Below are 46,341 nucleotides of genomic sequence, written 5' to 3'. Positions count from 1 at the left end.
GGGGTTCGGGCCGGACGGTGGTCGGGGGTTCGGATCGGGTGGTGGTCGGGGGTTCGGCCAGGGTGGCGGGCCGGCGTCGGGTTTCGGCGGCACGGGTTCGCGCGGGCCGGGCGGGGCGGCTCCGGTGGCGGGGAGTCCGGGTGCCGGCGCCCGGTCCGGGGTCGGCGGGGGTGGCCGGCGAGCCGGGCGCGGGTGGCGGCCGCGGGCTGGGAACGAGCCGGAACGCGGCCGGTCTGGGGACGAGCCGGAGCGCGGCCGGGCTCGGCGGGATGTCGATCGGCGCCGGGCGTGGGCGGGACGAGGTGGACGGCGTGCACAAGCGGCCGGACTACCTGGTGGAGCCGGACGCGGAGTCGTTGTTCGGCAGCGACGAGCTGACCGCGCCGCCGGTGCTCGGGGTCGCCTGATCAGACCTCGTCGGCGCCGGATCCCGGCATCCGTCCGGTGACGACGAAAACCATGCGCTTGCCCACGGAGACGGCGTGGTCGGCGAACCGCTCGTAGAAGCGGCCGAGCAGGGTCACGTCGACGGCGGCGGCGACGCCGTGCGGCCAGTTCCGGTCCATGATCACGCTGAACAGGTGACGGTGCAGGTCGTCCATCTCGTCGTCGGCGTCCTCGAGCGAGCGCGCCTGCTCGATGTCCTTGCTCAGGATCACCTGTTCGCATTGGCGGGCAAGGGAAACCGCGACCCGGCCCATCTCCGAGAAGTAGCCGCGCACCTCGTCGGGCAGCACCGGCTGGGGATGCCGCCGCCGGGCCGCCTTGGCGACGTGGAGGGCGAGATCACCCATCCGCTCCAGGCTTTCGGCGGCGTGGATCGCGGCGAGCAGGATGCGCAGATCGGTGGCCACCGGGGCCTGCAGGGCGATGAGCGAGTAGGCGTGCTCCTCGCACGCGGATCTGGCCTCGTCGACCTTGACGTCATCGCCGATCACCTGCTCGGCCAGGCCGAGATCGGTCTCCAGCAGTGATCGGGTGGCGATCTCCATGGCATCGGCGACCATCGAGCACATGCCCGCCAACTCGTCCGCGAGCCGTTCGAGCTCGACATGGTAGGCCTCACGCATGACGACAGCCTACGACCAGGCGTCCGTCCGCACCGCATCGCAAAGTGAACCGAGCGTGAACCTGACGCGACAAATGCTCGCGGTCAGGCGCACTCGACGTCCCCGGCGTTCACTGTGGACAGATTGGGCAGGTCCAGCGGCTTCTCCGCGGCGGGCGCGCCGTTGGGGGCGTTGACCTCGCCGGTGAAGTCCGGCCCGATGACGAGAATGAGGGCGCCGGCCGCCGACGGATCCTCCTGCAGCTGTGCGCCCGGCACCGATGACGCCAGCGTGCGTGCCGCGGCCTCCTTGTCCTTGCCGTACTTGATGACCGTCTTGTCGACCGGCTCCGGCGCGTTGTTCGTGCTCACGATCGTGTAGCCGAACTCCTTGAGCTTGTTGCCGGTGTTGCCGGCGATGCGGGGCGTCTTGTTGCCGCCGTTGAGCATCTGGATCTTGATCGTCTTCGGGTCGACCCGCTGCGGCTCGGGGGAAGCCTTGGTGTCCGCCGGCGCGGGCTCCTCGCCCGGCAGCGGGGCGTCGTCCCGGATCGCCTTGAACAGCGCGTTGGTGTCGTTGACGCGCAGCACCTCGTTGCCGCGGCCGTTGGCCTCGCCGACGGTGGGCACCGTGATGAACGTGACCCGACCGGCCTCGAGGCCCTGCAGCGACCGGCCGAGCAGCATCAGCTGATCCACGTCGATGTTGTCGCCGAACGTGGCCTTGGAGAAGGCCTGCACGAAGTCGGTGAGCTTGCCGGGATCGAGCAGCACCTGACTGGACATCGCCTTGCGCAGCAAGGCGGACAGGAACCGCTGCTGGCGGATGATCCGGCCGTAGTCCGAGGTCGGGTCGCCCTGCACCTTGCGGGCGCGCACGAAGTTGAGCGCCTGGTCACCGGTGAGGGTGATCTCCCGGCCGGCCTCCTTGACGATCACGCCGAGCTCGGCGTCCTTGAGCGGGCGCTCGACGCACACCGTCACGCCGTCGACGGCGTCGACCATCGACTTGAAGCCGTTGAACTCGATGCCGACGAAGTGGTTGATCTGCAACCCGGACAGCTGCTGCACCATCTTGGTGACGCACTTCGGCCCGCCGACCTGGTACGCGGTGTTGATCTTCACCTTGCTCGCCGGCGCGACCTGCTCGTCGGTGTACTTGCCGGTCGACGAGTCGAACCGCTGGCACTCCGGGCGGTCCACCTCGAGGTCGCGGGGGAACGAGACGACCACGACGCGCTGCCGGTTGGCCGGCACGTGCGCGATCATGATCGTGTCCGAGCGGGCGCCGGGCACGGCCTTCGCGTCGCCGACCCCGTCCTCGACGGAGGCGCCCTCACGCGTGTCCGAGCCGACCAGTAGGAAGTTCTCGTCGCCGTTCTGCGCCGCCCGGTCCATGATCGCCGAGGAGTTCTGGTCGAGCGCGTCGACGTGCTGCTGGTTGCTGTTCACCCAGGTCTTGAAGCCCCAGGCCACGCCGGTCGCCAGGAACACCAGGATGGCCGCCGTCCCGGCCATCGCCTTGCCGGCGAGGGCGGATCTGTGCTTACGCCGGTTCTTCTTGCGCTGTAAGCGGGTTTCCTCGGCCGGGTTGGTCTCGGGCACCGGCTGCTCGGCGGGCAGCGGCGGGGTCTGCAGGCCGACGATCTCGTCGAGATGGTCGAGCTCGTCCTCGCTGGTCCACGGCAGCAGCCGCTTGCGCCGTGCCTTCTTCTCCCGCTCCTCGGCCCGCAGCTCGTCGTGCACCTTGGAGAAGCGGGCCAGGGTGTGGTCGACCCGCCGCTTCTTCTGGGTCTCCTCGCTGATCGCCTCCATCTCGGTGGTGAGGCAGACCGCGTCCAGGTCGTCGCCGGGCGGCCGGCGCGGCGGCGGGGCCTTCACCGGGGCCATGGTCGGCCGGCTCGGAGCGTCCGGCCACACCGGGGCGGCGGGCCCCGGCGTGGGCTTGGGCGCGGGTCCGGCGGGGGCGGCCGGGCGGCCCGTGGGGGGCGCCGTCCGCGGCGGCATGGAGTTGTGCCCGGGAAGCTGGTTGGGAATGTTGGGGATCCTGCGCGACCGCTGCTGCGGTGGCGGACCGGCCATGGGCTCGCGATGACCGTTGCCGCTGCCGTTGTGGGCGGGCGGCGGGACCGGTCGCCCGCCGGTGCCCAACTGCCCGCTGCGCTGGGCGGTGGGGGACCCTGGCGGGAACTGCCGGGGGCCCGACCGGGTGGCCCGCGGCCAGTTCCCCGACGACTCGCTCGGCCCCTGCGGGCGCCGCCCGTTGGCCGGCCCCTCGACCGGGCGGCCAGCGGGCTGCGCCGGCGTGGCCGGAAGCGGCTCGGCCGGACGCATGCGTGGCTGTGACGGGGCGGCCGCGGGGCGCGGGGTCGGGTGCATGCGGGGCTGGGACGGGGCGGGGGGCGGGGGCTGCCGGCGCGGGGGTGGCGGCGGTGGCGGAGCCGGCACGTTGGGGCGCGAGCCGGTGTGCCGTTCGACCAGGTCGGCGACGCTCAGACCGCCAGGTGTCTCCATCGAGCGGCGGCGTCGCCGGGGTTGCTCCCCGCGATCATCACCGCGGGAGTGGCGACCGTGCTCCCAGGTACCGCCGGGAGGGGCGCCGCCTGAGCGATGGTCGTCGGGCACCGGTCTCCTCTCCCTGCCTGCGGACGCGGCGATGCGGTACATCTTGCCGCCAACTCTTTATCAAGACGTTGCACACTACCGCGCGGTTGCCAACTGAGGGTGGCTTTCCGCGCCCAGATAGTACGGACGGATGGCACCCATGACGACTGCGCCTGGCAATTTCTTCACGTTCAGTACGCAGTTGTGCCCATGCCACTAGCCCAATCGGGCTACACGGTCAGTGTGCCATGGCCCGGCGCACGCCGGCGCCCCGGCGGCCGGAGGCGTCGCCGGCCAGCCTGGTCTCGCCGTCGAGGTGGTACGCCACGGCGTTGCGTCCGGCCTGCTTGGCCGCGTACAGCAGGCGATCCGCGTGCCGCAGCTGTGCCTCCGGGGTGGCCCCCGGCCGCTGGTCGGCCGGCGGCTCGTAGGCAAGGCCGATGCTGACCGTGACCCGCAGCCCGAGGGCGATCGAGCTCCACGGGTGGTGCTCCACCCTGGCCCTCGCCGCCTCCGCGACGGCGACCGCTGCCGGCCCGTCCACGCCGGGAATCACCAGGACGAACTCCTCGCCGCCGTACCTGGCGCAGAACGCCGGGGCGGGCAGCCCGTCCTGCAGCAGCTCGACCACACGCTGCAGCACCCGGTCGCCGATCTGGTGCCCGTAGGTGTCGTTGACCTGCTTGAACCAGTCCAGGTCGACAAGGGCGACGGCGAGACCGTCGGCGCAGGCGCCCCGTTGCTCGACCAGCGCGACCAGGCGTTGGTCCAGGTAGCGACGGTTGTAGCTGGCCGTCAGCGCGTCCCGGATGGCCTGCTCGCGCGCCTCGGCGTGCTCGCGGCGCAGCCGGGCCACCTCCTCCCGGAACTGCTCCGGGACCGCCGGGGGCGCCTCGGGAACGGCCCGCTCGGCGGAGATGATGTCGAGCGCGTGCCGGGCGTGCTCGTAGGCCTGCCGCCACTCGCCGCGGTCTGCGAGCAGCGCGGCGATCGACTGGTGCAGCTGGATGAGACCGGCGGTGTCCTCCGGCGCCGTACCTCGATCCAGCAAGGCCACCGCGCTCACCTCCCTACGTATGGACTGTTTCGTCCGGGAGGACAGATCTCTTGAGCAGTTGGGACGCCCGGATTGGAAGTTCGCTCGACTGGTGTACGGCCGGCTGCTCCAGTCCGGTGACCGGCACGCCGTGCGCGGGATTCAACGGGGCGGCAATGTGTCGTTCACCGGGTAGGGCAGGCCATGAACCCGTAGACCTTGCCGTCCAGCACGACCACCCGCTGCGAGCCGATCTGCTCGGCGAGCCGGGCGCCGCCGCGCCGGATGCTGACGAACACGCCCAGCGCGTAGACCGTCCCGCGCGGGCGCTTGGCCGAGTCCTCCGGCTTCCACTTCGGGTCCGGCCGGAACGTGGACATGGCCGGCTCGATCCGGACGGTCAGCCCGGCGAGGTCGCACAGCCGGTCGGTGAAGTCGGGATGCTGGGTGCGGCGCAGGAAGTCGCGCTGCGCGTCCGGCCCCTCGGTGCCGGCGTCGTTGAGCTCGGCGAAGTAGCCGGTGACCAGCTCGCGGTCCTCGCTGGCCGAGCCGACACCGACCGGCGAGCCGCTGACCGTCGTGGTGCAGCCGGTCGCGAGCAGCGCGGTGAGCACCGCCGCCCCGACCCGGGTTCGGCTCATGATCAACCCCCAGAGTGCATCAGCTCGGCGCCGGCCGGCACCGCGGCGTCGTCCGGATCGTTCAGCCAGCCGTCCGGCAGGGCAACCCTGGCCGGCGACCCCTGCCGGCCGCGCGGTCCCTCGGCGGCGGCCGGGAACGGCGCCGCGTGGTCGAGCTCGTCGAGCAGCTCCGCCAGCTCGACCAGGCTGCTGACCAGCCCGAGCCGCTGCCGCAGCGACGACCCGACCGGGAAGCCGCGCAGGTACCAGGCCATGTGCTTGCGCAGGTCCCGCACGCCCTTGAACTCCCCGAGGTGCTCGGCGAGCAGGCTCGCGTGCCGGTAGATCACGTCGGCGACGCCGCCGAGCGGCGGCCCCGGCGGGGGCGGCTGCCCGGCGAAGGCGGCCTGCAGGTCCCGGAACAGCCATGGCCGGCCGAGGCAGCCGCGGCCGACCACCACGCCGTCGCACCCGGTGCGCGCCATCATGGCCAGCGCGTCGTCCGCGCTGAAGATGTCCCCGTTGCCCAGCACCGGGATCGTCGGCACGGCCTCCTTGAGCGCCGCGATCGCCGACCAGTCGGCCTGCCCGGAGTAGCGCTGCGCCGCGGTCCGTGCGTGCAGCGCGACCGCCGCCGCCCCCTCCGCCTCAGCGATCCGCCCGGCGTCGAGATACGTCACGTGGTCGTCGTCGATCCCGATCCGGAACTTCACGGTCACCGGGATGCCCGCCGGCTCGGCAGCCCGGACCGCGGCCGCCACGATCTCGCCGAACAATCGCCGCTTGTACGGCAGCGCCGCGCCGCCGCCCTTGCGGGTCACCTTCGGCACCGGGCAGCCGAAGTTCATGTCGACGTGATCGGCCAGGTTCTCGTCCACGATCATGCGTACGGCCGCGCCGATGGTGTCCGGGTCAACTCCGTAGAGCTGGACCGACCGCGGGTGCTCGGCCGGGTCGAAGGTGATCATGTGCAGCGTCGCCGCGTCCCGCTCGACCAGCGCCCGGCTCGTGATCATCTCGCACACGTACAGCCCGGCCCCGTACGTGCGGCACAACCGCCGAAACGCCACGTTGGTGATCCCCGCCATCGGCGCGAGCACCACCGGCGGATCGACCGCGAACGGGCCGATCTTCAACGCGGGGGAGCCGAAAGCCACGCTCCAGATTAACCGGCGGCCGCCGGAAGGTAGGGCCGGAAGTGGTCGGCAACGGTCGTGGTGACGGCCTCGGCGGGGCGGGTTCCGCGACCTCGAGAACGCGGATGCCGAGCCGGTGGGCGGAGTTGACGGCGTCGGCGGCGAGGAGGCGGTCGCGGGCGAGGCGGTTGTGCTGGGCGCGGGCGGGGTCGCTGACCCGGTGGGCGAGGGCGGCGGCCCGGGGGAGGTGGCGGAGTTGGTGCTGGCGGAACTCCTCGGTGGGGACCATGACGATCATGCGGCGCGGGGAGTCGATGATGGGGTGGACGAGCTCAGGGCGCAGGCCCCAGCCTTCGGCGACGATGGGGCGGCCGGAGACGAGGGCGCGGAGGTCGTCGAGGACCCCATTCGAAGCGGGTGGCGAAGCCGGCCAGGGTGGTGGCGGCCATCTCCTCCGGGGTGGTGGTGACCCAGACGGAGTCCGGGCCGGGGCCGGCAGGGGTTCGCCGAGGCGGATCCGGCGGGCGATACGCCGGTCATCGTGGGCGCGGGCGTCGTGGTAGTCGTCGTGGTAGTCGGTTAATCCATAGTGGACGGCCAGGACCCGGGCCACCGTGGACTTGCCGGACCATTGGGCGCCGCCGATCCACAGGGCGTTGCCCAGTGTGCCGAATGGGTCCCAGGGTTTCATGTGCCGGTCCTATTGTGTGGGCATGGTGCAGCCCGATCCCGATGTGCGCAGTCGCGAGTTGGCGCGGGAGTCGTTGGCGGTGGACGATCCGACGGGGTGGTTCGAGCGGTTGTACGGGGAGGCCGAGAGCGGCGTGGTGGCGGTGCCGTGGGATCGCGGGTCGCCGCACGTGATGCTCGTGGAGTGGGCCCGGGAGCGGGAGATCGAGGGGCGCGGGCGGCGGGCGCTCGTGGTGGGGTTCGGGTTGGGGCGGGACGCGGAGTTCATCGCCGGGCTGGGGTTCGAGACGGTGGCGTTCGACGTGTCGCAGACGGCGGTGCGGATGACCAAGGCACGCTACCCGGAGTCCACTGTGGAGTACACCGCGGCGAACCTGCTCGAGCCGCCGGAACAGTGGCGGGAGGCGTTCGATCTGGTGGTGGAAAGCCTTACCGTGCAGTCACTTCCGGTGGAGCTGCATCGGCGGGCGATCGTCGAGGTGGGACGGTTCGTGGCGCCGGGCGGGACGCTGCTGGTGATCTCGGCGGCGGCGGACGGCGAGCCGCCGGGACCGCCGTGGCCGCTGACCAGAGCGGAGATCGAGGCGTTCGGCGCAGGTGGGCTGGAGCCGGTGCGGATCGAGCACTCGGACGGCCGGTGGCGGGCCGAGTTCCGGCGTCCGGCCGCCTAGTCGAGGGCTACCGTTCCAGCTCCTCGTACCACTCCTCCCGGTTGTCGGCGGTGTCGGAGTCGTCGAGCAGATCGCCGAACAGGTCGTCGTCGGAGTCGTCCTGGCCCTCGTCCTCCTCCTCGTCGAGGCCCTCGAACAGGTCGCCGGCCGCGCGCCCGGCGCCGGCGCCGTCGTCGTACGGCGCGTAGTCGGCGGTCTGGTCGTCGCCGGGGTCGCCCTCCTTGCCGCCGGGCCGCGGCTCGGCCGGCGCGGGTGGCGGTTCGGCTGGTGCGGGTGGCGGTTCGGCCGGTGCGGGCGCCGGCGCCTGGTGGCCGCCGCCCTGGCCCTCGGCGTTCCACGTGCCCTGGCCGGTGGGGTCGTGGTAGGCCGACTCGGCCTTGCCGTCGTCGTCGAGATCGAGCAGGGCGGTGTCGGCGACGCCGTCCCCATCGGAGTCCCACATCAGGTCGTCGACCCGGCCGTCGCCGTCGAAGTCCAGCGCGACGCCGTCGGCGACCCCGTCGCCGTCGACATCGGCGTCGGCCTCGTGGTGATGCGCGGTCGGATCGCCCTGGCCGGTGCCGAACCGGTATTCGATGTCGGGCATGGGGCAGAACCTAGCAGCCGGCCGGGCCGCAGATGGCCGCTTTGGCGCCGCTGCGGCGCTCGATGAGCACGGTGTCCCGCCAGACGCCGTCGAGCTGGGCGATGCGCTCGCGGATGCCGACCGTGCGGAACCCGGCCGAGCGGTGCAGGGCGATGCTCGCCTTGTTCTCCGGGAAGATCGCCGACTGCAGTGTCCACAGTCCACCGTCGTCGGCGGCGGTGACCTGCCGGTGGATCAGGGCCTTGCCGACGCCCTTGCCGCGGAACTCCGCTCCGACGTAGAGCGAGTTCTCGCCGACGCCGGCGTAGCAGGTCCGGGTGGACACCGGGGACACGGCCGCCCACCCGGCGACCTCGCCGCCGAGCTCGGCGACCCACCGGTGGCCGGGCAGCCACTTGCGGTCGAGCGTCTCCCTCGGCGGCACCCGCGTCTCGAAGGTGGCGTTGCGGGTGGCGATGCCCTGGGCGTAGATGTGCCGCACGGCCGGCCAGTCCCGCTCCCGCATGGCCCGCACGGTGACCCCGTCGGGCGGCTCGGGGCGGCACGGGCGCACGGCCAGCGCGCCCATCACCACGTCGGCGGCGTGCGGCAGGCCGACGCAGCAGGCGTCGTTCACGCGGACCAGGGTTGCCGTGCCTTCCTTGCGCAGCAACACGAAGCCGACCTCGGCGAGCTTCTTGACGTGGTGCGAGCAGGTGGGCTGGCTGATCCCGACCAGTTCGGCCAGCTCACCGATCGGAACCTCGTAGCCGGCGGCGGCGACGGCGTGCAGCACCCGGACCCGGGTCGGGTCGGCGAGACAGGCGAACCAGCTCGCGTAGGTGGCCGCGGCGTCTTTGTCCAGGGTGGTGCTCATGCCGTCATCATTGACCAACATCTATGGTTGCGTCCAGTTTGGCCGGCCCGCTACATTGATGACCTTCGATGAAAGGTGGGTCGATGAGCGAGCAACTCCGAGACCAGGTGCGGGCCCGCTATGCCGCCGCGGCGCTCAAGGTCAGCTCCGGCGGCGGGGGCTGCTGCGGGCCGTCGGCCTGCGGGCCGGTCGACGTCGAGGAGCCGGGCTTCGGCGCCGTCGCCTACAGCAGCGGGGAGCGCGCCGAGCTGCCCGTCCGGGCGGTCGAGGCGAGCCTCGGGTGCGGCAACCCGCTGGCCGTCGCCGACCTGCGGCCCGGTGACGTGGTACTGGATCTGGGCTCGGGCGGGGGCATCGACGTGCTGCTGTCCGCACGCAGGGTCGCCCCGACCGGGAAGGCCTACGGGCTGGACATGACCGAGGAGATGCTGGCCCTGGCCAGCGAGAACGCGCGCGCGGCGGGGGCCACCAACGTGGAGTTCCTCAAGGGACACATCGAGGCGATCCCGCTGCCCGACGACAGCGTGGACGTGGTGATCTCCAACTGTGTGATCAACCTGTCGGTGGACAAGCCGGCCGTGTTCGCCGAGACGTTCCGGGTGCTGCGGCCGGGCGGCCGGTTCGGCGTCTCCGACGTCGTCGCCGAGGACCACCTGAGCCCCGCGGACCGGGCCGAGCGCGGCGATTACGTCGGCTGCATCGCCGGCGCGTTGTCCTTCAGCGAGTACCGCGCCGGGCTGATCGCGGCCGGCTTCACCGACGTCGAGATCACGCCGACGCACGAGGTCGCCGACGGCATGCGGTCGGCGATCATCCGTGCCGTGAAGCCCTAGGTGGGTTGCCAAGCGGGCGGCCGCCGGGGCCGTCGGCGAACGTCAGCCACGGGATCGACGGGCGCTGGTCCACGCCGGGCCTGCGCCAGTCGCAGACGCCGGACGGGAAGCCGGCGTTGAGCGCGGCCCATTCGGCGTCGGTGAACGCGACCGCGTAATCGCCGCGCTGCGGGTGCCGCAGCTGGCACCGCAGGATGTCGTCGGTCAGCGGGGCGCCGGCGGCGATCCGGGCGTCGCCGAAGTGCGGGTAGGTCCGCGCGCACCTGGCCGGGTCGGTGACCCGGGCCCCGTCGATCCAGCACGCGTCCACCGCATCCCGCGGCTTGTTGGCGATCACCTTGGCGCGCAGCGGTTTGTGGCTCGTGTCGGCCTCGATGTCGGCCAGCCACCGGTCGATCAGCAGGAACGACCGCAGCGCGATGTCCGGCGGCGGCAGGATCGACGGCGACAGCGGGAACGTCCAGATGATCTGGTTGGCGTGCCCGCCGTTGTCGCGGTCCAGCTTGGCCCGCAGCTTGTGGCTGTGGAACGAGGTGTGGATCTCGAAGGTCTCGTTGTACCCGCGCAGGTCGACGATCGGGACGGCGGCGAGCTGCCGGGCGTCGGTGACCTGGCCGGCGCGGTAGGCGATGCGCACGGCGCCGGGGTCGGGTTCGGCGCGCTGCGCCTGGAACTTCCAGTCGATGTCCTTGCTGCCGATCTTGGCGTTCAGGTCGACGAACTGCGCGGGCGTGATCTTCCCGGCGTTGAGCGCGGCGAGCCCGTACTGCACGCCGACGTTTCCGGAGGGCACCTTGGCGAAGCCGTCCTCGGCGCGCCGGCCCCAGATCGCGACCTGGTAGTCCTGGATCGTGCAGCGCACCCCGGTCGGATTGGTCTGCGGGTGGTACACCAACTCGGCCGGCAGGTTGCAGTTGGCGGCCCGGCTGGGGTCACTGACCACGGAGAAGCTCTGATCCCACGCCACGCAGTCGGTCGCGTCCTTGTGGCCGTCCACCAGCGCGCGCTGCGCCGGGTCCGGCCACAGCGCCGGTGCGACGTTGGTGAAGTAGTTGACCAGCAGGTGGCAGTCCAGCACCTCGCTCGCGGTGGTCCAGACGTCGGCGTAGCTGCAGTTGGGCTGGATGCCGTCGAGCAGCCCGGGATACGTCGCGGCGATCAGGTGCTGCTGGATCGACCCGCCGGAGCAGCCGGCGCCGATCGTGTACCGGATCCGGCCGTACCGCTCGGTGATGCGCTCCTTGAGCATCATCAGCGCCTCGGCCGACACCGTGGCGTTGATGTTGAACGCCATGATGTGCAGCCCGGATGTGGCGATCATGAAGCCGCGGGACAGCGCCATGTCGTCGAGCACCGGCAGCGGCGGCTGCTGCGTGTGGTTCGACGACCCGCCCCCGCCGAACGGCACGACCAGCTTGTGGTTCCACGCGCGGGGTTGCGCCGTCGCGGGGTCGAACAGCACGGCGATGTCGTGGATTCCCCGGTCGGCCGTGCCGCGCTCCACCCGGACGATGTACGGCACGGTCACGCCCTGGTCCGTGGTCGTCGACGCGATCTGCGCGGCGGGTGGCGGCGCCGCCGGATCGTAGGCGGCGAACTGCCCGGTCATGGAGCTCTTGTAGAACAGGGAGAACCGGGTCGGCGCATTGCACTGAGCGTCCGTGGCCGGCCCGAGCCCGGCCCGCTCCGTGCCGCAGATCCACGGCTGCACCTGCGGTCCGGCGAAGATCGGGCCGCCGATCGGGTGGTTGGTCAGCGTGATCCGGACCGAGCCGAACCGGTGCCGGGCGGTGAGCACGTTGCGGCCAACGGCCAGCCCCTCGACCAGCCCGACAAGGCTGCCGTCCGGCTGAGCCCGGAACGCCGCCGTGACGTCGCGTCCGTCCACGTCCACCCGGACCGCGGTGGGATCGCCGCGCCTGGGCACCGTGACCCGCACCAGCGCGTCCCCGCCGGAGATCAGGTCGGCACGGTTGGACAGCACCTCGATGTCGAGCGGCGAGGGTCTCGCGGCGGCCGGCCCGGCTCCCACGAAACCCAACGTCAGCACGAGGGAAACCAGGACAACGATGCAGCGCCGCATCCGCTGAACCTAGAACAGGTTCGTGTCCTGTGTCACCACCGAGCAATCGGTAGGTTCACCGGTGGTTATCGTGAGCCGTGCTACCCGAGCAGCCGGACGACTGGACCGAGCCCGGTGCCTACCCGGTCGCTCCCGGCGTGTACCGGATTCCCTTGCCGCTACCCAACGACGGGCTGCGCGCGGTGAACGTCTACGCCGTCGAGGATCCGGCCGGGCTGGTGCTGGTGGACTCCGGCTGGGCGATGGACGAGACCGAGAAGGCCATGACCGCCGGGCTGCGCCTGCTCGGGTACGACCTCGCCGACGTCGCGGAGGTCGCGGTCACGCACGCCCACGGCGATCATTACACGCAGGCGATCGCGCTGCGTGCGACGTTCGGCTCGCGGGTGCGCATCGGTCGCGGCGAGCGGGCCAGCATCGAGCGGCTGCTCGGTGGCGACCTCGGCGCCTACGACGACCAGTACCGCCAGCTTCGGGCCTATGGCGCGACCGAGCTGGCGGACCGGCTCGAGCGGTGGGCGGCGACGGCGTTCAACCGCGGTGACATGCCGTGGGACCTGCCGGACGGGTGGCTGGACGACGGCGAGCAGATCCGGCTGCGCGACCGGGCGCTGGACGTGATCGCGACGCCCGGCCACACGCAGGGCCACGTGGTGCTCCGGGACTCGCCCGCCGGGCTGCTGTTCTCCGGTGATCACATCCTGCCGCACATCACGCCGTCGATCGGCTTCGAGGCGGTGGTGGCGCGGACCCCGTTGCGCAACTATCTGGCCTCGCTGCGGCTGGTCAAGGATCTGCCGGACACCCTGCTGCTGCCCGCGCACGGCCGGCCGACGCCCAGCGTGCACCGGCGGGTCGACGAGCTGCTCGCCCATCACGAGGTGCGGCTGGCCGCGGTGTACCGGGAGGTGCAGCGGGGGGCGCCGACCGCGCACGCGGTGGCCGCCACGCTGCGGTGGACCCGGCGGGAGCGGACGCTGGCCGAGCTGGACCTGTTCAACCAGATGCTCGCGGTGATCGAGACCGGCGCGCACCTCGACGTCCTGGTCCTGCAGGGCGAGCTGACCTGCACCGAGGTGGACGAGGTGCGTCATTACTCAACATGAGATATTCTGAGGCGGATATTTCAGCTTCAGGAGAATCCATGGCCAAGCGGCGGATGTCCAACCCGCTCGCGCTCGCGGTGCTCAGCCTGCTGGTCGAGAAGCCGATGCACCCGTACGAGATGTCGAGCACCCTGCGCGAGCGGGCCAAGGAGGCGAGCATCAAGCTCAACTACGGCTCGCTGTACTCGGTCGTTGAGTCGTTGCAGCGGCACGGGTTCATCGAGGTGCACGAAACGGTGCGGGAGGGCAGGCGGCCGGAGCGGACCGTCTACGAGATCACCGAGGCCGGCCGCACCGAGCTGGTCGACTGGCTCAGCGAGCTGTTCGCCGTGCCGGTCAAGGAGTACACGCAGTTCGAGGCGGCGCTGTCGCTGATGCCGGTGCTGTCGCCGGATTCCGTGGTCCGGCTGCTGCAGACCAGGCGGACCCGGCTGGAGGCCGAGATCGTCGGCACCCAGGCCGTGATCGACGAGATGGCCCGGCAGGGCCTGCCCTACATGTTCGCCATCGAGGCCGACTACGTGGTGGAGCTGCGCCGGGCCGAGCTTGCGTTCGTCGAGCGGCTGATCACGCAGATCTCCGACGGCACGTTCGAGGGCGTCGACGTCTGGCGGCGCGCGCACGAGACCGGCGAGCTGCCCACGGCGGAGGACTGGCAGCGGGCGCTGAAGAGGCATCCGCTGCGCCGGGTCAAGTAGTCATCGTGACATCAGTCTTGACGTCACGGCGACACCACGACATACTCGACTTCGGATATTAGTCGAAGAACAAAATCGCCGACCGGGTGCGGCAACACCCGACCGGCGACTCGGAATCCCAGGGTCGGTCCCGCAGCGGAACCAGCACCTAGGCGCACCAACAAGGATAGCTGGACCGCGCTCGAGGGCCGATCTGCCGTTCGCGTACAGAGAGGTCCATCGAGATGAATGTCCCAACGGGACGGACGCACCCCGGGGTGGCGCCGTCCGGCGCCCGGGTCGAGCCGGCCATCGCCGCCGCCGACCTGGTCAAGAAGTACGGCGAGGTGACCGCGCTCAACGGGTTGAGCTTCGCCGTCGCCCCCGGCACGGTGTTCGGCCTGCTCGGCCCGAACGGGGCCGGCAAGTCCACCACGATCAAGATCCTGACCACGCTCAGCCGGCCGACGTCCGGCGGCGCGACCGTGGCCGGGATCGACGTGCTGCGCCGGCCGGACGCCGTGCGGCGCGCGATCGGCGTGGTCACCCAGCGGGCCAGCACCGACCCGCAGGCCACCGGCGGGGAGAACCTGTTGCTGGCCGGGCGGATCTACGGGATGCGCGGCCGGGACGTCAAGGCACGGGCGGCCGAGCTGCTGGAGCGGTTCGGGCTCACCGAGGCGGCCGACCGCGTGGTGCGCACGTACTCCGGCGGCATGCAGCGCAAGCTCGACGTGGCCATGGGCCTTGTGCACCGGCCGAGCGTGCTGTTCCTCGACGAGCCGACCACCGGGCTGGACCCGCAGGCCAGGGCCGAGATGTGGGCGGAGATCTCCCGGCTGGCCAGGCACGAGGAGATGACCATCCTGCTCACCACGCACTACCTTGAGGAGGCCGACCACCTGGCCGACCGACTGGCCATTGTGGACAAAGGAATGATCGTCGCCGAGGGCAGCCCGGACCAGCTCAAGAGCGAGCTGCGCGGGGATGCCGTGGTGGCCGATCTCGCCGCGGACGCCGACCCGGCCCTTGCGCGCACGGCGATCGAGCGGCTCGGCGGCACCCGGGACATCACCGTCGAGGGGCGCTCGGTGCGGACCAGGGTGGACAACGGCGCGGCCGCGGTCCCCGCGGTGCTGGCCGCGCTGGAGTCGGCCGGTCTGGCCGCGCTGTCGATCACGGTCGCCCGGCCGTCGCTGGACGACGTGTACCTGCGGCACGCCGGCCGCACCTTCGCGGCCGCCGAGGGAGGGGAGGCGCGATGACCACGCTGGTCGCACACACCGGCTACTTCACCGGCCGGCAGCTGCGGGCGCTGGCCCGGCAGCCCGCCTTCGTCGTGATCATGCTGATCCAGCCCATGATCTGGCTGCTGCTGTTCGGTCAGCTGTTCAAGCGGGTGGTGGAGCTACCCGGCTTCGTCAGCGGCTCGTACGTCGACTTCCTCACCCCCGGCGTGGTCGTGATGACCGTGCTGTTCAGCAGCGGGTGGAGCGGCATGGGGTTCATCGAGGACATGGACCGCGGGGTCATGGACCGGCTGCTGTCCTCACCGGCCCAGCGCGGGGCCATGATGGCGTCCTCGGTGGCCAACCAGGCCGTGACGATCGCGATCCAGTCCCTGGTGATCGTGCTGGTCGGCTGGGCGATGGGCGCCCGGTTCGACGGCGGTGTGCTCGGGATTCTGGTCATGCTGGTGGCCGCGGTGCTGCTCGCCGCGTCGTTCGCCTCGCTGTCCAACGGGATGGCGCTGCTGGTGCGGACCCGGGAGTCGCTGATCGGGTTCTCCACGATGCTGACGCTGCCGCTGTCGTTCCTGTCGTCGGCGATGATGGCCAAGGAGGCGATGCCGGACTGGATCCGGGACGTCTCCGCCTACAGCCCGGTGGACTGGGCCGTGGTGGCCATGCGCGAGGCGCTGTCCGCCGACCCCGACTGGGGTGCGGTGCTCGGCCGGCTCGGCGGCCTGCTGGCCGTGGCGCTGGTGACCGGATGGATCGCCACCCGGGCGTTCCGCACCTATCAGAGATCACTCTGAGCATGCCCGACGAGCGCCGCCCCGATCAGCGCGTCCCGCGTGATCAGGGCGGCGAGCTCGTCCTCTGACAGGTGCCCGGTGCCGGCCGGGCGGCGGGGCACGACCAGGTAGCGGCAGTCGGCATTGGAGTCCCAGACCCGGATCTCGGTGTCCGGGTCGAGGGACACGCCGAACTCGGCCAGCACCGCGCGGGGCTCGCGGACGGCGCGGGAGCGGTACTCGAACGACCGGTACCAGCGGGGCGACGGCCCGAGCAGCGACACCGGGTAGCACGAGCACAGCGTGCAGACCACGAGGTTGTGCACCGTCTCGGTGTTCTCCACGGCGACCAGCTGCAGGAACGGCAGCTCGCGGTTGGTGGTGCCGGTCAGGTCGTAGCCGTGGGTGCGCACGACGGCCGTGGCGTCGTCGAGCAGGCTGCGCCGGAAGTCCGGGTTCACCCAGGCCCTTGCCACGTAGCGGGCGCCGTTGCGGGCGCCCATCCGGCGGCCGAAGGTGTCCTCCACGTCGTCGACCTGCTCGGTGGTGATCAGCCCGCGGTCGACGAGGGCGCGCTCGAGGGCGGCGACCCGGCGGGCCATCGGCGCGGTGGGCTGGTGATCGTTCACGACATCCCCTCGCAGGCTCGGTGATGCCGTTCACGGTCGCCCTGTGTCGATGGTTCGCTCGCAAGCTCGCTCACGTGGCTCTCCAGGTAGCTTTCGAACAGATCGAGGTAGACGTCGTGGTCGCCGGCGTCGTCACCCCACAGCTCGCGCGCGGCGAATCGCACGCTGTACAGCGGCTCCGGGTCGACCGCCTGACCCCGGGCCAGCGCGTCGGCCAGCCGGAAGCGGCCGCGCAGGGCGTGGATCGTGCCGGGGCGGCCGCGGACGTAGCGCGGCAGCCGGGTGTGGCCGGGCGCGCCGTGCAGCCTGGCGCGGACCGGCTGCCCCGGCTCGAACGTCACGACTCCTCCATGGCGGCGCGGATATCGTCCCGCTGCTCGGCGGTGATCAGGCCCTTCTCCACGCACAGCCGCTCGAGCGCCTCGGTCCACCGCTCGTAGTACCCGCTGGCGAAGTAGTCGGCCGGCGCCATCCGCTCGATCGCGTGCCGGAACTCGTCCCAGGTGAACACGCCGTTGTGCAGCAGCGACCGGACGATCGCGAAGACCCGCGCCTCCCAGGCGGCGTGGAAGTCGAGCTCGTCGTCGCGCCCCGGCACCGGTCCGAAGCCGTGCAGCCCACCGATGTCGTGCACGTAGCTCATGGACAAACCCTAGGCTGGTTTCGGGGCGGGCCGGAGCATCAATTCCTCCGGGTAGCACCACCCCCAGTCCTCTCCCGGCTCGAACGACACGATCACCGGGTGCCGGGTCCGCGAGTAGTGGTGGGTGGCGTGCTTGTTCGGCGACGAGTCGCAGCAACCGATGTGGCCGCAGGTCAGGCACTTACGCAGGTGCACCCACTCCGACCCGGAGGCAAGGCATTCCGCGCAGCCGTCCGGCGTCTGCGCGTCCACGTTGCGCACCTGGTCGAGGTGCGCACACGATGCGGTAGTCATGCCCCCTGGCTACCAGATCGCGACGGCCGCCGCGAACCGGCGAGGCTGAGCAGGACAAGGCCGGCGGCGATGGCGATCATCGTGAGGACGCCACGCGGCCAGAAGATGTGGCTGTCGAGGAAGGAGACGGCGGCGGGCAGGAGGAGCAGGGCGCCGGGGAGGGCGCGCCAGCCGGCGTGGCGGGCCGTGGCCGCGACGAGGATCAGGCCGGCGGCGAGGAAGGACCAGGCGCCGATGGTGCCGAGGGTGTCGCCGATGGCGAACACCTCGCCGAGGGCCGGGGTAGGACCGCGCTCGGCGCGGACGACGGTGCCCGCGGCGATCCCGGCGACGGCGTCGAGTCCGGTGTAGAACGTGGCGAAGCCGAACGCGGCGAGGCGGCCGGGCCGGCGCAGGACCGGCGGGGCCGGGGCGAGCAGGATCCACAGGGCGGCGGCGAGCAGGGGGAAGACGGGGAGCAGCAGGACGTGCAGCGTCGCCCACCACTGGGCGGTGGCGGCGTCGAGCCCGGAGGGATGTGCGACGCCGAAGCCGGCGAGTGCCAGGCCGGGGAGTGCCACGAGGACATGGCGCGGCCGGTCTGATCGGAACACCATGCGACGGTAGAGCAGCCCGCGGACGCCGGAGATTAGGGAACTGTTACGGGGTGGCGGGTTCGCGGGCGACCGTCGCGGCGCGGCCGGCGAGCACGAGCAGGGAGTGCAGCAGTGCCAGGTCGGCGAGGAGCGCGAGGCGTTGGGTGACGCCGACCGGTAGCGGCCCCGCGAGCAGGTAGCTGACCCCGAACAGGGCCAGGGTGCCGGCGGACAGCAGCGTCCACCCGGTGAGCGTGCGGCGAAGGTGGGCAAGGGCGGGGGTTTCCCGGAGGCTGTCGAGGAGGGCGAAGCCGATCGCCGGCAGGCTGAGGAAGGCGACGAGGCAGGCGTACTGGTGGATCTCGCCGCTGACCGGGTCGGGGAACTCCGCGTAGCTGGCCGGAAAGACCGCGGCCAGGGTGAGGCCGCCGGACCAGGTGCCGAACAGGATCCCGGTGGTGCGGGTGATCGGCACTCCGGCGGCGCGCAGCGCGGCGAGAACGAACAGCGAGCCAACCGCCAGGGCCAGGATGCTCGCCGCGAGCAGGCCGGTGCCGCGGTCGGTGAACGCGTAGCTGGACAGCGTGTCCAGCGCCGGGTTGCGCGAGCTGACAATGTGCAGCACCGCGATGGTGAGCAGACCCCAGCCCAGCGCCGCGCCCGAGGCGATCAGCCACGGCCGGGTTCTGGCCGCCGCCACCTCCTGAGTGGAATCCCGCATGGTTTCAGGGTCGCCGAGCCGACCGGCGGCTGAAATCCGGGAAACACCCTGATCCTGGGTAGGGGTGGCCCTACCCTGCCGCGACGGCGGCGCGGATGAGCTCGATGGGGTGGTACGGCGTGCGGTGCGTGCCGTGGGAGATCTGCTGGCGGCAGGAAACTCCGGTGGCGGCGATGAGGGTGGACGGCGGCTCGGCGCGGACGGCGGGGAACAGGCGATCCTCGCCGACGGTCATGGACAGGTCGTAGTGCTCGGCCTCGAAGCCGAACGAGCCGGCCATGCCGCAGCAGCCGGCGTCGAGCTCGACGACCTCGGCGCCGGGGATCCGGTGCAGCAGAGCCACGGTCGCGGCGGTGCCGACCTCGGCCTTCTGGTGACAGTGGCCGTGGAACAGGATGCGGCGGTGCGCCACCCAGGAGTCGCCGGCCAGCACGAGGGCGCCGGCGTCGATCGCCTCGATGATCAGCTCCTCGAGCTGCCGCACCCGGGCGGCGACGTCCCGGGCGCGCGGGTCGTCCCGCAGCAGCGCAAGGGTCTCGTCGCGCAGGGTGTACACACAGGACGGTTCGCAGCCCACGATCGGGGCCGCGGTCGGTTCGGCGAGGTCGTCGACGAGCGCGGCGGCCTTGCGGCGCGCGTCGTCCAGCAGTCCCTTGGACAGGCTGGACCGGCCGCAGCAAGCCCTGGCGGCGAGCCGGACCCGGTAGCCGGACAGCTCGAGCAGCTCGACGGCGGCGCGGCCGATGCCCGGCTCGGTGTAGGTGGTGAAGGAGTCGGCGAGCACGGTGACCGGCCCGCGCGGAGCGTCCTGGCGGGCCGGGTGGTGGCGGAACCAGGCGGCGAGGTGGCGGCGGTGGAACCGCGGCAGCGGCCGGTTCGCCGTGATGCCGAGGTATCGCCGCATGAGCCGGCGCACCGGCCGCAACCGGCCGGGCAGGTTCGACAGCGGCGCGGCCGCCGACCCCAGCCGGTTCAGCGTGCGAATGCCGCCGAAGATCCGCGAGCGCAGCGGGACGCCGTGCACGTCGTGGTGGTGCGACAGCGCCTCGCTCTTGAGCCGGGCCATGTCGACCCCGAGCGGGCACTCGCTCTTGCACGCCTTGCACATCAGGCACAGGTCCAGCACCTCGTGCAGCCGCCCGTCGCCCAACGCCCTCCGCGGGTCGGGCGCGGACAGCGCCTTGACCAGCGCGTTGGCCCGGCCGCGGGTGGAGTCGTCCTCCAGCCGGGTGGCCATATAGGACGGACACATCGCGCCGCTGCCGGTCTTGCGGCACAGGCCGATGTTCATGCAGCGGTCGGCCGCGTCCCGCATTCCGCCGGCGACCTCGAACGACAGCCGGGTGGGAAACGGTTGCGGCGCGGGCAACGCGGGGTCGCGCAGGTGATCGGTCATCGGCGGGGCGTCGACGATCTTGCCGGGATTCATCAGGTTGTCCGGGTCGAACAGCCGCTTGACCGCACGCATCGCCTCGTACAGCGCGTCGCCGAAGATCTCCCGGTTGAACTCGCTGCGGACCAGGCCGTCGCCGTGCTCGCTGGAGTTCGCGCCGCCGTACTCCCGGACCAGGTCCTTGACCTCCTCGGCGACGGCGCGCATCGTGGCCACCTCTGCCGGGTCGGTCAGGTCGACGAACGGCCGCACGTGCAGGCAGCCCACCGAGCAGTGGCCGTAGAAGCCGGCCCGCAGCCCGTGCCGGTCCAGGATGCGGGCGAACCGGGTGGTGTACTCGGTGAGATGCCGGGGATCGACGGCGGTGTCCTCGACGAACGCCAGCGGCCGGCGGGTGCCGGTGCTGGCCGCCATGAGCAGCCCCAGACCCGACTTGCGCACCTTCATCAGGTGGTCCTGCTGCTCGCGGGTCACCGCCTCGAGCGTGTGGTAGCCGTGGTTGTGCTTGCGCCACAACGAGCTCAGCCGGCGCAGCCGGGCGCGCAGCTCCCGCTCGTCGTCGCCGGTGAAGCTGACGTACAGCAGGGCGTCCGGGTCGCCGTGCAGGATCGAGCCGAGCGAGGCGTACTCGAGCTTCTTGCGGGACAGGTCGAGGATGGTCCGGTCCATCAGCTCGACCGCGGCCGGGTCGCAGGCCAGTGCGTGCTCGGTGGCCGCGATGGCCGCCTGGGTCGAGGAGAAGTGCCCGACGGCGATGACCGTCCGCTTGGGACGGTCGACGAGGCCGACCTCCGCGCTCGTGGTGACCACGAGCGTGCCCTCCGCGCCGACGACGAACGTGGCCAGGTCGAACGGTTTGGCGCCGGCGAGGCGGTCGAGCCGGTAGCCGCCCGCCCGGCGCCAGAACGGCGGGAAGCCGGTCTCGATGGCGTCCCGGTTGGCCGACACGATACGCGGCAGCTCCCGGTACAGCGCCCCCTCGCGGGTGTCGGCCGCGGCCCGGCGGCGCAGCTCGTCGTCGTCGACCGGCGCGAAGGTCGCGGTCGACGCGTCGGACAGCACGACGTCGAGGGCGCGGACGTGGTCGATCGTCATGCCGTAGCGCACGGAGCCGCTGCCCGCGGAGTTGTTGCCGATCATCCCGCCGAGCGTGGCCCGGTTGCTGGTGGAGGTGTCCGGGCCGAACATCAGCCCGTGCCCGGCCGCGGCGCGGTTCAGCTCGTCCTGCACGACACCGGGCTCGACCCGGGCGGTGCGTGCCTCCGGGTCCAGCTCGAGGATGCGGTGCATGTGCCGGGACATGTCGATGACCAGACCGGCGCCGACGGTCTGCCCGGCAAGGCTGGTGCCCGCCCCGCGCGGGATGATCGGCACGCCGTGCTCACCGGCCGCGGCCACGGCGGCCACCACGTCGTCGGCGTCGCGCGGGAACACCACGCCCACCGGGGTGATCGCGTACATGCTGGCGTCGCGGGCGAACAGGTGCCGGGTGTAGTCGTCGAAGGCCACCTCGCCGGACAGGTCGCGCCGCAGCCGGTGCTCGAGGTCAGTCATGGCTCAATACCCGCAGGGCGGCGGTGACCCCGGCCGGGTCGATCGGCACGCCGGCGAGCTCGAGTCCCATTTGGACACCGGAGAGCGTGCCGGCCAGCGAGACGTCGTTGAAGTGGCCGAGATGGCCGATCCGGAACACCCGGCCGGCCAGCCTGCCGAGCCCGGCGCCGAGCGACACGTTGAACCGGTCCAGGATCACCTCCCGGATCTTGTCGGCGTCGTGCCCGTCCGGCACCAGAACCGCGGTCAGCGCGGCGGAGTGCTCGCGCTCGTCGAGGCACAGCACCTCCAGTCCCCAGGCCCGCACCGCGGCGCGGGTGGCGGCCGCGTGCCTGGCGTGCCGCTCGAACACCCGGTCCAGCCCCTCCTCGGTCAGCAGCCGCAGCGACTCGCGCAACCCGTAGAGCAGGTTCGTCGGTGGGGTGTACGGAAAGAACCCGCGCTGGTTCGCCGCCAGGATCGGCTCCCAGTTCCAGTAGGACCGGGGTAGCCGCGCGTTCTTCGCGGCCCGCAACGCCTTCTCGCTCACCGCGTTGAAGCCGAGCCCCGGTGGGAGCATCAAACCCTTCTGCGAGCAGGAGACCGTGACGTCGACGCCCCACTCGTCGTGCCGGTAGTCGATGGATCCGAGCGAGGACACGGTGTCGACGAGCAACAGCGCCGGGTGGCCGGCCTCGTCGATGGCGTGCCGGACGTCGGCGACCCGGCTGGTCACCCCGGTCGAGGTCTCGTTGTGCACCACGCACACGGCCTTCGTGTCCGGGGTGAGCCGGGCCCCGACGGCGTCCGGGTCGACCCCGTGCCGCCAGTCGCCGGGGACGAAGTCGATCTCGAGGCCGAGGTTGGTGGCCATGTCCCGCCAGAGGGTGGCGAAGTGTCCGGTCTCGAACGCCAGCACGCGGTCGCCCGGGCTCAGCGTGTTGACCAGCGCGGCCTCCCACGCGCCGGTGCCCGACGACGGGTAGATGACGACCGGGCCCGAGGTGCCGAACACCGGCCGCACGGCTTGGAGCAGCTCGGTCGTCAATCGGGAGAAATCGGGTCCGCGGTGGTCGATCGTAGGTGCGGAAATTGCGCGCAACACCGCGTCGGGCACATTTGTCGGCCCGGGAATTTGCAGAAAGTGTCGGCCGGCCGGGTATGGCATCGCCAACTCCTGTCGGTTTATTCCTTACTCTTGACTGTCCTTGTGGCTCAGGTCATAGTCGTGATGTCCTCACGAGTCGATGGTGTCTCGGGGAGTTCGGCATGTCTACCCAAATCATCTCCATCATCGGGCTGGTCCTCATCGTTCTCATCGCCACCGTGCGTTCGGTGAACATGGGCGCGATCGCCTTCCTGGGCACATTCCTGCTCGGCATCTTCGTGTTCAACGAAAGCGAGGACGACCTCTTCTCCGGTTTTCCCGGCGATCTGTTCGTGGTGCTGGTCGGGGTCACGCTGCTGTTCGCCATCGCCAAGGCCAACGGCACCGTGGACTGGCTCATCCACATGGGGGTCCGCGCGGTGAAGGGGCGGATCGCCCTCATCCCGTGGGTGATGTTCCTGGTGACCGCGCTGCTGACCACGGTGGGGGCGGTGGTGCCCGGCGCGGTGGCGATCATGGCGCCGGTGGGCATGACGTTCGCGGTTCGGCACCGCATCAACCCGATGCTGATGGGGCTGCTCATCATCAACGGCGGCAGCGCGGGCGGATTCTCCCCGATCGGGGTGTTCGGCGTGATCACCAACGGGGTCGTGGAGCGCAGCAACCTGCCGGGCAACCCGGTCCTGCTGTGGGCGAGCTCGTTCCTGTTCAACGCGCTGCTCAGCGTCGTCGTCTTCGTGATGTTCGGCGGCCGGGAGCTGCTCAGCCGGCGCGTCGAGGAGCCGGGGGCCGCGGGATCCGAGCCCGACCCCGAGCGCGAGCCGGACGGTTCCGGCGGCAGCACGGGCGCCGCCATCGCCACCCGGACCACCACCGTGACCGAGGTGACCACGCTCAACGCGCAGCGGATCGTCACGCTGACCGGCCTGCTCGTCCTGGTGGCCGGCGCGCTCGCGTTCGACATCGACGTGGGGTTGCTCGCGCTGAGCATCGCCACGGTGATCTGCGTGCTGTTCCCGCAGGACACCAAGGCCGGCGTGGCGCAGGTCGCCTGGCCGACCGTGCTGCTGATCTGCGGCGTGGTGACCTACGTGGCCCTGCTGGAACGCGTCGGCACCATCGACATGCTCGGCGACAGCGTGGCGGACATCGGCATCCCGCTGCTGGCCGCGTTCGTGATCTGCCTGATCGGCGGGGCGGTGTCGGCCTTCGCCTCGACGACGGGGATCCTTGGCGCGCTCATCCCGCTCGCGGTGCCGTTCCTGCTCGCCGGCGAGGTCGGCGCGGTGGGCCTGATCATCGCGCTGGCCATCTCGTCGTCGGTCGTCGACTCCTCCCCGTTCTCCACCAGCGGCGCGCTCACCGTCGCCAGCAGTCCCGAGGACGTTCGGGACCGGGTGTTCCGCGGGCTGATGATCTGGGGTCTGAGCATGATCATCGTGGCCCCCGTGCTCGCCTGGACGATCTTCGTCGCGCCCGGCTGGCTGTGACCGCGGCGTGCCTACACTGCGGCCATGAGCGAGGGAATGCGCACCGTGCTCTCCGCCTTCCGGGTCCTCGAGGAGGTGGCCTACGCGCAGCCGGCCGGGGTCGGTGAGCTCGCGCGGAAGCTGCGGATGCCGAAGAGCACGGTGCAGCGCGCCCTTCAGACACTGTGGACGGCCGGCTGGATCTGCCCGGACGGCACGGAGAGCACCCGGTGGGTGCTCACCACGAGGGCGCTGCACATCGGCCAGCGCGCCATCGCCGACATCGGCGTGCGCGACGCCGCGCTGCCGATCATGCACGAGCTGCGCAGGGAGACCGGGGAGACCACGCATCTGATGGTGCTGCAAGGGAATCGGGCCGTGCTGATCGAGCGGGTGGAGACCGGGCACCCGATCCGCGCGGTCATCCCGCTCGGCAGCGCCGTGCCGCTGCACGGCTCGTCGAACGGCAAGGCGATGCTGGCCCACCGCAAGGAGGCCGAGGTGCGGGCGATCGTCGGGGACCGGCTCGAGCGCTACACCGATCGGACCATCGTGGACTGGGACGAGTTCCTCGCCGAGCTGGCCGCGGTCCGCGACCGCGGCTACGCCACGAACGTGGGCGAGTGGCGGACCGACATCACCGCCGTCGCCTCGCCGATCTTCGATCACGAGGGCCGGACCGAGGCGAGCATCTCGGTGTCCGCGCCGGGCAGCCGGATGCCGGAGCGGCTGCGGGTCTCCTACGGCGCGCTGGTGACCGAGGCCGCCAAACGGGTCAGCGCCACGCTCGGCTACCGGCGCCCGCCGGTCAACGGAAGCTGAGCCCGGCCGCATCAGCGGCCGTGCCAGTGCGGTGGGCGCTTGTCGAGGAACGCGGCGACGCCCTCGCGGAAGTCCTCGCTGCCGTAGCACAGCTCGACCAGGTCGCGATCCGTTGGCAGCGCGTGGTTCCGCAGCCGGCGCAGCGCGATCTTGCTGGCCCGCATGGTCAGCGGCGCGTGGCCGGCGAGCTGGTCGCACAGCTCCGCCAGCCGAGTGTCCACATCGGAGCACAGTTCCGAGGCCAGACCGATGCGCACCGCCTCGTCGGCGTCGACGAATCCGGCCGTGTAGATCAGGTGCAGCGTGCGCGCCGCGCCGATCAGGTGGACCAGCCGGGCGTAGGTCGGCATCGACACGCAGTTGCCGAGGGTGCGCGCGATCGGCAGCCCGAACCGCGCGTCGGGCCCGCACAGCCGCAGATCGCAAGCCGCCGCGAGGGACAGGCCGCCACCGGTCGCGTAGCCCTCGACGACCGCGACCGTCGGCACGGCGACCCGCTCGAGCCGGTCGAGCACGGCCTCGATGCGTTGCTCGTAGGCGATGCCGTCCTCGGCGCCGCGGAAGTCGCGGAAGTGGTTGATGTCCGTGCCGGCCACGAAGGCCTTGCCGCCGGCCCCGCGCAGCACCGCGACCCGCACCTCGGGGTCGCCGTCCACCCGGTCGCAGAACTGCGCCAGCGCGTCGTACATCGCCATGGTCATCGCGTTGCGCGCGGCGGGCCGGTTCACGGTCGCCGTTGCCACCGGTCCGTCCACGCTCACCAGCAGCTCGGTCATCCGGCGACACCCCCGGTGCGCAGCGAGCGGATCTCGTCGGTGGACAATCCCGCCGCCGCGAGGACCTCGTCGGTGTGCTCGCCGAGCCGCGGCGGCGGCCGCCGGATCCGCCCCGGGGTCTCGCTCAGCTTCACCGGGATGCCGAGTGCCCGCACCCGACCCTCGACCGGATGGTCCAGCTCCACCACCATCTCCCGGGCCAGCGTGTGCGGATCGGCGCACGACTGCGCGTAGTCGCGGATCGGGCCGGCCGGTATCCCGGCGTCGCCAAGCATCGCCATCCACTCCGCCGTGTCGCGTGTGGACAGTGTGCGGCCCAGCTCGGCGGCCAGCTCGCCCTGGTGCCGCACCCGGTCGGCGTTGCTGCCGAACCGTTGGTCGGCAAGGAGATCCGGGCGGTGCAGCACACCGCAGAGCCGCTCCCACAGCCGCTCGTTGCCGGCTCCGATCGTGAGGTAGCCGTCCCGGGTGGGAAAGGCCTGGTACGGCGCGTTCACCCGGTGCGCCGAGCCCAGCCGCCCCGGCGCGCGCCCGGTGGCCCACAGCTCGGCGGTCTCCCACACCGACATCGCCAGCGCCGAGTCGTACAGCGAGGTGTCCACCGCCTGCCCGCGCCCGGTGACCGCGCGGGCCAGGCAGGCACTGAGGATGCCGACCGCGCACAGCAGGCCCGCGGACAGGTCGGACACCGGCACCCCGCACTTGACCGGGGTGCCGCCGGCGTCGCCGGTCACGCTCATGATCCCCGACATGGCCTGCGCGATCAGGTCGTAGCCGGGCCGGTCGGCGTACGGCCCGGTCTGCCCGAAGCCGGAGATCGAGGCGTAGACGAGGCCTTCGTTGAGCTCGCGCAGCGTCGGGTAGTCCACGCCGAGCCGGGCGGCGACCCCGGGCCGGAAGCTCTCCACCACCACGTCGGCTCCGGACACGAGGCGGTGGAAGGCCGCGCGGCCGGCGTCGGTGCGCAGATCGAGCGCGACGCTGCGCTTGTTGCGGTTGACGGCGAGGAATGCGGCGCTTTCCCCGTGCGGCAACCGGTGTCCGGTGGCCTCCCGGGTGGCGTCGCCCCGCCCGGGAGGCTCGATCTTGATCACGTCGGCGCCGAGGTCACCGAGCAGCTGGCAGCAGAACGGCCCGGCCATCACCTGGGTGAGATCGATGACCGTCAACCGCTCCAGCGCGAGTGCCATCGCCTCCAGCCCGATGCTGTGCCGTGTGGCGGAACGAAACTCGTACAGTGGAACAACACTACGGGCGTGCGTCGGCCCCGGTCAAGGTCAACAAGGGGCCTAACGCACGACGAGGACGTGTTCGCCGCGGGGGACCAGCTCGCCGATGACCGGGTGGCCGGGCAGCTCGCCGGCGAGCAGCAGGCCGCCGGAGGTCTGGGCGTCGGCGAGCAGCAGCGCCTCGTCCTCGGTGACCGCGGACAGGTCGGCGTGCGGTGACACCCACTGCAGGTTGCGCCGGGTTCCGCCGCTGACGAAGCCGTCGCGCAGCGCCGCGCGGGCCGGCGCCAGGTACGGCACCGCGGCGGAGTCGACGATCGCGCTGACGCCGCTCGCCTTGGCCAGCTTGTAGAGATGGCCGAGCAGGCCGAACCCGGTGACGTCGGTGGCGCACCGGATCCCGGCGGCGACGGCGGCGCGGGCGGCGTCGCGGTTGAGCCGGGTCATGCTGTCGATCGCCTCGGCGAAGACCTCGCCGGTGGCCTTGTGCCGGCTGTTGAGCACGCCGACGCCAAGCGGCTTGGTCAGGGTCAGCGGCTGGCCGGGGCGGCCGGTGTCGTTGCGCATCAACGTGTCCGGGTCGGCGATCCCGGTGACGGCAAGGCCGTACTTCGGCTCCGGGTCGTCGATGCTGTGCCCGCCCGCGACATGGCAGCCGGCCTCGTGCGCGACCGAAAGCCCGCCGCGCAGCACCTCGCCGGCCAGCTCGAACGGCAGCACGTCGCGGGGCCAGCCGAGGAGGTTGACCGCGACCAGCGGCTGGCCGCCCATGGCGTACACATCGGACAGTGCGTTCGCGGCCGCGATCCGGCCCCAGTCGAAGGCGTCGTCGACCACCGGGGTGAAGAAGTCGGTCGTCATCACCAGCGCCCGGCCGTTCTCGATCCGCACAACGGCCGCGTCGTCGCCGGTGTCCAGCCCCACCAACAGTTCGCCGAGCGGCTCGTGGACCGGGTCGGCGCCGGCAAGGCCGCGCACCATCTCGTCCAGCTCGCCGGGCGGGATCTTGCAGGCACAGCCGCCGCCGTGGGCGTACCGGGTGAGGCGGACGGCTTCGGTCGCGGTCATCGGCGTACCCTCCTGCGGTCGTCGGGGAGGCGTTGGGTGAGGCCCTTGCGGTCGAGCATCTCCAGCAGCGGCACGGCAACCCGGCGCGTGGTGTCCAGCGCCTTGCGGGCCTCGCTGACCGTGAAGGGTTGCGGCAGCGCGCCGAGCGCGGCGGCCGCGTCCCGGATGCTCTGCGGCAGCAGCACGACGCCCTCGGCGATGCGGACCAGGGCGCCGACGCGCACCGCGGCGGCCAGCTCGCGCGGCCCGAGGCCCAGCTCGGCGAGGCGTTCGGTCGGCGGTGCGGCGAACGGGCTCGCCGCGAGCTCGGCCCGGACCTTCTCCACGGCCGCGCGCACCGGCGCCGGCAGGGTCGCCTGCTGGTCGGCGGGGGCGACCCGGCCGCCGCGGATGGCCAGCGGCGGCGTCACCAGGGGGTGCACCAGGGAGCGGTCGGGCAGCCGGAGCGCCTGGCGGACCACGTCGACGGGCGGGCCGAGCTCGAGGGGATGGTCCCGCCGCCAGTCTTCGACCAGCCGCTGGAGCCGGTCGCGCAGCCGGGCCTCGAGCCGCTCGTCGATCAGCCAGCCGTCGCCGACCGGGCCGGCCGTGCTGGTCACGCCCATGCGCTGCAGGTCCCGCTGCCGCACGATCCCGCGGCGGCGCAGCTCCGAGCGCTCGTCGGGGCGCCCGTCCAGCTCGGCCAGGATCTTGGCCCGCGCCTTCGCGGCGCCGCGGCGGACCAGCGCCGGCGGGGCGACGTCGAGCACGGTCGTGCCGCCGCTGACGTGATGCGCTCCCGGGTTGCGCAGCAGGCCGCGGTCACCGATGCGCAGCGGCAGCGGGTGCGCCAGCGTCAGCCGCGCGGTGTCGACGCCGATCGGGCGCACCAGGGCGGACACCGCCGCCGAGCCGAGGTGCAGCATCACGCTGCGCGGCAGGGACTCAACGGGATCGCCGTGCACCCGGACGTCGATCGTGTCGGTGTGGTGGAACCGTTGCGGCGTCAGCAATGCGTCGCCGCGGCGCAGCTCGTGGCGCTCGATGCCGCGCAGGTTCACCGCGACCCGGGCCACAGCGTCCACCTCGGACACAGGCCGGCCGAGGGACTGCAGCGCCCGGATCCGGGCCGTGCGGCCGAGGGAGGCGACCTCGAGCTCGTCGCCGACCCGCATCCGGCCGGCGGCCAGGGTGCCGGTCACGACGGTTCCGCTGCCGCGGATGGTGAAGCTACGGTCGATCCACAGCCGCACCGGCGCGTCGAGGTCGGGCCGGGGCAGGCCGGCGAGCAGCCGGTCGAGCGCGGTGCGCAGCTCGGGCAGCCCGGTTCCGGCCGGCGCGCTCACCGCCACCGCCTCCACCTCGCCGAGCGACGTGCGCGCGATCTCGGCCAGCGCCTGGCGCATCGCGGGCTCCGGGTCGGCGAGGTCGCTTCGGGTGATCACGCACAGCCCGTGCCGGACGTCGAGAGCGTGCAGCGCCGCGAGATGCTCGGCCGACTGCGGCATCCAGCCCTCGTCGGCGGCCACGACGAACAGCGCGGCCGGCACCGGGCCGATGCCGGCGAGCATGTTCGGGACGAACCGTTCGTGCCCGGGCACGTCGACGAAGGCCACCGTCACTCCCGGCCGCAGCTCCGCCCAGGCGAAGCCGAGGTCGATCGTCAGGCCCCGGCGCCGCTCCTCGGCCCACCGGTCCGGCTCCATCCCGGTCAGCGCGCGGACCAGCGTCGACTTGCCGTGGTCGACGTGGCCGGCGGTGGCGATGACGTGCATGTCAGTCCTTTGCGACGGCGGCGTACACCGCGTCGTCCAGCCCGGGGGGAACGCAGCGCAGGTCCAGCAGCAGCCGCCCGCGCTCCACCCGGCCCACGATCGCCTTGGCGCGCAACGGCTCCGCGAGCGCGGGGTCGAGCGCGACCGCCCAGGACGGCAGCTCGACCTCCGGTGCGCCCCCGCCGCCCACCACGCTCACCGTGCCCACCGCCTCGGCGGTGATCCCGTGCTCCCGCAGCCGTTCGGCCAGCGCCCCGGCACGCTCCCGCAGCCGGTCCGGGTGCCGGCGCAGCGCCTGCCACGTGGGCGACTCCGGCCCGCGCAGCGTCGCCTCCAGTGCGGCGAGGGTGAGCTTGTCGACGCGCAGGGCCCTGGCGAGGGGATGCCGGCGCAGCCGCTCGACGAGGTCGGCCCGGCCGAGGATGAGACCCGCCTGCGGCCCGCCGAGCAGCTTGTCCCCGCTGGCCGTGACCAGCGCGGCGCCGTCGTTGATCGCGCTGGTCGCGTCCGGCTCGTCCGGCAGCAGCGGCTCGGGGTTGAGCAGGCCCGAGCCGATGTCCACGACGACCGGAAGCCCCAGCGTCGCCAGCTCCCGCGTGGGCACCGCCGACGTGAACCCCTTGATCGCGAAATTGGCCGGGTGCACCTTGAGCAGGAAGGCGGTGTCGGGGTCGATGGCCCGCTCGTAGTCGGCCAGCGCCGTGCGGTTCGTCGTGCCCACCTCGCGCAGCCGCGCGCCGGTGGCCTGAAGCAGCTCCGGCAGCCGGAACCCGTCGCCTATCTCGATCAGCTCCCCCCGGCTGACCACGATGTGCCGCCCCGCCGCCAGCGCGGTCGCCGCAAGGGCCAGCGCCGCCGCGCCATTGTTGACGACGTGCACCGCCTCGGCGTCCGGCACGGCGGCGGCCAGGGCATCGAGCGTCCCCCGCCCGCGCCGCGCCCGGTTCCCGGTGGCCAGGTCGAACTCGACGTCGGTGTGCCCCGCCGCGGCGTGCAGGGCGTCGATCGCGGCCGCCGAGAGCGGGGCCCGGCCGAGGTTGGTGTGCAGCACGACGCCGGTCGCGTTGATCACCGGCGTGAGCGTGGTCGCCCGGCTCGGCAACGCCGCAACCGCCGCGTCCGCCACCGCCTCCGGTGCGATCTCCCCGCGCCGTGCCCGCTCCTGCGCGTGGGTGACCGCGCCTTTCACCAGCGCCCGCCCCAGCATCGTGGTGGCCGTGACCAGCCGTGGGTCGGCGAGCACGGCGTCGGTGCGGGGCACCTCACGACGCCGGTCCATCGCTCCTCCAGGGGGTGGTGGCGGAGGCGGACGGGAATCGAACCCGCCTGACCCGGATTCCGGGCCACACCGGTTTTGAAGACCGGGAGGGGCACCAGCCCCTGAACGCCTCCATCCGCTAACCCTGTCGCATCGGCACGATCTGTCAACCGGGAGCTACCGCTCGTCGACGATCTCCCCGTCAATGTCGGTCCGGTCCCTCGTCAGCGACAGCGCGGCCGCGGCCTGCGGGAAGTTCGGCAGATCCGCGCCCACCGCCTTCATCGTCTCCACCGAGTCCCACACCCACACGTCGGAGAACGTCCCATCCTCGAGCCTGGTCAACCGGGTATGGATCAACTTGTAGTCAGCCGCCCGAAGAGCCTCGATCAACGCGGCCCGGCGCTTGATCAGCTCGTCGAGGTCCGCCGGGTCAACCGAGTAGCGGTGCATCCTCAGAACTGCCATGTCGACTCCCTTCGCCAAGAACCCCGACATTCTGACGCCGAATCGTCACCCCACGCCGTCCCGGGGTAACCCCCCACCCAACTTCGGCGCGGGCGGCTTGGGTCAGCCGTGGTGGGGGACCGGGGTGAGGCCGAGGGGGCGACCGGCGAGGCCGCGGCCGCGGGCGGTGAGCTTGTCGGCGATGGCGCGGAGCTCTTTGGCGGCGGGGGTGTCGGGGTCGGCGAGGACGAGGGGGTCGCCGGTGTCGGCGTGGGTGCGCAGCCGCGGGTCGAGGGGGATCTGGCCGAGGAGGGGGATGTGGCCGCCGAGGAGCCGGGTGAGGGACTCGGCCACCGACTGGCCGCCGCCGGTGCCGAAGACGTCGATTTTCTCGCCGCAGTGGGGGCAGGGGAGCCACGACATGTTCTCGATGATGCCGGCGATGCGCTGGCGGGTCTGCGCGGCGATGGCGCCGGCTCGTTCGGCGACTTCGGCGGCGGCGGCCTGCGGCGTGGTGACGACGAGGATGTCCGCGGTCGGCAGGAGCTGGCCGATGGAGATGGCGATGTCGCCGGTGCCCGGTGGGAGGTCGAGCAGGAGGATGTCGAGGTCGCCCCAGTAGACGTCGGTCAGGAACTGGGTCAGGGCGCGGTGCAGCATGGGGCCGCGCCACACCACGGGTGTGTTGCCGGTGGTGAACATGCCGATGGAGATGACCTTGATCCCCCGCGCCGACGGAGGCATGATCATCTGCTGGACCTGGGTGGGCTTGCCGGTCACGCCGAGCATGCGGGGAATGGAGTGGCCGTAGATATCGGCGTCGACGATGCCGACCGTGCGGCCCATGGCGGCGAACGCGGCGGCCAGGTTGACCGTGACGGACGACTTTCCGACGCCGCCCTTTCCGCTGGCGACGGCGTAGATCCGGGTGAGCGACCCGGGCCGGGCGAAGGGGATGTCCCGCGTGGCCCGGTCGCCCATCAGCTTGTGTTGCAGGGCTTGGCGTTGCTCGTCGCTCATGACGCCGAACTCGACGTAGACCCGGGACACGCCCTCCACTGTGGACACAGCGGTCATGACATCGTTCCGGATCCGGTCGTGCAGCGGGCAACCCTGGATGGTGAGCAGCACCGAGACGCGGACGGCCCCGTTCGACGCGATGTCGATGCCGGAGACCATGTCGAGCTCGGTGATCGGCCGGTGAATCTCCGGATCCTTGACCGTGGCCAGAGCCCGGGTGACCTGCTCGACGGTGGGCATCACTGAATGCTGAAGATCACGGCGGCGCGCAGGGCCAGGACTCCGGCCAGGATCAGCAACGGTGTGGCGATGGAGCGCACCGCGGACGCGGACTGGACGGGCACCGTCACACCCTCGGGAGTCACCGCGAGCCGGCTGGTGAGCAGGCCGCCGATGCCCGGCACGAGGCCGGCAAGGGCCACCAGCCACAGCAGGATCCACGGGTAGCCGAAGGCGAGATCGAACGCGCCGGCCGGGATCAGTGTGATCGCGAAGATCACGATGAGGGCGAGCTCGAGGACCGCGTAGAGTCGCTCGGAGACGATCAGCGGGCCGGAGCTCGGTTCGGCCGCGCGGCGGTAGCGCAGCAGGAACAGCATCAGCGCGGCCGAGCCGGAAAGGCCGGAGGCGAGGAACAGCCCGCCGAGCGCCCAGGTGTCGCTCCACACGGGCTGGTTGGACACCGACAGCAGAACTCCGGTGTAGCCGGCGATGAACAGACCCAGGATGGCGCCGACCGCGACGACCACCTTGCCGAACGCCCCGCCGAGCAGGCGCGCCAGCCACGGCCAGCGCAGCCGCCCGTCGCGGACCAGGGAGTCCACAAAGGACACCGTGGCGAAGGCGCCGTAGATCAGCAGGGCCCAGACGCCGACCGACATCGGCGAGGCCGCCTCGAAGTTCAGGCCCGCCTCGCCCGGCGTGGTGTTCCACAGCATGTGCCAGAACCGCAAGGGCGTGCCGAGGTCGAGGATCAGCATGACCGGGCACGGGAGCAGCGCCGCGAACGAGACGTAGTAGCCGATCCGCGCCGCCGGCTCGTCGGCCGGGTCGCCGCGCAGGCGGAACAGTGAAGCGATCACGTAGGACCCGCCGGACAGCCCGGCGAAGAAGAAGTAGGCCAGGATGTACCAGGTCCAGTCGGGCGATCGGGCGAAGTGCTGGGCCGGTTCCGCAAGCGCCGACATCATTGATCACCCGCCTTCGGCTCCGATGGCTTGTCCGGCGCCGCATCGGGTGCGGCGGGTGTCTCGATGTCGGGCTCGGCGGCCGGCCCCGTTGCCGGCACCGGCTCGCGGCGCCGGCGCAGCGCGAACAGCCCGCCGAGCACGGCCAGCACCGCGGTGCCCAGCGCCCCGAGGTAGCCGCCGAGGTTGTTTCGCCTTGGCAGCACGGCGTTCTGCGCGTTGGGCATCTTGTACGCCTCCGGCTCGTCCATGAGCAGGAAGAACGCGTTGAGCCCGCCGTAGACCGACTCGTCGTCGCCGTACAGCCGCGCCTCGGTGACGCCCTGGTCGTGCAGGTCGCTGACCCGTTGCCGGGCCATCTCCCGCAGCTCGTCGACCGGTCCGAACTGGATCGAGTCGGTCGGGCACGCCTTGGCGCAGGCCGGTTCCATGTTGCCCTGCAGCCGGTCGTAGCACAGCGTGCACTTCTGCGCGACGCCGTTGTCCCGATCCTGCTCGATCACGCCGTACGGGCACGCGGCGATGCAGTTGCGGCAGCCGTTGCACACGTCGGGCTGGATGTAGACGCTGTCGAACTCGGTCCGGATGATCGCCCCGGTCGGGCAGACCTCCATGCAGCTGGCCTGCTGGCAGTGCTTGCAGACGTCCGACATCATCAGCCAGGCCTTGCCGGCCCCGGTGCCCATCGTGGAGTCCGGCACGTTGTCGATGAACTCGACGTGCCGCCAGTTCTGGGCGTCGAGGCTGCCGGTGTTGTCATAGCCGTCGCCGAAGAGCGGCTCGTTGCCGGGCAGCTCGTTCCACTCCTTGCAGGCGACTTCGCAGGCCTTGCAGCCGATGCACACGCTCGTGTCGGTGAAGAACCCGTAGGCCCGGCCAGGCGTGATCTCCGCCATGTCAGAACCCCATCACGTTGGGTGTGATCTTGGAAAAGCCTTGCTCGGTGGCGTAAAGGTCGAGCGGCAGGGCCGCCAGCTCGTCGACCTCCGGCACCGCCTTGGGATCGCGGCCGAGGTCGACGTCGATCAGGTACCGCCGGCAGTTGGTGCACGCTTCGAGCCGGATGTGCGGGAAGGTCGCGCCGCCGGCGTCGGGCCTGCCCACCCGGGGACCGTCGGTCTGCTCGGCGTAGACGGTCCGCTTCGCCTCGCCACAGTAGGCGCAGCTGCTGCTGGAGAAGCTCCAGCTCTCCGCGCACCGCGCGCACTGCAGCTTGCGGTGCCCGCTCACCAGCCGGTCGCCGGTCTCGGTGTGGAAGCTCAGCTGCGGTGGACCGCCGCAGCGCGGGCAGCGCCGGTCGCCCCGCGGCGAGGGATCCCCGGCGCACGCGGCGGCGGCGTCCACCGCCCGCAGCGGTCCGTGCAGCGTGGCCCTGGCGAGGTAGCGCTCCACCGGCACGAGCTCCTCGCCGGCCAGCCACGCGGCGAGCAGCTCCTCCGCCCCGTCGAGGTCGGCCGCCAGGCTCCTGGCGAGCGGCTCGGGCCCCGATTCCGCCGTCGCCGCAACGACTTTGGGCATGACCTCGTGCGCGGCCCAACCGGCGAGCGCGTCCGGCGGCTGCGCCCGCGCGGCCGCCCACGCCTCCTGCCAGACCTCGAGCAGGGCCAGGTAGAGGGTGAGCAGCTCCGCCGCGAAGGAATACCGTTCGCGCAGTGCCTCTGCCCGCCGTCGCGGAGCGGCCCACGGATTCATCACATTTTCTCGATGTTGACGAGGAACGCCTTGAACTCCGGGGTCCGCGAGCTGGCGTCGCCGACGAACGGGGTGAGCGCGTTGGCCAGCCAGTGCTGGCCGGTGTTGATGCCGACGAAGCCCCAGTGGATGGGGATGCCGATCTGGTAGACCTTCTTCCCGTCGATCTGCAGTGGACCGAGGCGCCTCGTCACCACGGCCCGCACCTCGAGCTTGCCGCGCTTGGACGACACCCGGACCAGGTCGCCGTTGGCGATGCCCTTCTCGGCGGCCAGCTCGGCGGGCACCTCGACGAACGCCTCCGGCTGCAGCTGCACGAGGTGCTCGACGTGCTGGGTGACATAGTGCTCATGCTCGGTGAGGCGGTACGACGTCGCCACGTACGGGTAGTCGGCCACGGTGCCGTAGCGGTTGGGCCGGCCCGCCTTCTCGTCGTAGTGGAAGGCCGCGGGCGTCACCGACACCCGTGGATGCAGCGGGTTCGGCACCGGCGACTCGACCGGCTCGTAGTGCTCGGGGAACGGCCCGTCCGCGACCCCGTTGCTGAAGATCCGCCCGGTGCCCTCACCGGTCATGATGAACGGCAGCAGGGCGTCCGGGCCGGGCGCCATGGTCGCCGGGTAGTCCGGCACGTCGCCCACCCACTTGCCCGCGGCGGCGTCCCAGGCGATGCCCGGCCGCTTCGGGTCCCACGGCCGGCCCTGCGGATCGGCCGACGCGCGGTTGTACAGCACCCGGCGGTTGAGCGGCCAGGCCCACGCCCAGTTGGGATAGAAGCCCATACCGGTCGGGTCGTTCTTCTTCGGGTCCTGCACGCCGTCGCGGCGCTTGGTCAGGTTGCCGCTCTCCGGATAGTGCCCGGTGTAGATCCAGTCTCCTGCGGTGGTCGTGCCGTCGTCCTTGAGGTCGGCGAAGGTCGCCAACCGCTTGCCGGTGACGAGGTTCTTGCCGTTGATCTCCTGGGCGATCTCGTCCAGCTCCGGCTTGCGCGGATCCTTGTAGGGCATCGTCATGTGCAGGATCGGGTCGGGGAACTTGCCGCCCTGCTGCTGGTACAGGCCCCTGACCCGGTCGAACAGCTCGGCGAGGATCCAGTGGTCGTGCCGGGCCTCGCCCTCCGGGGGAATGACCTGGTCCTTCCACTGCGCCCAGCGGCCGCTGTTGGTGAACGAGCCGTCCTTTTCGATCCAGTGCGTGGCCGGGAGCATGAACACCTCGGTCTGGATGCTGGCCGGATCCATCCCGGGCGCCTTCCAGAACTCCGAGCTGGTGGTGTTGAACGGGTCCATGACGCACAGCCACTTGAGCTTGGACAGCGCCTGGAGCACCTGGTTGGAGTCCGGCCCGATGCTGGTGGCCGTCATGCCGGACAGCATGACCCCTTCCATCCGGCCGCGCAGTGCCTGGTCGTAGATCGAGATCCAGGACGCGTTCGCCGCCGGCTTGGGGATGTGGTGGAAGGCGAACTCGTTGTCCGGCCGCGCCGCGTCGCCGTACCACGCCTTGAGCAGGCTCACCATGAACTTGCCGTAGTTCTCGCCGAAGAAGTTCATCGCGTTGGGGCGCAGCTTCTTGCTCGCGCTCACGGCGAGGTAGTCGGCAAGGGTCTTCTGTCCCGGCGCCGGGATCCGCAGGTAGCCGGGCAGGATCTCCCACGAGATCGCGTGGTCGGTGTTGCCCTGGATGTTGGCGTGGCCGCGCTCGGCGTTCATCCCGCCACCCGGGCGTCCCATGTTTCCCAGCAACAGCTGGAGGATCGCCCCCGAGCGGATCAGCTGCACGCCGGTGGTGTGGTGGGTCAGGCCGACCGCGTAGACGATCGTCATCACCTTGTCCGGCCGGCCCATCTCGCCGACCATCCTGGCCACCTCGAGGAACTGGTCGCGCGGGATGCCCGTGATGCGCTCGACCATCTCCGGGGTGTAGCGGCTGTAGTGCTGGCGCAGCAGGTTGAGCACCGAGCGGGGGTGGTTGATGTCCACCTTGGCGTTGCCGCCCTCGGTCTCGTACGCCCAGGCCTGCGCGTTGTAGCTGCTGGTCTGCGCGTTGAAGCCGTTGAACATCCCGTCTTCGAACTTGTAGTCCGCGCTCACCACGAGGCCCGCGTTGGTGGCGTACTCCACGTACTCCTTGTGGTAGAGGTTGTTCTGCAGGACGTAGTTGATCAACCCGCCGAAGTAGGCGACGTCGGTGCCGGTGCGGATCCGCAGGTGCCGGTCGGCGACCGCGGAGGTCCGGGTGAACCGCGGATCGGCGTGGATGATCTTCGCGCCGCGGTCCAGCTTGGCCCGCATGAGCCAGCGGAAGCCGACCGGGTGGGCCTCGGCGGGGTTGGCCCCGTTGACGAGGATCAGGTCGGCATGCCGAATGTCACGCCAGTGGTTGGTCATGGCCCCTCGGCCGAACGTGGCGGCCAAACTGACCACCGTGGGGCCGTGTCAAACACGCGCCTGTTGCTCCAGATGGACCAGGCCTAAGCCACGCATCAGCTTGGTGGCGAGGTAGCCCTCCTCCGAGCTGAACGCGGCGCCGCCGGCGAAGGCGATGCCCTCGCAGCGGTTGACGATGTTGCCGTTGGCGTCGGTGGTGATGAACGTGCGGTCCCGGGACGCCTTGATGTTCTGGGCCAGCTTGTCCAGCGTGAAGTCCCAGGACACCGACTGCCACTCGGTCGCGCCCGGCGCCCGGTACAGCGGGCTTGGCACGCGCCGGCGGGAGATGGCCAGCTCGAGCGAGGTCGCCCCCTTCGGGCACAGGGTTCCCTCGTTGACCGGGCTGTCCGGGTCGCCCTCGATCTGCAGCAGCTCGACCTTGCCGTCGGCGTTCTTCTTGGTGTAGGCCAGCAGCGAGCACCCCACCGCGCAGTAGGGGCAGACGGACCGCGAGACGGTGGCGTCCTGGATCCGCAAGTGCTGCTTGACCGCCGTGGCCTCGGCGACGTCGAACCCGAGCGCCGTGACGCCAAGCGCCGCCCCCGTGCCCGCGGCGCCCAACCCCAGGAACCTGCGCCGTGTCAGCTCCTCCACCGCCGGTCCTCCATCCTCCAGGGATCGTGACCGCATACTGTGTACCGTCCTACATCATCGATCTCCGGCCCGGCGAGCGCAATGTCTCACCCCTGAGCAAGCTGCAGATCGTGACGATCACCAGGGTCGTCCGGGTTCCGCAGGATGTCCAACACCCGCGGATCCGCCGGCACCACCACGCCCCGCGCCCCGTTTTCGGCCGCTTCGGCGCAGGTCGCCCGCCACGCCGCCCGCCCATCCGGCACCGGCACCCGCACCCACCCCTCGGGCTCCCCGAGCACCAGCCGCCCCCGGCTCAGCCGCCCCACCGTGTCCACGGTCCGCTCCGCCGGCTCCTCGACCCCCACCACGACCAGCCGCGCCCTGAACGTGACCACCGCCAGCGCCGCCGCCAACGCCAGCACGTCCCACTCCGGCTCCGCCCCGCAGTCCACCCACAGCGCATCCGCCCCACCGGCATCGAACGCCGCCCCATCCGCCAACCACTCACCGATCGGGTCGGGCTCGCGGCTGAGCAACACCCCCACCTCGACCGCGGGCGATCCCGGGGTCACGGCTTCATCACGCCCAGTCACATGTGGATCGTACCGAACGGCGTGCATCCGCCGTCCTATGTGGACTTACTACACAGAGTCGATGATGGTGGCGAGGAAGGTTGTCCAGCCTTCCGCGGCTAACCCGATGACCGGCCGCCCGGTCCGCCGGTCCTTGCTATCGCGGATCAACACCGTGCCGCAGGTGAAGGCAACCTCCACACAGCTTCCCGAGCCGCTGCTGAAGCTACTCGTGATCCAACCGGGCCGGTCCGAGTCGGCCACCGTATCGCTCCCGGCGATCACGCCAGCTCCCGGACCCGCTGACGGATCAACCTCAACGAGTCCTCGGCGCTCACGGTGCGTTCAAGCGCATCGTTGTAGCTGGTGAGGAGGTCCCGCACCTGGGTTGGATCATCGATGATGTTCTGCACCGTAACCGTTTCATGCCAAGCCAGTGTGCGTAGCCGGGAACTCATGAAGTCGAGCAGGTGGAATGTCCCGACGCCGAACAGTCCGCATGCCTTGGCCGTGAACGGAATCACCCGCACCTCGATGGTGTTCGGGTGTTGCTCGATCATGTTGGCGACATGCCTGAGCTGGCTACGGAGGACTGCGGATCCGCCGATCTCCTGGAGCAGCGCCGCCTGACTGATCACGGCGGTGAACTCTAGTGGATCCTCGCCAACGAGCCGTTCCTGGCGTCGCATTCGGACTTCCACCCTCTGGTCAACCTCGACCTTGGGGACCGTGACGTTGTCACTAATGAGCGCCTTGGCGTAGTCCGCCGTCTGCAGAAGCCCCGGTATGAGCAGACTTTCGTAGGCTCGGATGCTCTGCGCGCCGTACTCGAGGCCGTAGAGCCGCAGTTGCTCGGTGCCAAACAGTCCGGAGTAGCGCGTCCACCAGCCTCGCTGCCTGGCCGTCTCTCTCAGTTCAAGCAGTTCTTGCTGCTCGTCGTGGTCGAACTCGAGCAGCTCGAGCAGCCTGGTCAATTTCTCCTCGGACAGGATCGCGCGCCCGTTCTCGACGGCCGACCAGTAGTTGCGTGAGAAGCCGAGCGCCTGGGTGATGGTCCTAACCTCGACACCGGCCTCTTGTCGGCGTTCCCGGAGCCTATGGACCAGCTCCCAGCTTGCGACCGTTGGTGACGCGGGTGGTGGCACTGCTCTGCTCCCGCCAGTGAACCGTGTGTATCAACGGTTACTCAAGTGATGGCAATACCAGTTGGTTGACGAGGTTACCGTAACTGCCTATAGTTTCCTATACGTAATCATGCGATCGCGGGAGGTGACCGTGATCTACTCGCCGGCCGTCAGCTCACTCGTGGTGATAGGCGACGGTTGCCCGATCAGATACCACGTCCACTGCAACGCCGACACGGATTTCTACTGCGGTGGCCCCACCGACCGGCTCGCGTTGCGGTTCCAGGCCGGCGCCCTGCGTGACTTTCTCGATCTTGCCGTGGAGGCGTTGGGCGAGATCGACGCCCGCATCGCCCGCGAAGCCAAGCGCGCTCAGGACAGTTGGCACGACCTGACTAACCCCCAGCCCGCCCGGGCGTGCTAGCGGATCAAGACCGGCGTAGCCGGAGTCGAGTGGGCCGCCTGGGGCTCGAACCCAGAACCTACAGATTAAAAGTCTGCAGCTCTACCAATTGAGCTAACGGCCCGCGGCGGTCATGGTACCGAGGTCGGGAGGCGGCGAGCGGGGCTACCAGACCACGTGCAGGGTCGGGGGTTTGCGGAAGACCAGGCCGCGTGGGGAGGTGGGGTGGTCGGGGTCGAGGCGGAGGCCGGGTAGGCGGTCGAGGAGCCGGCCGACGGCGAGGGTGACCTCGGTGCGGGCGAGGTGGGCGCCGAGGCAGAAGTGTGGGCCCTTGGCGAAGGCCAGGTGGAGTTTGACGTTCTCGCGGTGGAGGTCGAACTCGTCGGGGTCGGCGAACACGGCCGGGTCGCGGTTGGCGCCGGCGATGGACACGGTGACGAGATCGCCGCGCCGGACGGGGGCGCCGCCGAGCGTCACGTCCGCCGTGGCGTAGCGGTCGACGACGGCGGCCGCCGGCTCCATCCGGACGGACTCCTCGACGGCGTTGTGCAGCAAGGCCGGGTCGGAGCGGACGGACGCGAGCGCCGGCGCGGCACCGAGCAGGTGCCAGATCGCGTTGGCGATCATCCCCTCGGTGGTGTCGATGCCGCCGAACATCAGCACCGCCGCGTTGGACACGACCTCCGGGGTGCGCAGCCCGTGTGCCCTGGCGGCGTCGACGAGGACCGACGGCGGGCCGTGGCCGGAGATGGTCCGCGAAACCCGGTCGCGCAGCTGGCCGAACGCGTCGGCGCCGGCGGCGGTCACCGGGCGGCCGGCGGTCACCTCGGACACCGCCTCGACGATCGCGGCGTACCAGGACAGGACGGTGGCCGCGTCGACGTCGGCAAGGCCGAGCGCCTCGGCGACGACCGCGACGGCGAGCGGGCCGGCGTAGGCGCGGCGCAGCTCGGCCCGCCCGGCCGGCTTCATCGCGGAGATCAGCCGGTCGGTCTCGGCCGAGACGAACTCGGTGAACCGCCCCCGCACCGCGGCCGGGCGGAACGCGTGCGCGAACGGCTCGCGGTGGCGGGCGTGCTCGGGACCGTCCAACGACAGCATGCTGGGCCCGACCACCCGGGCGGTGGAGAACCGCGGGTCGTCCACGGTGAACGTCCGCGGGTCGCGCATCACCCGCACGGCGAGGTCGTAGCGGGTGACGAGCCACCCGTCGAGCACCGGCAGCCAGGAGACCGGCTCGACGGCGCGCAGACGGGCCAGCAGCGGATGCGGATCCGCTTCCAGCTCCGGCAGCGTGGCCGCGCGACCGATCGGGAACGTCACGTCGGCCGGATCAGCCGGGCGATCAGCTCGCGGTAGTCGTCCTTCATCGGCAGGTCCCGCTCGGTGTGGATGCGGCGGCGGGTGGCGGTGACCGGGATCCGCCGCAGCGGGTCGTAGCCGGCGCGGTCGTAGGTCTTCCACCACAGGCCGAGGCCGCGGCGCTGCCACGTGGGCAGCTCGTTGAAGTTGATGCCGTGCCGGAACAGTAGCTCGTTCTTGTCCGCGGTGCTCGTGCCCTCCAGCGCCTTGGTGGCCTCCTGGCGGGACTTGCCGTGCTGGCGCAGGGTCCAGTAGCACCAGCCGTTGAGCGCGCAGCGGGTGGCGTCGGCCTGCCGCCAGGAGAAGTAGTCGACCACGTCGTCGGCGCTGGTGCCCAGCCAGACCCGGCTGTCGAAATGGGCCGGCTCGCCGGCGGCGTGGGTGAACGCCGCGGACGCGATCCCGGCCGAGATGGACACCAGCTTCTCCACGGTGCGGCCGAACAAATCGACGGTCGGGTCCAGCAAAATGGAGATCTCGTCGCTCTCGGTGTAGGCGTACCGACCGTTGAACTCGGCGAGCATGGCCTCCGCGGTCGCGGTCATCATCCCGGAGAACCGTAAGTCGAACGGCTTGTCGAAGCGATTCTCGGTGAAGCGCGAGAAACCCCGCCCGTCCACCCGCATGATCGTCCAGGCGCCGGGCGGCACCACCAGCGAATGAAACCATTCGCGGGCGCGCTGCTCCGCCTCGAAATCATCACACCGCACGCTCACCCCTCCTACCCCCGTGGGTGGACGTCGAATCCACCGCTGCCGTCGAACTCGACGAACAGTTCACCGAACCCGTCTACCACACCGCCCCACATGGGGCACCCATATGGCGGGAGCCCTAGTGGCATTTGCCGGATCGAGCCGACCGGCCGTCATGATCGCCGGCGCTACGACTCACCCCTTGCACAGGGATCACGTCGCGTGGGCGACACTGCCACAAACGAGTCGGCCACGCGTCTGCGGGCACTCGTCGCGAGGGGTTGTGATGGCGGACTCCAATGCCGTGGTACTTGGCTCGTTATTGGCCTTTCTGGAACCCGACGATTGCGACTTCCTGCTCGGGCCGGGGCAGCAGCGCACTTTTGCCCGGGACGATCTGCTGATGCATCAGGGCGATCCGACGGACTACGTATACGTGCTGCGGTCGGGCTGGGTGCGGATCACCGTGACCTCCCAGGACGGGCACGAGGTGCTGCTGGCCCTGCGCGGTCCGGGCGACATGATCGGTGATCTCGCCGCGATCCACCACTGGCCCCGGATGGGTACGGTGCGGGCGCTGCAGCGGGTGGACGCCGTTCTGCTCAGCGGCCAGCAGTTCGTCGCCAGCCTGTACGCGCGCCCCGGCATCGCCGTCGGGGTGATCAAGATGCTGGCGGAGCGGTTGCAGGAGGCCGAGACCATGCGGGTGTCCAGCGCGACGCTCGACGTGAGCCAGCGGGTCGCCGCCTACCTGCTGCAGCTGGCCGACCGGTACGGCATCGCCGGCCGGGAGGGCATCGTCATCATGATGCCGCTGACCCAACAGGACGTGGCCAACTCGGTTGGCGCGTCGCGGCGCGCGGTGGCCAGGTCGATCGCGGTGCTGCGGGGCCGCCACGTGGTGCTCACCGCCAGGAAGCGGATCGTGGTCGCCCGGCCGGACGTGCTGTCGTCGTTCGCCCGGCTGGCGACCGGCTAACGGTCGGGCAGCCGGACGTCGGTCCAGCCGGCTCCGTCGGTCGACATCCGGTAGTGCCCTTGCGGTCGGTCGGGGGCGGAGGCCAGGTAGCCGGTGCGGGTGCGGCGGACGGCGGCAAGTCGTGGAGCGTCGGTGGCCGCGGTGAAGGTGCGGCCGCCGTCGCGGCTGCGGTACGGGGAGCCGACGATGTCGTCGGGTGCGACGAGCAGGGCGCCGTCCGGGGTGACGACGGCGGCGCCGCCCAGCGTGCGGGGCGGCTGGTCCTTGATGCGCCAGGTCTGCGTCCAGGTCTGGCCGCCGTCGCCGCTGTGGAAGATCGCCAGCAGGGTCCTGGATTCGAGGGTGTCCGGAAGCGACGCGGTGGCCAGGGCGTAGACGCTTGGCCCGGTGCCGGCGATGGCCGGCGGGGACACCCGGATGTAGGCCGGGACGGGCGGGAACGGCAGGACGGCTGTCGACCAGGTCCGCCCCGCGTCCCGACTGACCGCCACCGACCACTGCCCGGTCGACCGGTCCCGGCCGTTGACCCACCAGCTGCCGTCGGCCAGCGGGCGCTGCTCGGGCGAGGGCTGGCCGAGGGCGGGCGCGGTGGTCAGCCAGGCGCGGTGCCCGGAGTCGGGCAGGGTGACCGCGATCCGGCAGGAGCCGGCGTCGGCGGCGTCTGCGCAGTGGGCCTCCAGCAGCCCGTCCGGCGGGATCTCGGCGACCTCGGAGTCGGGCACGGCCGGGACGGCGCGCCAGGTCCGGCCGGCGTCGGCGCTGTGGAAACGGGCGCCGCCCTCGAGGTCGGTCAGCAGCACCCGGCCGGCGCCGAGCGCGACCACCCGCCCGACGAGGCTGGACGGCGACGCCAGCTCTTCCGTCGCGAACGCCTGCGACCGCCAGGCCATGCCGTCCTCGGTGACCAGCAGCCGGCTTTCGCACGGGTGGTCCGACTCGCCGACGCACCGGCCCCACAGCGCGAAGCCGTGCCGGTCGTCGGCGAAGTCGATGGCGTAGACCAACGGCGGCACGGCCGCGGGCGGCGGCTCCGGCGCCGGCGGCGGGGGATCCTGGGTGCGCAGCAGCGGGATGGCCAGCCCCGCCGCCGCGATCGCGACGAGCGCTCCGATCCACATGCGACGGTGGCTTTTCATGGCAGCGTGCCGTGGACGACGGCGCCGCGGGCCAGGACGGCGTCGACCCGCAGCCGGTCGGACAGGATCACCAGATCGGCGTCCTTGCCGGGCCGGATGCTCCCGGTGCGGTCGGCGATCCCGAGCACCGTGGCCGGCGTGGTGGCCGCCGCGATCGCCGCGTCGACGATCGGGATTCCGACGCACCGCACGGCGTGCCGGACGGTGGCGTCCATGGTGAGCGTGCTGCCGGCGATCGTGCCGTCGGCCAGCGTCACCCGCCCGTCGCGGGCGAGCACCGGCACGGGGCCGAGCCGGAACTCCCCGTCGGTCATCCCGGCCGCCGGGGTGGCGTCGGTGATGAACGCGATCCGCTCCGGGCCGGCCGCGGCCAGCGCGATCCGGATCCCCGCCGGGTGCACGTGGAAGCCGTCGTTGATCAGCTCGCAGGTCACCGCGTCGTCGGCGAGGGCGGCGCCGGCCGGACCGGGGTCGCGGTGGTGGAACTGCCGCATGGCGTTGAACAGGTGGGTGGCCAGCCGGGCGCCGGCCGCGAACGCCGCCCTCGCCTCGTCGAACGTCGCCTCGGTGTGCCCGACCGCCGCGATCACGCCGGCGCCGACCAGCTCGTGCACCAGGTCCATCCCGCCGGGCAGCTCCGGGGCCAGCGTCACCACCCGGATCGTGCCGGCGCCGGCGTCGAGCAGGTGGCGCAGCGCGGTGCGGCTCGGGGCGAGGAGGTGCTCGCGGTGGTGCGAGCCGCGCTTGGCGGGGTTGAGGAACGGGCCTTCCAGGTGGACGCCGACGAGGCCCGGATCCTCGTGGACCAGACCGGCGATCGTGCGCACCGCCGCGGCCATCCGGTCGAGCTCGTCGGTCACCAGGCTGGCCAGCGTGCTGGTGGTGCCGTGCCGGCGGTGGAACGCGATCGCGGTCCCGATCTCGTCGGGGTCGTCCGTGGTGATCTGCGCGCCTCCGCCGCCGTGCATGTGCAGGTCGACGAACCCGGGCAGCACGTGCCGGCCGCCGAGATCGTGCACCACAGCGTCTACATTGGACGGATCGCCCGCCCCCACCGCCACGATCCGCGCTCCGGCAACGGTCAGCCAGCCCGGATCCAGCACCCGCCGCGGCGTCACGACCCGGGCGTTGGCGAGGACGAACACGCCCCAACCCTAGATGCGGCGGCCGTTCTCAACGAAGGTCGGCGGCCTGCCGAGCCTCGTTGCAGCGCCGTTGCAGGATCGACCGGTGCAGGGCGCGGGTCGGCGGAGCCGGGTCGATGCCGAGCTCGGTGGCCAGGCTTTCCCGAAGCCGGTGGTACTCGGCCAGCGCGTGGGCGGGTCGGCCGGCGTCGGCGTGCGCCCGGATCAGCAGGCGGTACGCGGCCTCGTCCAGCGGGTCCGCGGTGATCGCGGCCTCGGCCAGCGTCCGAGCCAGCTCGGGCTCGCCGGTGCGCAGGGCCGCCTCGGCGCCGGTGCGCCGGCCCCGGCGCAGCAGGCCGG

The 46,341-nt window shown here is 71.6% G+C and carries 45 protein-coding genes, 2 tRNA genes and 1 pseudogene; 11 read left to right on the top strand and 37 right to left on the bottom strand.

All coding sequences use genetic code 11. From position 1 onward, the window contains the following. Positions 1–407 (top strand): annotated as a pseudogene (locus tag VGX25_RS11840) (hypothetical protein); the annotation flags it as partial. Here VGX25_RS11840 and phoU read toward each other — a convergent pair. The 5 genes from phoU to dusB form a co-directional block, all read right to left on the bottom strand. After that, the gene (gene phoU / locus VGX25_RS11835) at positions 408–1,070 is read right to left on the bottom strand and encodes a phosphate signaling complex protein PhoU (RefSeq protein ID WP_326917710.1); all 663 of its coding nucleotides are present in this window, start codon (positions 1,068–1,070) and stop codon (positions 408–410) included. An 83-nt stretch (positions 1,071–1,153) separates the two neighbouring features. Beyond that, on the bottom strand, positions 1,154–3,562 hold the full coding sequence (locus tag VGX25_RS11830; protein ID WP_326917709.1) for an LCP family protein: 2,409 nt from the start codon (positions 3,560–3,562) through the stop codon (positions 1,154–1,156). Between the two features lie 328 nt (positions 3,563–3,890). Continuing rightward, positions 3,891–4,709 carry a GGDEF domain-containing protein gene (locus VGX25_RS11825; RefSeq protein WP_326917708.1) on the bottom strand — a complete coding sequence of 273 codons (819 nt, stop codon included), beginning with the start codon at positions 4,707–4,709 and terminating at the stop codon, positions 3,891–3,893. A 164-nt stretch (positions 4,710–4,873) separates the two neighbouring features. After that, positions 4,874–5,329 (bottom strand): hypothetical protein, encoded by a 456-nt coding sequence (locus VGX25_RS11820; protein ID WP_326917707.1) that lies wholly within the window; start codon positions 5,327–5,329, stop codon positions 4,874–4,876. A 2-nt stretch (positions 5,330–5,331) separates the two neighbouring features. Continuing rightward, the gene (dusB, locus tag VGX25_RS11815; RefSeq protein ID WP_326917706.1) at positions 5,332–6,465 is read right to left on the bottom strand and encodes a tRNA dihydrouridine synthase DusB; all 1,134 of its coding nucleotides are present in this window, start codon (positions 6,463–6,465) and stop codon (positions 5,332–5,334) included. A 692-nt stretch (positions 6,466–7,157) separates the two neighbouring features. Between dusB and VGX25_RS11810 the strand changes: the two genes are divergently transcribed. After that, a complete protein-coding gene (locus VGX25_RS11810; protein WP_326917705.1) occupies positions 7,158–7,805 on the top strand; it encodes a class I SAM-dependent methyltransferase in 648 nt (215 codons plus the stop codon). Between the two features lie 7 nt (positions 7,806–7,812). On the opposite strand, the gene VGX25_RS11805 is transcribed toward VGX25_RS11810, so the two are convergent. Together VGX25_RS11805 and VGX25_RS11800 are read right to left on the bottom strand one after the other, a co-directional pair. Then, positions 7,813–8,391 (bottom strand): hypothetical protein, encoded by a 579-nt coding sequence (locus VGX25_RS11805; protein ID WP_326917704.1) that lies wholly within the window; start codon positions 8,389–8,391, stop codon positions 7,813–7,815. 10 nt (positions 8,392–8,401) lie between these two features. After that, positions 8,402–9,247, bottom strand: a complete 846-nt coding sequence (locus VGX25_RS11800) for a metalloregulator ArsR/SmtB family transcription factor (RefSeq protein WP_326917703.1) — start codon at positions 9,245–9,247, stop codon at positions 8,402–8,404. Between the two features lie 83 nt (positions 9,248–9,330). On the opposite strand from VGX25_RS11800, the gene arsM reads away from it, so the two are divergent. Continuing rightward, on the top strand, positions 9,331–10,080 hold the full coding sequence (gene arsM, locus VGX25_RS11795; protein ID WP_326917702.1) for an arsenite methyltransferase: 750 nt from the start codon (positions 9,331–9,333) through the stop codon (positions 10,078–10,080). On the opposite strand, the gene VGX25_RS11790 is transcribed toward arsM, so the two are convergent. Beyond that, complete coding sequence (locus tag VGX25_RS11790; RefSeq protein WP_326917701.1) at positions 10,058–12,163, bottom strand: DUF6351 family protein; 2,106 nt, start codon at positions 12,161–12,163, stop codon at positions 10,058–10,060. The genes arsM and VGX25_RS11790 overlap by 23 nt on opposite strands. A 77-nt stretch (positions 12,164–12,240) precedes the next feature. Here VGX25_RS11790 and VGX25_RS11785 point away from each other — a divergent pair, with 77 nt between their 5' ends. From VGX25_RS11785 to VGX25_RS11770, 4 genes are all read left to right on the top strand, one after another. Continuing rightward, the gene (locus VGX25_RS11785; protein ID WP_326917700.1) at positions 12,241–13,269 is read left to right on the top strand and encodes an MBL fold metallo-hydrolase; all 1,029 of its coding nucleotides are present in this window, start codon (positions 12,241–12,243) and stop codon (positions 13,267–13,269) included. A gap of 38 nt (positions 13,270–13,307) precedes the next feature. Further along, positions 13,308–13,967, top strand: a complete 660-nt coding sequence (locus VGX25_RS11780; RefSeq protein ID WP_326917699.1) for a PadR family transcriptional regulator — start codon at positions 13,308–13,310, stop codon at positions 13,965–13,967. A 224-nt stretch (positions 13,968–14,191) separates the two neighbouring features. Then, positions 14,192–15,211: an ABC transporter ATP-binding protein gene (locus VGX25_RS11775; RefSeq protein WP_326917698.1), complete on the top strand. Its 1,020-nt coding sequence runs from the start codon at positions 14,192–14,194 to the stop codon at positions 15,209–15,211. Beyond that, the gene (locus VGX25_RS11770) at positions 15,208–15,984 is read left to right on the top strand and encodes an ABC transporter permease (protein WP_326917697.1); all 777 of its coding nucleotides are present in this window, start codon (positions 15,208–15,210) and stop codon (positions 15,982–15,984) included. The genes VGX25_RS11775 and VGX25_RS11770 overlap by 4 nt, the downstream gene beginning before the upstream one ends. Here VGX25_RS11770 and nthA read toward each other — a convergent pair. From nthA to VGX25_RS11730, 8 genes are all read right to left on the bottom strand, one after another. Continuing rightward, complete coding sequence (nthA, locus tag VGX25_RS11765) at positions 15,969–16,592, bottom strand: nitrile hydratase subunit alpha (RefSeq protein ID WP_326917696.1); 624 nt, start codon at positions 16,590–16,592, stop codon at positions 15,969–15,971. The two genes, VGX25_RS11770 and nthA, sit on opposite strands and share 16 nt — an antisense overlap. Beyond that, entirely contained in the window at positions 16,589–16,933 is a 345-nt protein-coding gene (locus VGX25_RS11760) for an SH3-like domain-containing protein (RefSeq protein WP_326917695.1), read from the bottom strand. The genes nthA and VGX25_RS11760 overlap by 4 nt, the downstream gene beginning before the upstream one ends. Beyond that, a complete protein-coding gene (locus tag VGX25_RS11755) occupies positions 16,930–17,235 on the bottom strand; it encodes a nitrile hydratase accessory protein (protein ID WP_326917694.1) in 306 nt (101 codons plus the stop codon). The genes VGX25_RS11760 and VGX25_RS11755 overlap by 4 nt, the downstream gene beginning before the upstream one ends. Positions 17,236–17,244: 9 nt before the next feature. Then, complete coding sequence (locus VGX25_RS11750) at positions 17,245–17,529, bottom strand: UBP-type zinc finger domain-containing protein (RefSeq protein WP_326917693.1); 285 nt, start codon at positions 17,527–17,529, stop codon at positions 17,245–17,247. After that, entirely contained in the window at positions 17,526–18,089 is a 564-nt protein-coding gene (locus VGX25_RS11745) for a hypothetical protein (RefSeq protein WP_326917692.1), read from the bottom strand. Before VGX25_RS11745 ends, VGX25_RS11750 begins: the two co-directional genes overlap by 4 nt. Before the next feature lie 79 nt (positions 18,090–18,168). Then, positions 18,169–18,825, bottom strand: coding sequence for a DUF998 domain-containing protein (locus VGX25_RS11740; RefSeq protein ID WP_326917691.1), 657 nt, complete (start codon positions 18,823–18,825; stop codon positions 18,169–18,171). A gap of 70 nt (positions 18,826–18,895) precedes the next feature. Beyond that, the gene (locus VGX25_RS11735; RefSeq protein ID WP_326917690.1) at positions 18,896–21,772 is read right to left on the bottom strand and encodes an FAD-binding and (Fe-S)-binding domain-containing protein; all 2,877 of its coding nucleotides are present in this window, start codon (positions 21,770–21,772) and stop codon (positions 18,896–18,898) included. Beyond that, a complete protein-coding gene (locus tag VGX25_RS11730) occupies positions 21,765–22,919 on the bottom strand; it encodes a pyridoxal-phosphate-dependent aminotransferase family protein (RefSeq protein WP_326917689.1) in 1,155 nt (384 codons plus the stop codon). Before VGX25_RS11730 ends, VGX25_RS11735 begins: the two co-directional genes overlap by 8 nt. Positions 22,920–23,020: 101 nt before the next feature. On the opposite strand from VGX25_RS11730, the gene VGX25_RS11725 reads away from it, so the two are divergent. Together VGX25_RS11725 and VGX25_RS11720 are read left to right on the top strand one after the other, a co-directional pair. Next, a complete protein-coding gene (locus tag VGX25_RS11725; protein ID WP_326917688.1) occupies positions 23,021–24,349 on the top strand; it encodes an SLC13 family permease in 1,329 nt (442 codons plus the stop codon). A gap of 24 nt (positions 24,350–24,373) precedes the next feature. Next, positions 24,374–25,150 (top strand): IclR family transcriptional regulator, encoded by a 777-nt coding sequence (locus tag VGX25_RS11720; protein WP_326917687.1) that lies wholly within the window; start codon positions 24,374–24,376, stop codon positions 25,148–25,150. An 11-nt stretch (positions 25,151–25,161) separates the two neighbouring features. On the opposite strand, the gene VGX25_RS11715 is transcribed toward VGX25_RS11720, so the two are convergent. From VGX25_RS11715 to VGX25_RS11645, 15 genes are all read right to left on the bottom strand, one after another. After that, positions 25,162–25,926: an enoyl-CoA hydratase/isomerase family protein gene (locus VGX25_RS11715; RefSeq protein WP_326917686.1), complete on the bottom strand. Its 765-nt coding sequence runs from the start codon at positions 25,924–25,926 to the stop codon at positions 25,162–25,164. Beyond that, entirely contained in the window at positions 25,923–27,116 is a 1,194-nt protein-coding gene (locus VGX25_RS11710) for a CoA transferase (protein WP_326917685.1), read from the bottom strand. Before VGX25_RS11710 ends, VGX25_RS11715 begins: the two co-directional genes overlap by 4 nt. Positions 27,117–27,215: 99 nt before the next feature. After that, a complete protein-coding gene (selD, locus tag VGX25_RS11705) occupies positions 27,216–28,223 on the bottom strand; it encodes a selenide, water dikinase SelD (RefSeq protein WP_326917684.1) in 1,008 nt (335 codons plus the stop codon). After that, complete coding sequence (gene selB, locus VGX25_RS11700) at positions 28,220–29,977, bottom strand: selenocysteine-specific translation elongation factor (protein WP_326917683.1); 1,758 nt, start codon at positions 29,975–29,977, stop codon at positions 28,220–28,222. Before selB ends, selD begins: the two co-directional genes overlap by 4 nt. A gap of 1 nt (position 29,978) precedes the next feature. Then, positions 29,979–31,256: an L-seryl-tRNA(Sec) selenium transferase gene (gene selA, locus VGX25_RS11695; RefSeq protein WP_326917682.1), complete on the bottom strand. Its 1,278-nt coding sequence runs from the start codon at positions 31,254–31,256 to the stop codon at positions 29,979–29,981. Between the two features lie 18 nt (positions 31,257–31,274). Further along, positions 31,275–31,369: transfer RNA gene (locus VGX25_RS11690), tRNA-Sec, on the bottom strand. Positions 31,370–31,412: 43 nt separating this feature from the next. Then, positions 31,413–31,703 carry a hypothetical protein gene (locus tag VGX25_RS11685; RefSeq protein WP_326917681.1) on the bottom strand — a complete coding sequence of 97 codons (291 nt, stop codon included), beginning with the start codon at positions 31,701–31,703 and terminating at the stop codon, positions 31,413–31,415. Between the two features lie 102 nt (positions 31,704–31,805). Continuing rightward, on the bottom strand, positions 31,806–32,942 hold the full coding sequence (locus tag VGX25_RS11680) for an Mrp/NBP35 family ATP-binding protein (protein ID WP_326917680.1): 1,137 nt from the start codon (positions 32,940–32,942) through the stop codon (positions 31,806–31,808). Further along, entirely contained in the window at positions 32,942–33,892 is a 951-nt protein-coding gene (nrfD, locus tag VGX25_RS11675; RefSeq protein ID WP_326917679.1) for an NrfD/PsrC family molybdoenzyme membrane anchor subunit, read from the bottom strand. Before nrfD ends, VGX25_RS11680 begins: the two co-directional genes overlap by 1 nt. Then, a complete protein-coding gene (locus tag VGX25_RS11670; protein WP_326917678.1) occupies positions 33,889–34,785 on the bottom strand; it encodes a 4Fe-4S dicluster domain-containing protein in 897 nt (298 codons plus the stop codon). The genes nrfD and VGX25_RS11670 overlap by 4 nt, the downstream gene beginning before the upstream one ends. 1 nt (position 34,786) lies before the next feature. Then, a complete protein-coding gene (gene fdhE, locus VGX25_RS11665; RefSeq protein ID WP_326917677.1) occupies positions 34,787–35,581 on the bottom strand; it encodes a formate dehydrogenase accessory protein FdhE in 795 nt (264 codons plus the stop codon). Further along, a complete protein-coding gene (fdnG, locus tag VGX25_RS11660) occupies positions 35,581–38,643 on the bottom strand; it encodes a formate dehydrogenase-N subunit alpha (RefSeq protein WP_326917676.1) in 3,063 nt (1,020 codons plus the stop codon). The genes fdhE and fdnG overlap by 1 nt, the downstream gene beginning before the upstream one ends. A 50-nt stretch (positions 38,644–38,693) precedes the next feature. Next, the gene (locus VGX25_RS11655; RefSeq protein WP_326917675.1) at positions 38,694–39,182 is read right to left on the bottom strand and encodes a hypothetical protein; all 489 of its coding nucleotides are present in this window, start codon (positions 39,180–39,182) and stop codon (positions 38,694–38,696) included. Between the two features lie 48 nt (positions 39,183–39,230). After that, positions 39,231–39,446 (bottom strand): DUF397 domain-containing protein, encoded by a 216-nt coding sequence (locus VGX25_RS11650; RefSeq protein WP_326917674.1) that lies wholly within the window; start codon positions 39,444–39,446, stop codon positions 39,231–39,233. Then, a complete protein-coding gene (locus VGX25_RS11645) occupies positions 39,443–40,306 on the bottom strand; it encodes a helix-turn-helix transcriptional regulator (RefSeq protein ID WP_326917673.1) in 864 nt (287 codons plus the stop codon). Before VGX25_RS11645 ends, VGX25_RS11650 begins: the two co-directional genes overlap by 4 nt. 109 nt (positions 40,307–40,415) lie before the next feature. On the opposite strand from VGX25_RS11645, the gene VGX25_RS11640 reads away from it, so the two are divergent. Further along, positions 40,416–40,709 (top strand): hypothetical protein, encoded by a 294-nt coding sequence (locus VGX25_RS11640; protein ID WP_326917672.1) that lies wholly within the window; start codon positions 40,416–40,418, stop codon positions 40,707–40,709. 30 nt (positions 40,710–40,739) lie between these two features. Here the strand turns inward: VGX25_RS11640 and VGX25_RS11635 are convergent. From VGX25_RS11635 to VGX25_RS11625, 3 genes are all read right to left on the bottom strand, one after another. After that, positions 40,740–40,812: transfer RNA gene (locus tag VGX25_RS11635), tRNA-Lys, on the bottom strand. Positions 40,813–40,853: 41 nt separating this feature from the next. After that, positions 40,854–42,011 (bottom strand): cytochrome P450, encoded by a 1,158-nt coding sequence (locus VGX25_RS11630; protein ID WP_326917671.1) that lies wholly within the window; start codon positions 42,009–42,011, stop codon positions 40,854–40,856. Next, entirely contained in the window at positions 42,008–42,760 is a 753-nt protein-coding gene (locus VGX25_RS11625) for a tRNA(His) guanylyltransferase Thg1 family protein (protein WP_326917670.1), read from the bottom strand. Before VGX25_RS11625 ends, VGX25_RS11630 begins: the two co-directional genes overlap by 4 nt. 268 nt (positions 42,761–43,028) lie before the next feature. Here VGX25_RS11625 and VGX25_RS11620 point away from each other — a divergent pair, with 268 nt between their 5' ends. Beyond that, positions 43,029–43,721, top strand: coding sequence for a Crp/Fnr family transcriptional regulator (locus VGX25_RS11620; RefSeq protein ID WP_326917669.1), 693 nt, complete (start codon positions 43,029–43,031; stop codon positions 43,719–43,721). Here the strand turns inward: VGX25_RS11620 and VGX25_RS11615 are convergent. The 3 genes from VGX25_RS11615 to VGX25_RS11605 all read right to left on the bottom strand — a co-directional run. Further along, positions 43,718–44,839, bottom strand: a complete 1,122-nt coding sequence (locus VGX25_RS11615; RefSeq protein ID WP_326917668.1) for a sialidase family protein — start codon at positions 44,837–44,839, stop codon at positions 43,718–43,720. The two genes, VGX25_RS11620 and VGX25_RS11615, sit on opposite strands and share 4 nt — an antisense overlap. Positions 44,840–44,853: 14 nt before the next feature. Next, positions 44,854–46,002, bottom strand: a complete 1,149-nt coding sequence (nagA, locus tag VGX25_RS11610) for an N-acetylglucosamine-6-phosphate deacetylase (RefSeq protein WP_326917667.1) — start codon at positions 46,000–46,002, stop codon at positions 44,854–44,856. 28 nt (positions 46,003–46,030) lie between these two features. After that, positions 46,031–46,341, bottom strand: a 311-nt coding sequence (locus tag VGX25_RS11605) for a bacterial transcriptional activator domain-containing protein (protein WP_326917666.1), incomplete at its 5' end; no start/stop codon positions are given.

This window comes from Actinophytocola sp., assembly GCF_035942955.1.
Lineage (GTDB): Bacteria > Actinomycetota > Actinomycetes > Mycobacteriales > Pseudonocardiaceae > DASYTH01.
This window is presented reverse-complemented; position numbering and strand designations above follow the sequence as displayed.

What these genes read in the sequence shown, in the direction of transcription:
- arsM (WP_326917702.1), top strand. Translation starts at nt 9,331, where the DNA reads ATGAGCGAGCAACTCCGAGACCAGGTGCGGGCCCGCTATGCCGCCGCG.
- VGX25_RS11740 (WP_326917691.1), bottom strand. Translation starts at nt 18,825, where the DNA reads ATGCGGGATTCCACTCAGGAGGTGGCGGCGGCCAGAACCCGGCCGTGG.
- VGX25_RS11615 (WP_326917668.1), bottom strand. Translation starts at nt 44,839, where the DNA reads ATGTGGATCGGAGCGCTCGTCGCGATCGCGGCGGCGGGGCTGGCCATC.
- VGX25_RS11790 (WP_326917701.1), bottom strand. Translation starts at nt 12,163, where the DNA reads ATGCGGCGCTGCATCGTTGTCCTGGTTTCCCTCGTGCTGACGTTGGGT.
- VGX25_RS11685 (WP_326917681.1), bottom strand. Translation starts at nt 31,703, where the DNA reads ATGGCAGTTCTGAGGATGCACCGCTACTCGGTTGACCCGGCGGACCTC.
- VGX25_RS11735 (WP_326917690.1), bottom strand. Translation starts at nt 21,772, where the DNA reads ATGACTGACCTCGAGCACCGGCTGCGGCGCGACCTGTCCGGCGAGGTG.
- VGX25_RS11775 (WP_326917698.1), top strand. Translation starts at nt 14,192, where the DNA reads ATGAATGTCCCAACGGGACGGACGCACCCCGGGGTGGCGCCGTCCGGC.
- VGX25_RS11780 (WP_326917699.1), top strand. Translation starts at nt 13,308, where the DNA reads ATGGCCAAGCGGCGGATGTCCAACCCGCTCGCGCTCGCGGTGCTCAGC.
- VGX25_RS11805 (WP_326917704.1), bottom strand. Translation starts at nt 8,391, where the DNA reads ATGCCCGACATCGAATACCGGTTCGGCACCGGCCAGGGCGATCCGACC.
- VGX25_RS11725 (WP_326917688.1), top strand. Translation starts at nt 23,021, where the DNA reads ATGTCTACCCAAATCATCTCCATCATCGGGCTGGTCCTCATCGTTCTC.
- VGX25_RS11730 (WP_326917689.1), bottom strand. Translation starts at nt 22,919, where the DNA reads ATGCCATACCCGGCCGGCCGACACTTTCTGCAAATTCCCGGGCCGACA.
- VGX25_RS11820 (WP_326917707.1), bottom strand. Translation starts at nt 5,329, where the DNA reads ATGAGCCGAACCCGGGTCGGGGCGGCGGTGCTCACCGCGCTGCTCGCG.
- VGX25_RS11810 (WP_326917705.1), top strand. Translation starts at nt 7,158, where the DNA reads ATGGTGCAGCCCGATCCCGATGTGCGCAGTCGCGAGTTGGCGCGGGAG.
- phoU (WP_326917710.1), bottom strand. Translation starts at nt 1,070, where the DNA reads ATGCGTGAGGCCTACCATGTCGAGCTCGAACGGCTCGCGGACGAGTTG.
- selA (WP_326917682.1), bottom strand. Translation starts at nt 31,256, where the DNA reads ATGGACCGGCGTCGTGAGGTGCCCCGCACCGACGCCGTGCTCGCCGAC.
- VGX25_RS11755 (WP_326917694.1), bottom strand. Translation starts at nt 17,235, where the DNA reads ATGAGCTACGTGCACGACATCGGTGGGCTGCACGGCTTCGGACCGGTG.
- VGX25_RS11620 (WP_326917669.1), top strand. Translation starts at nt 43,029, where the DNA reads ATGGCGGACTCCAATGCCGTGGTACTTGGCTCGTTATTGGCCTTTCTG.
- VGX25_RS11830 (WP_326917709.1), bottom strand. Translation starts at nt 3,562, where the DNA reads ATGGAGACACCTGGCGGTCTGAGCGTCGCCGACCTGGTCGAACGGCAC.
- VGX25_RS11720 (WP_326917687.1), top strand. Translation starts at nt 24,374, where the DNA reads ATGAGCGAGGGAATGCGCACCGTGCTCTCCGCCTTCCGGGTCCTCGAG.
- VGX25_RS11750 (WP_326917693.1), bottom strand. Translation starts at nt 17,529, where the DNA reads ATGACTACCGCATCGTGTGCGCACCTCGACCAGGTGCGCAACGTGGAC.
- VGX25_RS11640 (WP_326917672.1), top strand. Translation starts at nt 40,416, where the DNA reads ATGCGATCGCGGGAGGTGACCGTGATCTACTCGCCGGCCGTCAGCTCA.
- VGX25_RS11770 (WP_326917697.1), top strand. Translation starts at nt 15,208, where the DNA reads ATGACCACGCTGGTCGCACACACCGGCTACTTCACCGGCCGGCAGCTG.
- fdhE (WP_326917677.1), bottom strand. Translation starts at nt 35,581, where the DNA reads ATGAATCCGTGGGCCGCTCCGCGACGGCGGGCAGAGGCACTGCGCGAA.
- VGX25_RS11670 (WP_326917678.1), bottom strand. Translation starts at nt 34,785, where the DNA reads ATGGCGGAGATCACGCCTGGCCGGGCCTACGGGTTCTTCACCGACACG.
- VGX25_RS11680 (WP_326917680.1), bottom strand. Translation starts at nt 32,942, where the DNA reads ATGCCCACCGTCGAGCAGGTCACCCGGGCTCTGGCCACGGTCAAGGAT.
- VGX25_RS11715 (WP_326917686.1), bottom strand. Translation starts at nt 25,926, where the DNA reads ATGACCGAGCTGCTGGTGAGCGTGGACGGACCGGTGGCAACGGCGACC.
- selB (WP_326917683.1), bottom strand. Translation starts at nt 29,977, where the DNA reads ATGCACGTCATCGCCACCGCCGGCCACGTCGACCACGGCAAGTCGACG.
- selD (WP_326917684.1), bottom strand. Translation starts at nt 28,223, where the DNA reads ATGACCGCGACCGAAGCCGTCCGCCTCACCCGGTACGCCCACGGCGGC.
- VGX25_RS11710 (WP_326917685.1), bottom strand. Translation starts at nt 27,116, where the DNA reads ATGGCACTCGCGCTGGAGCGGTTGACGGTCATCGATCTCACCCAGGTG.
- VGX25_RS11800 (WP_326917703.1), bottom strand. Translation starts at nt 9,247, where the DNA reads ATGAGCACCACCCTGGACAAAGACGCCGCGGCCACCTACGCGAGCTGG.
- nrfD (WP_326917679.1), bottom strand. Translation starts at nt 33,892, where the DNA reads ATGATGTCGGCGCTTGCGGAACCGGCCCAGCACTTCGCCCGATCGCCC.